The organism is uncultured Alsobacter sp. (assembly GCF_945952055.1).
In the GTDB taxonomy this organism is placed as follows: domain Bacteria; phylum Pseudomonadota; class Alphaproteobacteria; order Rhizobiales; family Beijerinckiaceae; genus Alsobacter.
This window is the reverse complement of the sequence record NZ_CAMFHB010000041.1, coordinates 1-54,302: the sequence shown is the minus strand read 5'-3', so window position 1 is coordinate 54,302 and position 54,302 is coordinate 1. Positions and strand designations below refer to the sequence as shown.

The 54,302-nt window shown below is 69.5% G+C and carries 49 protein-coding genes, 1 pseudogene and 1 riboswitch; of the genes and pseudogenes, 27 read left to right on the top strand and 23 right to left on the bottom strand.

Annotated features, from left to right (window positions below; all coding sequences use genetic code 11):
* Window positions 1–151 precede the first annotated feature (151 nt).
* On the bottom strand, window positions 152–970 hold the full coding sequence (locus Q0Q47_RS23920; RefSeq protein ID WP_293865909.1) for an enoyl-CoA hydratase: 819 nt from the start codon (window positions 968–970) through the stop codon (window positions 152–154).
* A 120-nt stretch (window positions 971–1,090) separates the two neighbouring features.
* Between Q0Q47_RS23920 and Q0Q47_RS23915 the strand changes: the two genes are divergently transcribed.
* The 3 genes from Q0Q47_RS23915 (at window position 1,091) to rpsI (ending at window position 2,703) form a co-directional block, all read left to right on the top strand.
* Entirely contained in the window at window positions 1,091–1,504 is a 414-nt protein-coding gene (locus Q0Q47_RS23915) for a PaaI family thioesterase (RefSeq protein ID WP_293865912.1), read from the top strand.
* A gap of 252 nt (window positions 1,505–1,756) precedes the next feature.
* Window positions 1,757–2,221: a 50S ribosomal protein L13 gene (rplM, locus tag Q0Q47_RS23910; RefSeq protein WP_293865906.1), complete on the top strand. Its 465-nt coding sequence runs from the start codon at window positions 1,757–1,759 to the stop codon at window positions 2,219–2,221.
* 2 nt (window positions 2,222–2,223) lie between these two features.
* On the top strand, window positions 2,224–2,703 hold the full coding sequence (rpsI, locus tag Q0Q47_RS23905; RefSeq protein WP_293865903.1) for a 30S ribosomal protein S9: 480 nt from the start codon (window positions 2,224–2,226) through the stop codon (window positions 2,701–2,703).
* Window positions 2,704–2,805: 102 nt separating this feature from the next.
* Here the strand turns inward: rpsI and Q0Q47_RS23900 are convergent, their stop codons facing one another.
* The gene (locus tag Q0Q47_RS23900) at window positions 2,806–3,546 is read right to left on the bottom strand and encodes an outer membrane beta-barrel protein (protein WP_293865900.1); all 741 of its coding nucleotides are present in this window, start codon (window positions 3,544–3,546) and stop codon (window positions 2,806–2,808) included.
* A gap of 140 nt (window positions 3,547–3,686) precedes the next feature.
* On the opposite strand from Q0Q47_RS23900, the gene speB reads away from it, so the two are divergent.
* Entirely contained in the window at window positions 3,687–4,640 is a 954-nt protein-coding gene (gene speB, locus Q0Q47_RS23895; protein ID WP_293865897.1) for an agmatinase, read from the top strand.
* 5 nt (window positions 4,641–4,645) lie between these two features.
* Here the strand turns inward: speB and Q0Q47_RS23890 are convergent, their stop codons facing one another.
* Window positions 4,646–5,101 (bottom strand): EVE domain-containing protein, encoded by a 456-nt coding sequence (locus Q0Q47_RS23890; RefSeq protein WP_293865894.1) that lies wholly within the window; start codon window positions 5,099–5,101, stop codon window positions 4,646–4,648.
* 174 nt (window positions 5,102–5,275) lie between these two features.
* Here Q0Q47_RS23890 and Q0Q47_RS23885 point away from each other — a divergent pair, with 174 nt between their 5' ends.
* From Q0Q47_RS23885 to kdsA, 5 genes are all read left to right on the top strand, one after another.
* Window positions 5,276–6,133, top strand: coding sequence for a VOC family protein (locus Q0Q47_RS23885; RefSeq protein ID WP_293865891.1), 858 nt, complete (start codon window positions 5,276–5,278; stop codon window positions 6,131–6,133).
* A gap of 73 nt (window positions 6,134–6,206) precedes the next feature.
* Window positions 6,207–6,611, top strand: coding sequence for a DUF350 domain-containing protein (locus Q0Q47_RS23880; RefSeq protein ID WP_293865888.1), 405 nt, complete (start codon window positions 6,207–6,209; stop codon window positions 6,609–6,611).
* A 10-nt stretch (window positions 6,612–6,621) separates the two neighbouring features.
* Entirely contained in the window at window positions 6,622–7,206 is a 585-nt protein-coding gene (locus Q0Q47_RS23875; protein WP_293865886.1) for a hypothetical protein, read from the top strand.
* A gap of 1 nt (window position 7,207) precedes the next feature.
* Complete coding sequence (locus tag Q0Q47_RS23870) at window positions 7,208–8,368, top strand: glutathionylspermidine synthase family protein (RefSeq protein ID WP_293865884.1); 1,161 nt, start codon at window positions 7,208–7,210, stop codon at window positions 8,366–8,368.
* Between the two features lie 51 nt (window positions 8,369–8,419).
* Entirely contained in the window at window positions 8,420–9,265 is an 846-nt protein-coding gene (kdsA, locus tag Q0Q47_RS23865; RefSeq protein ID WP_293865882.1) for a 3-deoxy-8-phosphooctulonate synthase, read from the top strand.
* A 12-nt stretch (window positions 9,266–9,277) separates the two neighbouring features.
* Here kdsA and Q0Q47_RS23860 read toward each other — a convergent pair whose 3' ends face one another.
* The gene (locus Q0Q47_RS23860) at window positions 9,278–9,670 is read right to left on the bottom strand and encodes a hypothetical protein (RefSeq protein ID WP_293865880.1); all 393 of its coding nucleotides are present in this window, start codon (window positions 9,668–9,670) and stop codon (window positions 9,278–9,280) included.
* Window positions 9,671–10,006: 336 nt separating this feature from the next.
* A complete protein-coding gene (locus tag Q0Q47_RS23855; RefSeq protein WP_293865878.1) occupies window positions 10,007–10,567 on the bottom strand; it encodes a histidine phosphatase family protein in 561 nt (186 codons plus the stop codon).
* Window positions 10,568–10,613: 46 nt separating this feature from the next.
* A riboswitch (cobalamin riboswitch) is annotated at window positions 10,614–10,746 on the top strand.
* A gap of 27 nt (window positions 10,747–10,773) precedes the next feature.
* Here Q0Q47_RS23855 and Q0Q47_RS23850 point away from each other — a divergent pair.
* Genes Q0Q47_RS23850 through Q0Q47_RS23840 form a run of 3 tightly spaced genes read left to right on the top strand, consistent with a single transcriptional unit; the run spans window position 10,774 to window position 12,357 of the window.
* Window positions 10,774–10,989, top strand: coding sequence for a CbtB domain-containing protein (locus Q0Q47_RS23850; RefSeq protein WP_293865875.1), 216 nt, complete (start codon window positions 10,774–10,776; stop codon window positions 10,987–10,989).
* Window positions 10,990–11,008: 19 nt separating this feature from the next.
* Window positions 11,009–11,734, top strand: a complete 726-nt coding sequence (locus Q0Q47_RS23845) for a CbtA family protein (RefSeq protein WP_293865872.1) — start codon at window positions 11,009–11,011, stop codon at window positions 11,732–11,734.
* A complete protein-coding gene (locus Q0Q47_RS23840) occupies window positions 11,731–12,357 on the top strand; it encodes a hypothetical protein (protein WP_293865869.1) in 627 nt (208 codons plus the stop codon). Before Q0Q47_RS23845 ends, Q0Q47_RS23840 begins: the two co-directional genes overlap by 4 nt.
* A gap of 212 nt (window positions 12,358–12,569) precedes the next feature.
* Here Q0Q47_RS23840 and Q0Q47_RS23835 read toward each other — a convergent pair whose 3' ends face one another.
* The 13 genes from Q0Q47_RS23835 to Q0Q47_RS23775 all read right to left on the bottom strand — a co-directional run bounded on the left by Q0Q47_RS23835 (window position 12,570) and on the right by Q0Q47_RS23775 (window position 29,387).
* On the bottom strand, window positions 12,570–12,932 hold the full coding sequence (locus tag Q0Q47_RS23835; RefSeq protein ID WP_293865866.1) for a DUF4280 domain-containing protein: 363 nt from the start codon (window positions 12,930–12,932) through the stop codon (window positions 12,570–12,572).
* 54 nt (window positions 12,933–12,986) lie between these two features.
* A complete protein-coding gene (locus tag Q0Q47_RS23830) occupies window positions 12,987–13,265 on the bottom strand; it encodes a hypothetical protein (RefSeq protein WP_293865863.1) in 279 nt (92 codons plus the stop codon).
* A gap of 20 nt (window positions 13,266–13,285) precedes the next feature.
* Window positions 13,286–14,320, bottom strand: coding sequence for a DUF4424 family protein (locus tag Q0Q47_RS23825; protein WP_293865860.1), 1,035 nt, complete (start codon window positions 14,318–14,320; stop codon window positions 13,286–13,288).
* A 44-nt stretch (window positions 14,321–14,364) separates the two neighbouring features.
* A complete protein-coding gene (locus Q0Q47_RS23820) occupies window positions 14,365–15,051 on the bottom strand; it encodes a DUF4384 domain-containing protein (RefSeq protein ID WP_293865857.1) in 687 nt (228 codons plus the stop codon).
* A 10-nt stretch (window positions 15,052–15,061) separates the two neighbouring features.
* Window positions 15,062–16,657 (bottom strand): caspase family protein, encoded by a 1,596-nt coding sequence (locus Q0Q47_RS23815; protein WP_293865854.1) that lies wholly within the window; start codon window positions 16,655–16,657, stop codon window positions 15,062–15,064.
* Window positions 16,658–16,671: 14 nt separating this feature from the next.
* The gene (locus Q0Q47_RS23810; RefSeq protein WP_293865851.1) at window positions 16,672–18,651 is read right to left on the bottom strand and encodes a serine/threonine-protein kinase; all 1,980 of its coding nucleotides are present in this window, start codon (window positions 18,649–18,651) and stop codon (window positions 16,672–16,674) included.
* A 4-nt stretch (window positions 18,652–18,655) separates the two neighbouring features.
* On the bottom strand, window positions 18,656–19,465 hold the full coding sequence (locus Q0Q47_RS23805; RefSeq protein ID WP_293865848.1) for a protein phosphatase 2C domain-containing protein: 810 nt from the start codon (window positions 19,463–19,465) through the stop codon (window positions 18,656–18,658).
* A 14-nt stretch (window positions 19,466–19,479) separates the two neighbouring features.
* Complete coding sequence (gene tagF / locus Q0Q47_RS23800; protein WP_293865845.1) at window positions 19,480–20,178, bottom strand: type VI secretion system-associated protein TagF; 699 nt, start codon at window positions 20,176–20,178, stop codon at window positions 19,480–19,482.
* Window positions 20,179–20,189: 11 nt separating this feature from the next.
* The gene (gene tssM, locus Q0Q47_RS23795) at window positions 20,190–24,302 is read right to left on the bottom strand and encodes a type VI secretion system membrane subunit TssM (RefSeq protein WP_293865842.1); all 4,113 of its coding nucleotides are present in this window, start codon (window positions 24,300–24,302) and stop codon (window positions 20,190–20,192) included.
* A 214-nt stretch (window positions 24,303–24,516) separates the two neighbouring features.
* Window positions 24,517–25,950 carry a type VI secretion system protein TssL, long form gene (gene tssL / locus Q0Q47_RS23790; protein WP_293865838.1) on the bottom strand — a complete coding sequence of 478 codons (1,434 nt, stop codon included), beginning with the start codon at window positions 25,948–25,950 and terminating at the stop codon, window positions 24,517–24,519.
* Window positions 25,947–27,281 (bottom strand): type VI secretion system baseplate subunit TssK, encoded by a 1,335-nt coding sequence (gene tssK, locus Q0Q47_RS23785; RefSeq protein WP_293865835.1) that lies wholly within the window; start codon window positions 27,279–27,281, stop codon window positions 25,947–25,949. The genes tssL and tssK overlap by 4 nt, the downstream gene beginning before the upstream one ends.
* A 41-nt stretch (window positions 27,282–27,322) precedes the next feature.
* Window positions 27,323–28,798, bottom strand: a complete 1,476-nt coding sequence (gene tagH / locus Q0Q47_RS23780; protein ID WP_293865832.1) for a type VI secretion system-associated FHA domain protein TagH — start codon at window positions 28,796–28,798, stop codon at window positions 27,323–27,325.
* 19 nt (window positions 28,799–28,817) lie between these two features.
* Window positions 28,818–29,387: a hypothetical protein gene (locus Q0Q47_RS23775; protein ID WP_293865829.1), complete on the bottom strand. Its 570-nt coding sequence runs from the start codon at window positions 29,385–29,387 to the stop codon at window positions 28,818–28,820.
* 134 nt (window positions 29,388–29,521) lie between these two features.
* On the opposite strand from Q0Q47_RS23775, the gene Q0Q47_RS23770 reads away from it, so the two are divergent.
* Window positions 29,522–30,097 (top strand): OmpA family protein, encoded by a 576-nt coding sequence (locus Q0Q47_RS23770; RefSeq protein WP_293865826.1) that lies wholly within the window; start codon window positions 29,522–29,524, stop codon window positions 30,095–30,097.
* Between the two features lie 157 nt (window positions 30,098–30,254).
* Here the strand turns inward: Q0Q47_RS23770 and Q0Q47_RS23765 are convergent, their stop codons facing one another.
* Together Q0Q47_RS23765 and Q0Q47_RS23760 are read right to left on the bottom strand one after the other, a co-directional pair.
* Window positions 30,255–32,102 (bottom strand): type VI secretion system Vgr family protein, encoded by a 1,848-nt coding sequence (locus Q0Q47_RS23765; protein WP_293865823.1) that lies wholly within the window; start codon window positions 32,100–32,102, stop codon window positions 30,255–30,257.
* 140 nt (window positions 32,103–32,242) lie between these two features.
* Window positions 32,243–33,565 carry a tetratricopeptide repeat protein gene (locus Q0Q47_RS23760; protein ID WP_293865820.1) on the bottom strand — a complete coding sequence of 441 codons (1,323 nt, stop codon included), beginning with the start codon at window positions 33,563–33,565 and terminating at the stop codon, window positions 32,243–32,245.
* Window positions 33,566–33,723: 158 nt separating this feature from the next.
* On the opposite strand from Q0Q47_RS23760, the gene Q0Q47_RS23755 reads away from it, so the two are divergent.
* From Q0Q47_RS23755 to Q0Q47_RS23705, 11 genes are all read left to right on the top strand, one after another.
* A complete protein-coding gene (locus Q0Q47_RS23755; protein ID WP_293865817.1) occupies window positions 33,724–35,241 on the top strand; it encodes a type VI secretion system ImpA family N-terminal domain-containing protein in 1,518 nt (505 codons plus the stop codon).
* Window positions 35,242–35,358: 117 nt separating this feature from the next.
* Window positions 35,359–35,892: a type VI secretion system contractile sheath small subunit gene (gene tssB, locus Q0Q47_RS23750; protein ID WP_293865814.1), complete on the top strand. Its 534-nt coding sequence runs from the start codon at window positions 35,359–35,361 to the stop codon at window positions 35,890–35,892.
* Between the two features lie 15 nt (window positions 35,893–35,907).
* The gene (gene tssC, locus Q0Q47_RS23745) at window positions 35,908–37,398 is read left to right on the top strand and encodes a type VI secretion system contractile sheath large subunit (RefSeq protein ID WP_293865811.1); all 1,491 of its coding nucleotides are present in this window, start codon (window positions 35,908–35,910) and stop codon (window positions 37,396–37,398) included.
* Between the two features lie 90 nt (window positions 37,399–37,488).
* Complete coding sequence (locus Q0Q47_RS23740; RefSeq protein ID WP_293865808.1) at window positions 37,489–37,971, top strand: type VI secretion system tube protein Hcp; 483 nt, start codon at window positions 37,489–37,491, stop codon at window positions 37,969–37,971.
* Between the two features lie 58 nt (window positions 37,972–38,029).
* Window positions 38,030–38,566, top strand: coding sequence for a type VI secretion system baseplate subunit TssE (gene tssE / locus Q0Q47_RS23735; RefSeq protein WP_293865805.1), 537 nt, complete (start codon window positions 38,030–38,032; stop codon window positions 38,564–38,566).
* A gap of 8 nt (window positions 38,567–38,574) precedes the next feature.
* Window positions 38,575–40,533, top strand: coding sequence for a type VI secretion system baseplate subunit TssF (tssF, locus tag Q0Q47_RS23730; RefSeq protein ID WP_293865802.1), 1,959 nt, complete (start codon window positions 38,575–38,577; stop codon window positions 40,531–40,533).
* Window positions 40,530–41,546 carry a type VI secretion system baseplate subunit TssG gene (gene tssG / locus Q0Q47_RS23725; protein ID WP_293865799.1) on the top strand — a complete coding sequence of 339 codons (1,017 nt, stop codon included), beginning with the start codon at window positions 40,530–40,532 and terminating at the stop codon, window positions 41,544–41,546. The genes tssF and tssG overlap by 4 nt, the downstream gene beginning before the upstream one ends.
* 19 nt (window positions 41,547–41,565) lie before the next feature.
* Complete coding sequence (gene tssH, locus Q0Q47_RS23720) at window positions 41,566–44,274, top strand: type VI secretion system ATPase TssH (protein ID WP_293865796.1); 2,709 nt, start codon at window positions 41,566–41,568, stop codon at window positions 44,272–44,274.
* 119 nt (window positions 44,275–44,393) lie between these two features.
* Complete coding sequence (locus Q0Q47_RS23715; RefSeq protein WP_293865793.1) at window positions 44,394–44,714, top strand: hypothetical protein; 321 nt, start codon at window positions 44,394–44,396, stop codon at window positions 44,712–44,714.
* Between the two features lie 152 nt (window positions 44,715–44,866).
* Window positions 44,867–46,573, top strand: coding sequence for a hypothetical protein (locus Q0Q47_RS23710; RefSeq protein WP_293865790.1), 1,707 nt, complete (start codon window positions 44,867–44,869; stop codon window positions 46,571–46,573).
* Window positions 46,574–46,774: 201 nt separating this feature from the next.
* Window positions 46,775–48,988, top strand: a complete 2,214-nt coding sequence (locus Q0Q47_RS23705) for a caspase family protein (protein WP_293865787.1) — start codon at window positions 46,775–46,777, stop codon at window positions 48,986–48,988.
* Window positions 48,989–49,176: 188 nt separating this feature from the next.
* On the opposite strand, the gene Q0Q47_RS23700 is transcribed toward Q0Q47_RS23705, so the two are convergent.
* Entirely contained in the window at window positions 49,177–49,635 is a 459-nt protein-coding gene (locus tag Q0Q47_RS23700; protein WP_293865784.1) for a hypothetical protein, read from the bottom strand.
* A 257-nt stretch (window positions 49,636–49,892) separates the two neighbouring features.
* Here Q0Q47_RS23700 and Q0Q47_RS23695 point away from each other — a divergent pair, with 257 nt between their 5' ends.
* Together Q0Q47_RS23695 and Q0Q47_RS23690 are read left to right on the top strand one after the other, a co-directional pair.
* Complete coding sequence (locus tag Q0Q47_RS23695) at window positions 49,893–51,569, top strand: caspase family protein (RefSeq protein WP_293865781.1); 1,677 nt, start codon at window positions 49,893–49,895, stop codon at window positions 51,567–51,569.
* Complete coding sequence (locus Q0Q47_RS23690; RefSeq protein ID WP_293865778.1) at window positions 51,566–52,096, top strand: macro domain-containing protein; 531 nt, start codon at window positions 51,566–51,568, stop codon at window positions 52,094–52,096. The genes Q0Q47_RS23695 and Q0Q47_RS23690 overlap by 4 nt, the downstream gene beginning before the upstream one ends.
* A gap of 31 nt (window positions 52,097–52,127) precedes the next feature.
* On the opposite strand, the gene Q0Q47_RS23685 is transcribed toward Q0Q47_RS23690, so the two are convergent.
* A complete protein-coding gene (locus tag Q0Q47_RS23685) occupies window positions 52,128–52,430 on the bottom strand; it encodes a hypothetical protein (RefSeq protein WP_293865775.1) in 303 nt (100 codons plus the stop codon).
* 182 nt (window positions 52,431–52,612) lie between these two features.
* Here Q0Q47_RS23685 and Q0Q47_RS23680 point away from each other — a divergent pair, with 182 nt between their 5' ends.
* Window positions 52,613–52,879: a hypothetical protein gene (locus Q0Q47_RS23680; protein ID WP_293865772.1), complete on the top strand. Its 267-nt coding sequence runs from the start codon at window positions 52,613–52,615 to the stop codon at window positions 52,877–52,879.
* Here the strand turns inward: Q0Q47_RS23680 and Q0Q47_RS23675 are convergent.
* Window positions 52,860–54,302: pseudogene (locus Q0Q47_RS23675) on the bottom strand (hypothetical protein); the annotation flags it as partial. The gene Q0Q47_RS23680 and the pseudogene Q0Q47_RS23675 sit on opposite strands and share 20 nt — an antisense overlap.

Genomic DNA, 54,302 nt, shown 5'->3' with positions numbered 1-54,302 from the left:
CAGGTGTCCACCATCTCCCCGGTCTAAACACCAAGCCCGGCCATGACGCGGAGAGAGAGCTGCTCGCTGGATCACCGAAAGCGTCACATGCTCTTAGCAGCCTGCGAAGTTGGCTGCTCAGGATCATAAGGTCGGGGTGCAGCAGTCCCGCTCAGCGGCTCCACACCGGCTTGCGCTTGTCCACGAAGGCGCCGATCCCCTCGCAGGCGTCGGCATGCAGCATGTTCTCCACCATCACGGCGGCGGTGTGCGCGTAGGCCTCGGCGAGCGGCATCTGGGCCTGCTCGTAGAAGGCGCGCTTGCCGATGGCGAGAACGGCACCGGACTTCGACGCGATCCTGGCGGCGAGCGTCTCGGCCTCCGACAGCGCCGTCCCCACCGGAACCACCCGGTTGACCAGCCCCATGCGCAGGGCCTCGTGCGCCGGCACGGTGTCGCCCGTCAGCAGCATCTCCATGGCGTGCTTGGGAGCGACGTTGCGCGACAGGGCGACCATCGGCGTCGAGCAGAACAGCCCGATGTGGACGCCCGGCGTGCAGAAGCCGGCCTCGGCGCCGGCGATGGCCAGGTCGCAGGTCGCCACGAGCTGGCACCCGGCGGCGGTCGCGATGCTCTCCACCGCCGCGATGACCGGCTGCGGCAGCGCGACGATCGCCTGCATCATGTCCGCGCAGGCCTTGAAGAGGTCCGTGAACCCGCCGCGGCCCGCATCGGCGGCCTGCCGCATGGCCGTGACCTCCTTCAGGTCGTGGCCGGCGCAGAAGGCGGGGGAGGGGGCGGCGGCGAGGATCACCACCCGGGTGCCGCGGTCGCGCCCGATCGAATCGAGTTCCCGCGCCAGGGCCGCGATGAGGTTCGCCGACAGGGCGTTGCGCGCGGCCGGGCGGTTCAGCGTCAGCGTGGCGATGCCGTCGCGGTCGCTGCGCAGCAGGATCGGCTCGGCGGGTGGGGGGTGACGCTGGGCGGACATGCGGGCTCCCTCCGGCACGCCTTCGCGCGATGAGGCTGGCAGCCGGCGCGCGGCATGATAAGCGATGCGCCGGTGGCAGCAAGGCGAGGAGGTTCAGGCGTGGCGGTCGGTGGTCCCGTGATGACGGTCCCGGAGCTCGAGGCGTTCCTGGAGCGCGAGTTTCCGCAGATCTATCTCCATGGCCGCATCTGGCACGTCGAGGCGCTGGGACCCGGCACCGCGCGGATGCGCATGGACTATCACGAGAGCCAGCTGCGGCCCGGCGGTACCATCTCGGGGCCCGCCATGATGACGCTCGCCGACCTCGCGATGTACGTCGTGATCCTCGGCGCCATCGGCCCCGTCGGGCTCGCCGTCACGACCAACCTCAACATCAACTTCCTGCGCAAGCCCGAGCCCGGGCCGCTCTTCGCGGAAACCCGGCTCCTGAAGCTGGGCAAGCGGCTGGCGGTGGGCGAGGTGACGCTGATGGGGCAGGGGCACGACGACCCTGTGGCCCACGTCACCGCGACCTATTCCATCCCGCCGCGCTGAGCCCGGCGGGCCTACCCAGGCGCCGGTTCGGGCGGAACCGCAGAAAAGCATTGCGGTAAAATAATACCACAAAACTCATCCCTCTGAAATCGCTTCGCTTTTTGCGATTCAGGTAGTGTCGAGTGACTTGACATCGCCCCCGTCCTCCCGTATCCACCGCGCCATCGAGCGGGAGCCGTCCGGGTGACCCGCCTTCACTGCTCCGTCCTGGCGCCTTCCGGCTCCGCGGCGGACCACCAGCGGAACCGATCCATGAAGACCTATTCGGCAAAGCCCGCCGAGGTCGACAAGAAGTGGGTGCTGATCGACGCGAAGGGCCTCGTCGTCGGCCGCCTCGCTTCGCTCGTCGCCATGCGTCTGCGGGGCAAGCACAAGCCCACGTTCACGCCCCACGTCGACTGCGGTGACAACGTCATCATCATCAATGCCGACAAGGTCGTCCTGACCGGCCGCAAGCGCGACCAGAAGGTCTACTTCCATCACACCGGCTTCCCGGGCGGCATCAAGGAACGCTCGGCGAAGTTCATCCTCGAAGGCCGCTTCCCCGAGCGCGTCGTGGAGAAGGCGGTCGAGCGCATGCTGCCCCGCGGCCCCCTGGGCCGCCAGCAGCTCGGCAACCTGCGCGTCTACGGGGGCTCCGAGCACCCGCACGAGGCCCAGCAGCCCGTGTCGCTCGACGTCGCCGCCCTCAACCGCAAGAATTCGAGGAGCGCCTGATCATGGCCGAAACCCTCCAGTCCCTGCAGGACCTCAAGGGCGCGGTCGAGACCGCGGCTCCCGAGGCTCCCCGTCACGTCCAGAAGCTCGACGCCCATGGCCGCGCCTACGCGACCGGCAAGCGCAAGGACGCGGTCGCCCGCGTGTGGATCAAGCCCGGTGCGGGCAAGGTCACCGTCAACGGCCGTGACGTCGGCACCTACTTCGCCCGTCCGGTGCTGCGCATGATCCTGCAGCAGCCGCTGCTGGTGGCCAATCGCCTCAACCAGTACGACATCAACGTCACGGTTGCCGGCGGCGGTCTCTCCGGCCAGGCCGGCGCGGTGCGCCACGGTCTCGCCAAGGCTCTGACGCACTACGAGCCCGAGCTGCGCGGCGTCCTCAAGAAGGTCGGCTTCCTCACCCGCGACAGCCGCGTGGTCGAGCGCAAGAAGTACGGCCGCAAGAAGGCCCGCCGGAGCTTCCAGTTCTCCAAGCGCTGAGGTTTCGGCCGCTCCGCGGCCGTCCCGCAGTCGGAAAAGCCGCCCCTTCGGGCGGCTTTTCTCGTTCTGGCGTCCGTCGACGGCGCCGAGCCGGACGACCGATCAGTCGAAAAGGCCGAACGTGTAGGTGATGCCGATCCGGGCCACGTCGACGTCCGCGGTATTGCGGGCGATGCGGCCCTGGACGCTGGCGAACGACGCCTGTGCGCCTCCGCGTGCATCGGGAAAGGCGAAGACCTCGCGCGGGAAGTGCGCGTGGAGCCACTCGGCCCGGAGCGACCATGCTCCGGCAATGCGCCACTCGATCCCTGCACCCAGCGCCAGCCCCATCCTGGTCGCGTCCGACGCCTCCGTGAAGGCGGGTATGCTGGCGCCGGCGACGAGCCGATACTGCGTGCGACGCTCGGATTCGCCCGCCACGGCAAGCCCGCCGGTTCCGTAGAGCAGAATGTCGGCAAAGGACACGCCGGCGACGGCTCGCAGCGTCGACAGCCAGGGGACCTCGTATTTCAGCATCGCGACCGGCTGCGAACTTCCCCCAATCAGGTTGATGGTCCGCGCCGTGTGCCCGAGCTTCAGGACATCGGCCTCGACGCCGACGACGAAGCGCTGATCGAGGTGCTTGCGAAATCCCAGAAAGACGCCGGCGCCCTTCGCGTCGTCGTCGACGACGGCCGATTCCTGGCTGGCGTTCGAGCCCACCGTGAAGTCCGCCTTGAGCGTGCTGCCGAGGATCTTGGCGTTCGAGGCGGCTCCCATGAACCCGCCATAGACGCCGCTCCAGGACGGGCGCGCGGACGTCTCGCCGGCCTGTCCCTTCGTGGCGGTGGCAACACCGGCCACAATGCAGCACACAACTACGACTGGTTGTATCCGAAGCATTTGCCCCACTCCGCCGCGCGTCCTGTACCCCTAACAGCGATTCCGGGGCTGGGATAGAATTCGGGACGGAGCGCAGGCTGAGCCGTACGGAAAGGCCCACGATGGTTGTCAAAACGGAACATCCCCCTGTGGATAACGCCTTCCGCGGGCCCGTCCGCGGGGGAGCCGCCGACCCGACCTTCGCGGGTGCGCTGTCCTTCATGCGACGGCGCTATTCGCGCGACCTCGCCGGCGTCGACGCGGTCGTCTGGGGCGTTCCCTTCGACTGCGCCACCTCGAACCGGCCGGGAGCGCGCTTCGGGCCGCAGGCGATCCGCCGCGCGTCGGCGATCTTCGATGGCGACCCGCAATATCCCTCCGGCCTCGATCCTTTCGAAACCACGGTCGTCGTCGACCGCGGCGACTGCTGGATCGACCACGGCGACACGGCCGGCGTGCCCGCGGCCATCGAGGCCGAGGCGGCGGAGATCGTGGCGTCCGGCGCCCATCTCCTCACGCTGGGCGGGGACCATTCCGTCACGCTGCCGCTGCTGCGGGCCCACGCGCGGCGGCACGGACCGCTCGCCCTCGTCCAGTTCGACGCCCACCAGGACACCTGGGACGACGGCGGCGGAGGGCGCGTTTCGCACGGCAGCTTCGTCACGACCGCCGTGCGCGAGGGCCTGATCCGGCCCGAAATGTCGATCCAGATCGGCATCCGAACCGTGGCGCCGCAGGACTGCGGCCTTGCCATCCTCGATGCCTATGCCGTCCATGCCGGCGGCATCGAGTCCGTCGCGCAGGCCGTGCGCGACCGCGTGGGCGATGCGCCGGCCTACCTGACCTTCGACATCGACGTTCTCGATCCGGCCTTCGCGCCGGGCACAGGCACGCCCGTAGCCGGCGGGCTCTCCAGCGCCCAGGCGCTGATGCTGATGCGGGCCCTGGCGGCCCTGGACTGGCGCGGCATGGACGTCGTGGAGGTGGCGCCGGCCTACGACCATGCCGACATCACCGCGATCGCGGCCTCGACCGTCGTGCAGCACTATCTCCAGTTCTGCATCAGGAGGGCCTGATCCGCTCACGCGGCTGCGGGTTCGACGGCCGCCGCCGCCATGGCGCCTGCGATCAGCTCGAAATCCTCGGCGGTCATCGGCACGATCCCGCGCCGCAGCTGGTAGCCCCAGTTGCGGTTGCCGGCCGAGAAGCTCAGCAGGGGCAGGAGCGGCGCGATCGCGATCTCGCGCGATGCCGCCCACTCCACGTCCCGTCGGAACGGCTCGAAGCCCGGCGCCATGGTGACCCGATAGGTATCGCGCTCGCGGACCCGCCCGATGGCCGTCAGGCTGCGGTACCCGTCCGGGACGCCCATCTGCGTCGTCGGCGAGTAGTAGACGATGCCGTCGCCGGGCCGGATGCGCCGCAGCGGCGCCGCCCGGCCGTGGCAAAGCTGCATGAAGCCTTCGCCGCGGCCGCGGCGGACATGGGCGGCGCAGGCGACCCCGAGCCAGTAGGACGCGTCGTTGGTGGTGGGCATGTCCCGTCTCCTCGTTGCGATGGGGGCATGCTGGCCCGGGCCTGCTGACAGTCCACGTCAGCAGTCGCACGAATTCGCTCCGTCCGGGACGCCGGCCTGCGGCGACGGCGTGACGGTTCCCTGTCTTCCATGCAATGTGTGCCCCGGAATCGCTCACTTATCCGGATCACACGCATGCCCCGCGGCCTCGATCACCTCGTCATCGCCGTCCACGACCTCGACGCGGCCGGCAAGCTCTACGAGGCGATGGGTTTCCTGGTGGGCGCGCGCAACCGCCATCCCTGGGGAACGGAGAACCGCATCGTCCAGATGCCGGGTGTCTTCCTCGAGCTGATCACGCTGGGCGCGGGCGCGGCCATCGAGCCTCACGCGCCGGGACGCTTCTCGTTCGGCGCCTTCGTGCGCGACAGCCTTGCCCGCCGGGAGGGGATCGCCCTGACGGTCCTCGAGTCGGACGACAGCGGGGCCGACCGCGACCGGTTCGCCGCGGCCGGGATCGGCGATTTCGCGCCCTTCTTCTTCGAGCGGCAGGCCCTGCGACCGGACGGCACCAGCGTCCGGGTCGCCTTCAGCCTGGCGTTCGCGCAGGACCGGCTTGCCCCGGAAGTTGGCTTCTTCGTGTGCCAGCAGCACGAGCCGCAGAACTTCTGGAATCCCGCCTTCCAGCGCCATCCCAACGGCGCCTCCGGGGTGGCCGCGGTGCTGATGGTCTCGGAGAATCCGGCCGCCCATGCGGAGTTCCTGTCCGCCTTCTCCGGCGAGCGCGAGCTCGTGTCCAATTCCGCCGGTGTCGCCGTGCCTCTGCCGCGCGGCCGGATCGAGGTCATGACCGGGGCCGCCGCGTCCTGGGTGCTGGGCGCGCCGGTCGGCGAGGAGCCGCCGCGCTTCGTCGGCTTCTCGGTCGCCGGGACCGACGTGGCGGCGATGGAGAGCCGTCTGGCGGCGGCTCGCATTCCCTGCAGGCCCGGTCCGTGGGGACTCGTCGTTCCGGCCGAGGCGGCGATGGGCACGGCGCTGGTCTTCGCTCGTTAACGCGTCGGAGCCTCGGCCGCTTACCGTCCGGCCCCGGTTGCGCTAGCCTCTGGCCGTCCAAGGGGGGAACCGCATGATCCTGGCATCGCTGCAGGGGCTTCCGGCCTTCCTGCTCTACTTCTTCGTCGGCGTCGTGTTGTTGGCCGCCTATACGGCGGTTTACACGCGCCTCACGTCGCATGACGAACTGGGGCTCATCGAGCAGGGAAACGCCCCCGCCGCCACCGCGTTCGGCCTGAGCATGCTGGGTTTCGCCCTGCCGCTCGGCAGCGCGGCGGCCCATTCGGTGTCGATCGTCGACCTGATCGTCTGGGGCATCGTCGCCCTCGCGGTGCAGTCCGGCGCCTATCTCGTGGCGCGCTGGCGGCTCAGCAACCTCTCCGACCGCATCGCCAACGGGGACTGGGCCGCGGCGCTGTCGCTGGGTTTCCTCTCCCTGACCTGCGGCATCCTCAACGCCGTCTCCATGTCGACCTGAGGAGGCGAGCGTGAGCGACTTCGGCAAGCGCAAGCCCGAGGCTCCCGGGCCCGTGAAACGCTCCCAGAACGTGCCGTTCAAGATGATGGCGGGGGCGGGCGCGGCGGCGCTGGGCGTGTATGCCATTGCCCCGAACAGTTCCTGTCCGCAGGGGCGGATGTACGACACCATCGCGCACTGCATCTCGGACGGGAAGATCGGCGAGCAGCTCTGCCGCGACGGGTTCGCCAAGTCCGGCCCGAACGGGGCGGGCGTGATCTTCGGCGGTGGCCGGGGCGGCGCCTTCCAGCCGCTGACGCGCAACGCCGCCGGCTTCACGACCTACGAGGACGGGGTCACGCCGGTCGCGCTCGGCGAGGTTTGCCGGCCGGGCCAGTCGCGGAGTTCCTCGTCGTCCAGCCGCAGTCACTTCGGCGGGTCCTCGAGTTCCTCCTCCGGCTCGTCCGGCTCGTCCGGGCGGGGCTGGTTCTCGGCCTTTTCCGGTGGCGATTCGTCAACGTCGTCCTCCAGCTCAGGCGGGGACGGCGGGCATTCGGCCGTGTCGCGCGGCGGCTTCGGCTCGTCCGGGCATGCGTTTTCCGGGGGCGGCGGCTGACATGCGGCGCGTCGCCATCGCGGAGCGAGCGGACTGGAAGGCGATGCTGGAAGCCGACGGGTTCGACTTCCACACCATCAACGACGCGCCCTACTGGGTGGAGGACGCCTACTACGCCTTCACGCTGGCCCAGATCGAGAACCACATCGAGGACGTCACGACCGAGCTGGAGGCGATGTGCCGCGACCTCGCCGGTCGCATCGTCGGCGACGAGAGGCTGCTGCGTCGGCTCGCCATCCCGGAGACGGCGTGGGATCCGATCGCGGCGAGCTGGCGGCGCGACGACCCGTCGCTCTACGGCCGCTTCGACTTCGCCTATGACGGCACGGGGCCGGCGAAGCTGCTCGAGTACAACGCCGACACGCCCACCGCGCTGTTCGAGACCGGCTACGTCCAGTGGCGCTGGCTCGAGGATGCGCGGGCCGACGGCCGGCTGCCGCCGGAGGCCGACCAGTTCAACAGCGTGCACGACAAGCTCGTCGCGGCGCTGGCGCGAATCACGGGCGGGCGCCGCCTGCACCTGACCTGCATGGACGACACCGCCGAGGACCGCGGCACCGTCGCCTATCTCGAGGAATGCGCACGCCAGGCGGGAGGCGAGGCGGTCTTCGTGAGGCTCGCGGACATCGGTCGCTCCGCCGACGATGCCTTCGTCGACGACAAGGACCGGCTGATCGCGCAGCTGTTCAAGCTCTACCCGTGGGAGTGGATGCTGCGGGACGACTTCGCCGCCGCGCTGCCGGCGACCGTGACGCGGTTCATCGAGCCGCCGTGGAAGGCGGTGATCTCCAACAAGGGCCTGCTCCCGCTGCTGTGGGAGGCTTATCCCGGGCATCCCGCCCTGCTGCCCGCCTTCTTCGAGAACGACCCGCGCAAGGCGACGCTGGGCACCAGCTTTGCCCGCAAGCCGCTCTACTCCCGCGAGGGGGCCAACGTCACGCTGGTGCGCGATGCCCAGGTGCTCGACGCCGATCCCGGGCCCTACGGCCGAGAAGGCTACGTGCGGCAGGCCCTGGCCCCGATCGTGGGAGAGGCGGGCCGCTACGTGGTGCTCGGCAGCTGGGTCGTGGCCGGCGAGGCGGCGGGCCTTTGCCTGCGCGAGGACGATGGCCCGATCACCAAGAACACGTCGCGCTTCCTCCCCCACGCCATTCTCGGCTGAGGGGTTCCGGGCGCCCTCGCTTCCCTGGCCGGGACCGTCTATACCGGCGCGATGACCGAGATCTCGCCGAACACCGTCGTCGCCGCCGGAGCCGTGCGCTTCGGCAATGCCCTGCCGCTGGCCCTGATCGCCGGGCCCTGCGCCATGGAGAGCCGCGCCCACGCGCTGGAGATGGCGGCCGCCCTCAAGGAGATCACCGGCGCGCTTGGCCTGCCGTTCGTCTTCAAGACGTCCTACGACAAGGCCAACCGCACCTCCCTCACGGGCGCTCGGGGCATCGGGCTGGATGCCGCTCTCGCCGTCTTCGCCGAGATCCGCGAGACCCTGGGCCTGCCGGTGCTGACCGACGTGCACGATGCCGGCCAGTGCGGGCCCGTGGGCGAGGTCGTCGACATCCTGCAGATCCCGGCGTTCCTGTGCCGCCAGACGGACCTCCTGGTCGCCGCCGCCAAGACCGGCCGGGTGGTGAACGTGAAGAAGGGCCAGTTCCTGGCGCCGTGGGACATGGCCAACGTGCTCGCCAAGGTCACGGGCGCCGGCAACCCCGACGTCATGCTGACCGAGCGCGGCGCCTCCTTCGGCTACAACACGCTGGTGTCGGACATGCGCTCGCTGCCCATCATGGCGCGCACCGGCGCACCGGTGATCTTCGACGCCACCCATTCGGTCCAGCAGCCGGGAGGGCAGGGGACCTCCTCCGGCGGGCAGCGCGAATTCGTGCCCGTCCTGTCGCGCGCGGCCGTGGCCGTGGGCGTGGCCGGCGTCTTCATCGAGACCCACGAGGCCCCCGAGCGCGCGCCGTCGGACGGCCCCAACATGGTGCCCCTGAAGGAGATGCCCGCGCTGCTGGCCGACCTCATGGCTTTCGACCGGCTGGCCAAGACACCGCGGGCCTGAGCGTTCGACGCGCTAGAGTCCGGCGAGCGGCACCGTCCCGCCGAAGGTCTGCTCGAGGAACTGCGCCTCCACGTTGGACAGGAGGCGGTCGGTGAACAGCAGCGGATGGCGCAGGAAGATCCGCTCCGTCCAGCGCTCGACATACCAGGGCAGGGGCTTGCCCTGCTCGTCCATGTCGGCGAAGTGCATCGCCATGCAGACCTGCAGCTCGAACATGCCCTGGTGCCATGCGCCGGTGCGGTCCGCCCGGTAGGCGAGCCAGAACGTCGCCTCGTCCGGGTCCAGCCCGCTCATGATCAGGAACAGGAAGCGGACCCACTCCGGTCCCAGCAGCGCCAGGCCGATATGCTGCACCCCCTGCGGCACGTTGAGGTAGGCGGGGATCCCGCCGTCGATCCTGCTCATGGGTCCACGTTGCGTCCTGCGCGCGTTCGGAAGGGGCCGGGCCGCGGCGCGTCGTGCCCTGGCCGGCTGTGGGATGGGCGCACGTCTCCGCGCCCGGCCCCGAGGCTCGGGGCGGGCTGGCGTGCGAGGCTTTGCGGAAGGCGAAAAAGCTAGGCGAGGCGTCTCGATGCGCCGGTCGGCAACGGCCCGGCAGCGGGCAAGGCGAGAGCGTCCACGCTCCCGGTGTCGAGGGTGCGGCGGTTCATGTCTGGCTCCAACGGATGCTGAATCGTGCCAGAGCGGGACAGGTCTGTGAATCCCAAAAATGACGGCGGCGCGAGAATTCGCGCGAGCGGGTCAACCCGGATCGCGTGGTCCGTAGCGCAGCGCCCAGCGCCGGCCGTCGTGCGAGAGCTCCACCAGCCCGAGGGGGGCGGCGTCGACCGACCAGAAAGCCTGGGCCGGCGCTCCCAGCACGTGGACGACGGCGGCGCGCAGGACCGACGCATGGGTGACGGCGAGCAGGCGGGGATGGTCGGCCGCGTCGGCGAGGAAGGCCGCCACCCGGGCGACCAGGGCGGTGATCGGCTCACCCCCGTGCGGCGCCGAGGTCGGGTCTCGCATCCACAGGGCGACGGCGTCCGGCTCGCGGGCCAGCACGAGGTCGAGGGTCTGCCCCCGCCAGCGCCCGACGTCGAGATCGGCGAGCCGCCCGTCCTCGTCGAACGGCCCGCCGAGCACCTCGGCCGTGTCGCGCGCGGCGCGGGCCGGGGAGGCCAGGACCGTGCCGGCGCGCAGCCGCGTGAGTCGCGCGATGCGCCCATGCTCGGCGGCGTCCACCGGCGCGTCGTCGGCGAAGGAGACCGTCCGGGTCGCGGCCGTGGCGGCGTGGCAGAGCAGGCGCAATCGGGCTGTCATCGTTTTTCCGCTTCGGGCCACGGGTCCGGGCCTCAGGTCGATTGACAAAGCCCGTGATCAAGGTGTTGTCTCCCAGGATATCGATGCTGGGAAGCCGGTGGAAATCCGGCACGGTCGCGCCACTGTGGATCGCTCGCTCGCGGGTGACAGTCAGACCTCACATCGGTGCCACTTTGGCCGGGGCGCACGACCCCTGAGGAGCCGCAATGTCCGCGACCACCACGACCGCGCAGCAGCAAGTCGCCGTTCCCGCGATTCCCGTCCGTGAGATCATGCCGTGGGCGATCTTCGGCATGCTGATCGCTGTTCTGGCCGTCTACTTCGTCGGAGCCGAGCAGGGCGCCGTGGCGCTCTTCGGCGGCGAGGCCATTCACGAGTTCGTCCACGACGGGCGCCATCTTCTCGGCTTCCCCTGCCACTGACGCAGCCGGAGCCATCGGGATGGTTGGGACCCTGCTCCTGCGCGGGATGCTTTGTGGTGCCCTGGCGGGTGTCGTAGCGACGAATTTCGCCTGGATCTTCGGCGAGCCCACCATCGACTGGGCCATCGCGTTCGAAGAGCACGCGGCCAAGATGGCCGGCGAGGCGCAGGGCGCCGAGGTCGTTTCCCGCGCCGTGCAGAGCACGCTCGGTCTCTTCACCGGCGTCACCGTCATCGGCGCGGCGATGGGCGGGCTCTTCGGCATCGCCTATGCCTTCGCGCTGGGCCGGTTCGGCCGCATCGGCCCCGCCGGCACGGCCGTCCTGCTGGCGTTGGCCGGGTTCCTGGTCCTGGCCTTCGTTCCCCAGCTGAAGTACCCGGCGAACCCGCCCGCGATCGGTCACGCCGATACGATCGGGGCGCGCACGGGGCTCTATTTCTCGCTCCTCGGACTGTCGCTGTTTGCCGCCGGCCTCGCCACGGCCTTTGGCCGCGCCGTGGCGGCCCGCCATGGCGGGCGCATCGGCACCGTGGCCGGCCTCGTCTTCTATGCCGTCGCGGTCGCGGTCGTGATGATGGCCATGCCCACGGTGAACGAGGTTCCCGACGAGTTCTCCAGCGTCGTCCTGATGAAGTTCCGCCTCGCCTCGTTGGGCACCAGCGCGGTCCTGTGGCTCACCCTGGGTGCGGCCTTTGCCTGGTTGTCGGGCTGGCGTCCGGGCGGGAGCCGTCGGGTCCTGGCTTGAGGGCCGCCCGCATCCTGGTCCTGGCCGGGGTGCTCGTGGGAGCAGCCCTGCCGTGGCCTGCCTTGCCTTGGGCCGCCCTGCCGGCGAAGGCCCACGAACGGTCGGTCCAGCCCATCGTCGGGGTCGCTGTGCCGTCGCTGGAGCACGGTCAGATGGCCGTCTACGCCCGGCACTGGAGCGCGATCGTCGACCTGGCATCGTCCCATCCCGCGACCCGGTCGGAGGATTTCCGCAGGGTGCTGAACTACGCGCGGATCCAGAAGGCCTGGTGCCTGTGGGGCCTGGCGCCGCGCGCGATCGCCGACGAGGACAGCCCCTTCAACGAATGCTCCCATGCCTACCTGGCAGCCGCCCGGATGCTGCTCGACACCATGCGCCAGGGCGCGTCTTTCGATGCGCCGGCCGAGCGCCTGGCGCAGACGGTGGACCGGGAACTCGTCTACGCGGGCGCGCCGGTGATCTGCGGCTTCAGCGGGGAGGACTTCGACACGGCGAGCCACGTCGTCCCGCACTGGGCGGACATCCCGCGCCACCCGCCCTCGCTCATCCCCTTCGCCGGGGCTGCGGTGATGATGCTGGGCGCCGTCGCCGCCACGCGCCGCTGGCTTCTGCCTCCGGCCTGAGCCGGCGTGCTCAGAGTGTGTGACTCTTTCGATTGTCCAGCTTGCATCTCCCTCTCCGCGTCCTGGCCGGGCTTGGCCCGGCCATCCACGACTTCAGGATGGCCCCAGCAAAGTCGTGGATGCCCGGGCCGAGCCCGGGCAGGACGGCTGAGAGGTGGTCGCGCAAGCGAAGGTCAGGTGCAATGCGGCGCTGGAGATTGATTCACACACTCTCAGTCCACGTCCTGCGGGAACTGGCCGGGATTCACGAAGCTGATCGTGCCGCCCGAGCCGCATTGCAGCTTGTCGGTCAGGCGCAGTGCACGCTGCTTCTGGTGGAACAGGGTGAAGGATCCCGGCATCCACGTGCCGACCGGCTTGGGAATGCACGGCCCGCCGCTGGGGCTCGGCGGTAGCGGCGTGAACGCGCACGGCCCGAACGGCTTGATGTTGACCATCGGGATGCAGTCGTTGACCGTCGCCGAGAACTGCTTGGTGTTGTAGCTCGTCTGGTTGCTCGTCACGAGCAGAGGCTGCGGGATGGGGCAGCCGGTGCAGATGATCATGTTCATCGCATTGATGGTCTGCATCGGCATCGGCGATCTCCTGCCAGACGGGGTTTCAGGCTCTCGGCTCGGCCGGGCTGGGCGTCAGAAGCCCACCCCCAGGATGACGTAGCGGCCGCAGGCCAGCGCCGGGCAGGCCCGCGCGGCGGGGGCGTCCCAGGCTTGCCGCTCCGCCGAGGCCACCTGCACCTGCGGCGGGGCCGCCGGGGGCGTCGCCGGCCGGCCCGCCAGGGCCTCCTTCGGCAGCGACGGCGCGGGTCGTGCGCGCTGGGCGGCGGGCGCCTCGGCCAGCGCCGGTCCGAGGAGGATGCCGCTGACGAGAAGGGTTGCGGCGACGCGGTGAATGGTCGTGGGGCGGCTCATGGGCGATCTCGGCGCAAGGTTCAACGGGGGCCCACCAGGAGGATCCTGAAGTCCAGCGGCTCGACCACGTCCCTGGCTTCGCTCTGGAACGTCGTCGGCCCGGTCTTCTTGACCCCCTGGGAGCAGAAGCTGGTGATGCGGTCCGGGCGCCCCTTGTCCACGGAGAGTTTCAGGACGCCGGTCGGCTTTCCCGCGATGAGGGGCTGCAGGAGGACGCGGATCCGCCGTTCCTCCATCTGGGCGCCATTGGCTTCGCCGGCCGCGCTGAGCTTGTCGATGCCCGCCAGGGTGCCGGCATCGATGCAGTAGGTGCGCTTCAGGGCGTCCAGGGGCGCCGCCAGGCTGGGCTTCTCCCGCAGGGCCTTGCGCAGCACCGTGTCCCGGCTCACGCCGACGCTCGTGCGGTAGGACAGTTCCAGGGCCAGCGGCTTGTCGGCCGGGATCTTCACCGGCGCGGACAGCACCGTCTCCACCGCCCAGGTCGGGAAGTAGAGCGGCGCGCCGTCGGGCGACGTTCCGGCCTGCTGGATGACGCCCGCGCCGGCGAGCGTCTCCAGCGCCTTGGGCTGCAGGGCCTGCACCTCGTTCTGGAAGGTGCCGACGGGCACGAGCGAGATCTTGGAGCGGCGCAGCTCGGCGGCGACGCTGCGTCCGTTGAGGTCCGCCGTCTGGCTCGCCGCCATGCGCAGCGGCCGGCCGTCCACCTTCGCCACGGCGTCGATGAAGTTGGTGGGTTCGATCCCCGGAATTGCCCACTGGACGTCGGGATCCGAGAAGTCGAGCCGGGGCAGCGCCAGGACGAGCTTGGCGTCGAGCGGCATCCCGCCGGTGTTCGCGACGCTGTAGCGGATCGTCACGCGGTCGGGCGTCACCTGCATCTGCGCGGACTGGATGGAGAGCCCGGCCGCGTCTCCCGCGGGAACGAGCGTCAGGCCCCCTAGCGGCAGCTCCGTCGAGGATTCTTGCGCCAGCCCCGGTCCGCAGGCCATCACCAGCGCGACACCGGCAAGGAGGAGGCGCCAGCCCGGCGGGCGTGGGAGACGGCGGTTCGGCATCGGTGTACCTGGCTTGGACAAGGGCGCGACGGTCGCGATCGGGGTCACGGGCGGATCGAGTAGAACTTGACGGCGAACGACCATTTCGGGTCGCGGATCGGCTTGTCGTCCTCGGCGGGAAGGATCTTGAGGCTGCGGGTCTGGCTGACCAGATACTGCGCCGCGTTCTTCTGGCCGGCCATGGCCGCCGGGACGTCGGGAAGATCGACGTAGAGCACGGGCGCGTCGCTCAGGATGGCGACGAGCATGCCGAGTCCGGTCGGCGGGCTGGCGACGAACTCGAACGCCTCCTTGCCGGTCGGCTCCGGAATGATCTTCAGCCGGCCGGGCTTGAGCAGGTTCTGCTGCTCGTCGCCGGCGGTGGCCGAGACCAGCGAGAGCCTGTTCGGATAGACCTGGGTCAGGGTGCCGGCGGCGTCCACGTCGACGAGCACGAGGTAGCCTTCGCGCTTGGTGGCGACCTTCACCGACATGCGCGAGCCCACCTGGGCCTCGTTCCCCGGCGCGATCTCGAGGGTGACACCGGAGGGGTTGGCATCGTCGTCGGGTGTGAACACCGGGGGCGCGCTGCCCAGGGTCGGCTGCTCGGTCGCGCTGGGCGGGCTCGGCTGGCTGCCGGCCGGCGGGGGCGTGATGATCTTGACTGCCCGGTCCGGGGACGTCTGCGCGGCCGCGGGCCAGCACAGGGCCAGGCCGAGCAGGGTGGTCGTGACGAGGGCCGTCTTGAACATCGTCGCCTCCTCAGGGGGCCGTGAACAGGCCGACGGTCCCGACCGCGGAACCGGGCGGGAGCTTCGCCAGAATATCGAGAACGCGTCCCGGCGCCTTGTTCAGGCTCGGCCTTTCCAGGTCGCGGATCGCCTTCTCCACGTCGGGCAGGCGTTGCGGCATCGTGACGGCCACCACCTGGTCGGCGCCGAAAGGCTCGCTCACCGACAGGGGAAGCCGGTAATCGTCTTGGTCGAAGGTGTTGCGGTCGTTGCCCGCCGGATAGAGCATCTGGACGGCTCCGTTGCCGGCGATGTTGAACATCACCAGCGCCCGGCCGCGCAGCGCCTTCACCTCGATCTCGACGCGATTGCCCTTGCGGTGCAGGCCGTCTCCGGGCAGCAGGCGGATGGCCTGCGGGGCGCGGGCTACCACGGTGCGCAGCGACCGGATGACGGCGGTGCGCTCGATGACGCCGGCCATGTCGCCGATCTCGACGTTGCGCGCGATCACGTCCCCACCGGACACGACGTCCTTCGTGCCGGGATCCCACAGCAGGTCTGGCGAATCCTTGGGCTCGACGATCTGGAACGGCACCGGCAGCACGAAATTCTGCAGCTTGGCGCCCATGCCGTCGAACGCGGCCACCCTGATCTTCGGTCCGTCGGTCCTGGGCGGGACCTGCTGCGCCGATCCGGCCGGGGGAGGCGGGGGCAGGGCGGTCGGCGGCGGTGTCGCCGGCTGGGGCGGCGGCTTCGCCGTGCCGACGGGCTGGACCGAGATGCCGCGCGACAGTTCCGCGCCGGCCACGACGTCGGGTTGCTGCCTCTGGTCGGCGATCTGGTAGCCGACCAGCCGGACGTAGTCGGACAGTTCGGTGCCGCTCACGGATCCGTCGTGGTTGGCGTCCGCGGCGCCTTCGAGCCCGCGCGCCACGGCGTAGCTCAGCGCGCCACGCGGTCCGCGATCCTCGATCATCACCTCGGCCGCGCCGCGGCCGGCCGAGGCGGCCGACAGGATGGCCGTGCGCTTCAGGTCCGGCGGCCGGGCCGCGGGCGCCGCTCGCGCGTCGATGCGCTCGGCCGTGCCGCGCGCGGCTCCGCCGGCGGCCCGGTCGTCGGTGGCCCGCACCTGGTCGCGACCGCTGGCGTAGTCGTTGACGACGATGACCTGGGCCCCCGCCTTCTCGATCCGCGCGGCCGCCGCGAGGACCGAGGCCCAGGGGAGCACGTCCGCCGACGGGGCTCCGGGCCGGTAGCCGGCCAGCAGGAACGCGCTGCCGCCCGCCGTCCCGCCGAGCGTGCCGCCGATGCCCGCGAAGGACAGCATAACCGTGTCGTCCGGCCTTGCCCGTTTCGCGAGCGTGTCGAGCGCCCCCTCGATGGCCTTGGGCGTCGCCGTTGCGTTCGTGAGGATCATCACGTCCCGGGCGCCACGGCCCCGCAGCACAGCCGCGATGTCGTTGGCGTCGGCGACGGCGCCACGCAGGGGCGGAACGCCCTGGTACGTGTCGATGCCGACGACGAGCCCACGCAGCTCCGCCTGGGCCGGCGCAGCGGCCAGCCCCGCCAGAAGCACGCCGCGGGCGGCGCCTCGGCACAGGACGGACGACCGGAACGGGCGTTTCATGCCGGTGCTCCTCGTCATGGCTCGAGCGTCACGAACTTGACGGCCACCGAGGCGCCCGTCGTCTTGCCGAGCTGCTCGAGGGCCTTCGGAAAGGCCCGCTTGCCCGGCACGTTGGAGGCCGCCTTCAAGGCCGGGATGTCCGCCCCCGTGACCGCGATGAGCAGGATCGGCGCCGCCGCGGTGGTGCCCGGCTTCATCTCGAGGCGCAGCCGGAAGGTCTTCTTCTGCGCGTCGCCGGTCGCCTGGCTCGTGATGTCGTGCACGTCGCCGTCGTCGTCCACGAGCAGGAGCAACGGGGCTCCCCCGCGCGACTCGACGGTGCCCGTCAGGGTGTCGCGGCTCTTCAGCGACTCCACGCCGGTGCTGAGGGCCACCTGGTCCGACCCGTCCTTCACCAGCCGGGCGACGAACGGCATCGCGGCGCATTGCGCCGGCTTGATGAGGCGCACGCCGATGGAGGCCTCCCAGGTGAAGCGGTCCTTGAAGTCCTTGTCGAAACGGTGGAACGGCTTGTCGTCCACGCCGTAGCCGTCCACGTCGGCCGACTTGTCGCCGACCGGGCCGGGCAGCAGCGCCGCGCATTCGCCGATGTCGTAGCCGCGCACGTATTTGCGCACCGGGCCCTCCAGCGACGGGGGTGGCGCGGTGGGCGCCGTCGGAACAGGCGGCGCGGTCGGTACGGTCGGTGCAGCCGGCGGTTCGACGGGCGTGGCCGGAACCGCGGGCCCGGTCGTCACGTCCGTTCCGGGCGGCTTGCCGCATTTCTCCGTCCACGCGATGATGGCGTCCTTCTGGAGAGCCGGCTGGCTGCAATCGATCGGGCGGTTCTGCGCCGTGTCGGTGGGGGTATTCGGGCCCGTCCCGCCGTTGGCGTTCGGCTCCTGCGGGACCGGGGGCTGCACCGGCGGCCGCTTGTCGGCGGTTTCGAGCGTGATCTCCTTCTCGGGCGCCTTCACCACCGGCTTCGAGCCGGCATTCAGCCAGGCGAGAAAGCCGCCGACGCCGCCCAGCACCAGCACGGCGAGCCCGATGACCAGGCCCTTGCCGCCGCCCCCCGCCGGCTTCGGCGCCGGCGCGCGGTCGGAGCGGGCCTGCTCGGCGCGTGGCGGGGTCGGGGCCGCGCCCTTGCGACCCTGGGCCTGCGGGGCGGCCTGCTGCCAGTCGATCGCCTCCTGCATGGTCGCGAAGCGCGCGGCGGGATCGGGCTGCAGCATCCGCTCGAGCAGGGGGCGCATTTCGGGGGCGATGCCCGACAGGTCCGGAACCTTGCGGCGCTTGTCGATGATCTCGAGCTGGCTGCCGCCCATGTCGATGGGCTTGCCGAGCAGCGCCTGCGCGATCACGAGGCCCAGCGAGTAGATGTCCGAGCGCCCCGTGACCTCGCCACCGAAGTGGCCGAGCTGCTCGGGCGAGACGTAGTTGTACTTTCCGGCGAAACCGCCGCCGAGCACGGTCGCGTCGCCAACCCGCGTGGAGCGCGCGATGCCGAAGTCGATGATGCGGGCGCGGGCGTAGTCGCCCTGCGAGACGATGATGTTGTCGGGGGAAATGTCGCGGTGGATGATGCCGCGCTCATGCGCGGCGCCGAGCCCCGAGGCGACGCGACGCAGCAGGACGAGCGCCTGGGCGGGCGAGAGAGGCCCGTTGCGCAGTACGTCCCCGAGAGAATGTCCCTCGACGAGCTCCATCGCCAGGTAGTGGCGGCGCAACACCGGGTCCAGCGAGAACACGTAGTAGCGGACGATCGCCTCGTGATGCAGGCGGTTGAGCGCCGAGGCCTCGCGGCGGAACATGGCCAGCGCGGCCTCGTTGTCGGCGAGGTCGGTGCGGATGACCTTGATGGCGACCGGCTCGCCGGTCTGCAGCTCGTGGCCGCGGTAGACGTCGCCCATGCCGCCGCTGGCGAGATGCGCGTCGATCTCATAGATGCCGTTGAGCTGCGTGCCGGGCGGCAGCGCGCCGTTGCTGGGCTGGAAGATGGTCGGATCGGCCACGGTTTCAGTCCCAGATGTTGCGAACGGCGGCCGTGAAGGGCGCGACGGTGGCGCCGTCCTCGGGCCGGTAGCGGATCACGACGACGGTGACGTTGTCCTTGGCGCCCCGGTCCAGCGTCATGCCGATCAGCTCGCCGACGGCGATCTCCGCCCGCCGCCGGCTGACGGCGGCGAGGATCTCGTCCGGTTCGACGTGGCCGGTGAGGCCGTCGCTGCACAGCACGAAGATGTCTCCCGGTTCCAGTTCGCCGTGGCGGTGGTCGAGCATGGGCTCCTCGAACACGCCGATGGCCCGCGTGATGACGTTGCGCCGGGGCCAGGCCTTGGCTTCCGCTTCGGTCAGGACCCCCTGCGCCAGCAGATCCTCAGCTTCAGTATGGTCGCGAGTCACTTGAAGAATTGTGTGCTGGCGCACGAGGTAGACCCGGCTGTCGCCCGACCAGACGCAGGCGAAGTGCTCGCCGAAGGTCAGCAGCACCGCGACCGTGGCGCCCATCACACCGTGGCTGCGCTGGGCCGCGTAGGCCCGGATCCTCGCATTGGCCTCGGCCAGCCCGTCGTCGCAGGCCTTCATGAGGTTGGCCGCGCTCTCCTGCGGCCCCACCGCGCCCAGCACCTCGACGATGGCGGCGCTGGCCACCTCGCCCGCGGCGTGGCCGCCCATGCCGTCCGCCACGACCCACAGGCCCGAGTCCGGCCGCAGGCAGAAGCTGTCCTCGTTGTGGTCGCGCACCCGCCCCGCATGGGTGGCCCCGAAGGTGTCGAACGAGGCGCCGGGCCAGGACGGGAGCGACGGGGACGGGGGGTGCGACATGGGCTCATCCGGACTCAGGAGGAACCGGCGAAGCGTCCCGTGAGGACGCCCGTCAGGAAGTAGGGATCGGGCATTCCGGCGAAGGTGGCCGCCCGCGGCGGGTAGCCCGCGCCGCCGGCGGTCCACCAGCAGGTGAGGCCCGCCTGCTGCAGGGGCCAGGCGCCCGCCCGCAACTGCGCGAAGGACGTGCCGACGTCGAACTGCGTCGGGTCGCCCTCGGCCGTCACGACACCGCCATAGGCGGGCTCGAGCGGACCGGCGAGAACGGGCGCCGTCTCGGGATGGGACAGCGCCTCGAGCGCAGCCGTCGTGTGCTCGAAGGGGCGGTTGGGATCCAGGGTGTCGAACAACAGGGCCTCGGCCTCCGCGAACCAGGCATCCTGGGCATTGTGCTCGGGGGGCGGGATGGCCGGTGTGCCCGATGGCACATCCGGATCGCAGGCGATCAGGGTCAGCGGGTAGTAGCGGCCCACCCCGTCGATCGAGGGCATCATCGCGCCCAGCACCGGCACGCCGCACAGGGCGGGACCCAGCCAGAAGCGCCAGATGGGGGCTTCCAGGAAGGCCGGCTGCCAGGCGTCGCCCAGGGCGTGCCGGCTCGCCGACATGGCGCCCTGGAGCCACGGCTCCCAGCAGTTCAGGAAAGCCCGCGGCGTCGACACCGCGATGAAGTCCCTCTTGGCATGCAGCTTTCCGAACAGCCCGAGGCGCATGGCGGCGTGTCCTACAGCGGGCCAGGGCACTTGAACTGTCGCAGTGCCTCCAGCCTGAAGGGGTTCTGCGGCGTCGAGTAGCTGACCTGGTAGCGGGCCTCCACGCCACCGACGACCCCGGTCCACTCGACCGCGTTGGGGCCGCGCTGGGCCGCCGTGGCGAGCAGCTTGAAGAGCGCCCACGGCCCGGACTGCTCGATGACCGGGTTGCCGACGCCCGGCGGGGTGTCGCTGGCGGTCATGGTGATGGTGAGCTTGCCGGCACCCGATGCCGCCAGACCCGGCCACATGATCTGGGACGGCGCCGGCGGCTGGCCGGCCGGCTTGCTTTCGATCCGCTGGCCGAAATGGTCGAACACGAGCACCGCGCCCGGGCGCAGCACCTGGCCCGGCGTCACGCCCAGCACCAGCGAGGGCACGCTGCCGCCCTGGGCGAAGAAGGTGTCGCGGATGATCGACGCGTTCTGGAATTGCTTCAGCGTCTCGCCGTTCATGGTGAGCTGCGGCGGCATGTCGGCGCGGACCTTCCAGTCGCGGCCCGACGTGTCGACGTACTTGCTCAGGCGCGTCCTGAAGAACTCGTCGATGGTGCCGTTGGGGCCGAACAGCTTGCCGAACTGGCCGAGATTGCTGTCGGGCCGGGAGGTCGGGCCGAACGGGAACTTGTTCTCCGTCACGTCCTTGCAGATCGCGTTGATGGCGCTCGCCATGTCGGCGTTGATCTTGGACTTGTCGCTGATGATCGAGTCGCGCTCCACCGCGTCGCTGGCCCGCAGGATCATGCCGCGGAACGGGTCGGGGAGGCGGTTGGCCTGCCCGCGCAGCTTGGCGGCGAGCACCTGGAGCTGCTGGTTGGCCTGGGCCGCCTGGGCCGGCACGTTGGCGCTGGTGATCAGGCTGTCGTTGATGTCGCTGAGGATGGCGACCAGCTCGTCGATGGGCCGCTTCGTCGTCGCCCCGTCCGTCCACTCGTGGAAGGGCCGGAAGCGTTCCTCGATGCGCGTGCCGGGCGGTGGTTCTCCCTGCGCGAACAGCGTCGCCCGGGGCGGCTGGGCCGCGGCGGGCGCCGCGCCGGGGGCCGCCGGCTTGGCGAGGTCGGGGCGGTCCTTGGTGAGCGCCGTCTCGGCCTTGATGGACTCGAAGATGGAGCGCAGCGGCGAGGTCGGCCCGCCCACCGAGCCCAGAACCTGGTAGCGCGGCTTGTCGGCCGTCAGCGGCTTCATCTGCATCTTGGCGAGGGCGTCGAGCCAGGCGCGCTCGAAATCGCGCCCGTACTGGACGAGGAGGTCCTGGTTCAGCGTCCTGTACTGGTCGCTGACCTGGGCGTTCTCGGCCAGCTTGCCCAGCACCCACTGCTCGGCCTTCACCTTGTCGGCGACGTCGCCGAGCTGGTCGAGGAAGGCGCGCTGGAAGCCGGCGTAGGTGTAGAAGCCCGGCACGCGGACGGCCTCAGGGTCGCCTCCCGCCACGTCGAAGACGCGGGCGAAGTCGGGACCTGCGGCGCGCGCGACGATCCAGTCCTGCGGGCCGGAGGCGCGGGCGCGCGACTTCAGCATCTCGTAGGCACGCTCGCGGATGCTCAGGCGGGCCAGCGTGGCCTGGCTGTCGGCGAGCAGCGGCCCGCTGATCTCGACCAGCGGATCGCGCGTGCCCTCCAGGTCGAGAAGCGCGACGAGATGTTCCTCCAGCGCCTTGCGGCCCTCGGACTGGCCGCCGCCGGGGTAGAGGTTCTGCGCCCAGTCCTGGCGGAACCAGGACACCACCACGTCCTTGTCGGCCGGGTGGCGCCCTCCAAGCATCATGTAGATCTTGAGGGCCTCGTAGATGAACGGCGCATTGTCCTTGTTGGCGTTCAGCACCTCCTCCAGCCGGAACAGGAGGCGCGGCCGGAACAGGCGCTCGAGGCCCATGGCGTAGGCCGTCGTGCCCGCCGAGGCGAGGCGCTCCTGCTGGCTCAGGCCGAAGCCGGCCGCCAGCGGGATGGAGTCGTCGCGCGACGCATAGCCCGCGGGCAGGAAGCGCAGCTTCTGGAGCGCCGGAAGAACCTTCGCGAACTCCCTGTCGCCGATGGGATTTTCGGTGACGAGCGGGCCCGCAGCGGAGGCATATTCGGTCGCGGCGGAAGCCTCGGCCTCGATCAGGGCCTTGTTGCGCGCGTAGCTCACCCACCAGGCGCCGCCCAGCGCGCCGGCGCAGGCGAGGATCGCCGCGAAGGCGGTGGCGCGCAGGATCTGCCGGCGCCTGACGGCGCGCAGGTCCGTGGAGACCCACGAGGCCTCGCCGATGATGACCTTCTGGATCAGGTCGGTCAGGAAGAAGCTCTTGCCGAGCCCGGAATAGGAGGCGCCACCCACCTCCTGAGCGCCGAAGTTCTTCACCAGCGCGTTGACGAGCTGGTCGATGGGGGTGCCGAACTGGGTGCCCGACGTGAAGTAGAATCCGCGCAGGGTGGCGTTGGCGTGGAAGCGGGTGGGCTCGAAGATCGAGCCCAGGAAGTCCTGGATCGGTCGCTTCAGCGCGGCCAGCTGCGCCGGGAAGCCATAGAGCGAGGCGCGCGTGGCGGGTGCGGGCTCTTCCTGAAGCCGGTCGCTCAGGTCCTGGTTGAGGCGGCGGATGAGCGCCTCGAACTCGCCGGGCACCTCGTTGACGAGGTTCTTCGTCTTGTCGGTCGTCTGGAAGGTGACGCCCCACACCTGCCGGCGGGCCTGCTCGCCGAGATTGCCGAAGAACTCCATGAAGCCGGCCACGAGGTCGGCCTTGGTGAAGACCACGTAGACCGGGAAGTTGATCTTGAGCCGGTCGTGCAGTTCGGCCAGGCGTCCGCGGATGGCGCGCGAATGGGCCTCCAGCTCCTGCGGGCTCAGGGTCAGCAGGTCCTGCAGGCTGATCGCCACGAGCACGCCGTTGATCGGCTGCTGGGCCCGGTGGGTCTTGAGCAGGTCGAGGAAGGCGAGCCAGCTGTCGCGGTCGGCCCGTGCGTCGGAATCCTGCGTCGTGTAGCGGCCCGCCGTGTCGATGAGGATCGCCTCGTCGGTGAACCACCAGTCGCAGTAGCGCGTGCCGCCAGCCCCGGCCACGGCCGCGGGCGTCGCCTTGCCGGCGAGGGGAAAGCGCAGGCCCGAGTTGACCAGGGCGGTCGTCTTGCCCGAGCCGGGTGGCCCGATGATCATGTACCAGGGCAGGTCGTAGAGGGCGTCCGCGCGTCCGCCGGCCGACTGGCGCAGCGTGGTGACGGCGTCGCCGATGCGGCTCTTCAGCTCGGCGCTGTCGTCCTCCTGCGGGCCGGCCGCCATGCCCTCGGCGAGCGCGTTGGCGTCCTTGCCACGCTTGTAGACCTTCCAGGCCGCATAGCCGGCGAAGGCCATGACCAGCAGCGTCGACAGCACCGCACGCACGATGACGCTGTCGAGCGGCCGGAAATCGCCGATGGCGAGGTAGGGGCCGGCCAGAACGATGACGGCCGCGAGCGCGAGCGCGCCCAGGCCGGCGACGGCGATCTTGCCGAGCTCGCCCGCAACTCCCGCCCCCTTCATCGCGCTCCCCGCAGCCGTCGTGCCTTGCTTGTCATGCCGCAACTCCTTGTCCGGGGCGGAGCCCGCGCGCGTCGCCGCGGGCGACACGGCGTAGACCACCACGGGTTTGGCGATGTTCTTGACCGCCTGGGCGCCCTTGGGCTCCAGGCGGCAGGGCAGGCGTCCGGAAATCTCGTCGTGGACCTTGCCGGAGACCAGGATCCCGCCCGGCTCGGCCAGGGACTCCAGGCGCGCCGCGATGTTGACGCCCTCGCCGAAGATGTCCCCGCCGTCCTCCAGGATGATCTCGCCGAGATTGATCCCGATCCGCAGCCGCAGCGGCTTGTCCTGGGTTCGCTCGCTGTTGCCGCAGGCCGCCTGCAGTTCCAGCGCCAGGCCCACGGCGTCCACGGCGCTGCCGAACACCGCCAGCACGCCGTCGCCCATGGTCTTCACGATCCGCCCGTTGCGGTCCTTCACCATCGGCGCCAGCAGCTGGTCGTGCAGTGCACGCACCCGCTGGTAGGTGTTGGTCTCGTCCTTCTCCATCAGGGACGAGAAGCCGACGACGTCGGCGGCCAGAATGCAGGCAAGCTGTCTCGTGCTGGCCATCGTGGATCCGCGGCAAAGGGTTGTGCCCTGCGGCGGCTTCGCCGCGCAGGGCCGAACGAACGTCTGAAATCGTGAGTGCCCAGCCCCAAACGGGCCGGGTGGTGTCGTTGCACCGGGTGGTGTCTTGGCAGGCGCAGGCATGGTCACGGCGGGCCGGAGCTGTCCCGGCCTGCCGCATGGTGGGTCGCTGGGGATGCGGACGGGTCATGGAAGGTCAGTCCGTCCGCCAGATCAGGATCTCGACGCGGCGGTTCTTGGCCCGGCCCTCGTTCGTCTTGTTGTCGCCGATCGGCTCGTCCGGCCCGCGCCCGTCGAGGGACACGCGCGAGGGGTCCTTCAGGTTCGGCTGGATGAGCGCGGCCACGCCCTTGGCGCGCTCCAGCGAGAGCTGCTGGTTGTCCTTGAAGCGGTTCAGGGCGCTGAGCGGCTGGTTGTCCGTGTGCCCGACGATGCGGACGGGACCGACCTCCTTCTCCAGGATCTGGACGATGCGCTGCCCGAGCGGCTTGAACTCGGGCACGACGTCGGCCTTGCCCGACTCGAACAGGATCAGGTTGCCGACCCGCACCGCGATCCACTTGGCCAGCGGATCGACCGTGACCGTGCCGTCCTTGATCTCGGGCGCCAGCCCGGCGCGGATGCGCTGCAGCTGCGTCAGCTGGGGCTCGGTGAGCTCCTTCTTGGGCGGCGGCGGAGCCGGCCTGGGCCGCCTGAGCTCGATCGGGGTCGACGGGTGCAGTCCGATGACGTCCGCCGCCGAGGCCTCCGAGGCGCCGGTGAGCAGGGTCCGCAGGCCGAGGAAGCCGCCGACCAGCAGCAGGGCCGCCAGGGCGCCCACCGACCAGACCGGGACCGTGGCCGAGCGCACGCGCTGACCCAGCGCCTGGCCGCGCCAGCGGGGCGAGAGGTCCGCCTGGACCTTCGGCTTCACCCGCCGCAGCAGCTCGTAGACCGAGCGCTGCAGCGTCTGCAGCTGCGACATGCCGTTGGGCGACGAACGGTGGACGCCCTGGAAGCCGAGCGCCAGGCAGGCGTGCTGCAGTTCGAGCACGTCGTAGTTCTGCACCGGGTCCTGGCGCAGCCTGTCCAGCTCCTCGAAGAAGCGGACGCCGCCCAGGAGCTCGCCGTAGAAGCGGCTGAGCATGCTGTACTGCGTCCAGACGTGACGGTCCGACGTGGGGATGTTCTGGACGATGTCGTCGGCCGTCGCGCACAGGATGTACTTGGCCGTGTTGGCACGCTCCGGGCTCACGCCGGCCGCGCGGATCTCCTTGTCGAAGAAGGAGATGGCGGCCGCCACCTGCTCCATCAGGCTCGCGAAGGACGCGCGCACCATGGCGACCCGCAGCCGGCCGAGCAGCAGCAGCAGCGGCCCCGCCGATCGCATGATCGGGTTCTCGTGGTCGGCGGCGAGCTCGTCGAAGCGCAGGTCCTCGGCGCGCTGCAGGTGGGCGGACGGATCCTGCTGCTGGGCGCGCTGCGTGACGATCCAGTCGTCCTGCGAATTGACGCCGGGGGGAAGCGGCGGGGCCGCGCCCGGCGCAGGCGCCGGAGGCGGTGGGGTCGGTGGGCGCCGGCCGCCCGGGTTCGGCATGAAGACCGTGCGTTCGCCGCTCCCGGGGCCGAACGGATTGTCGCCGCTCGTCATCGCCTGTTCTCCGCTACGGCCCAGAGTTCGAGCTGGAGTTCGGGCCAGTCACCGGCGAAGTGCATGCCGATGGAGGCGGCCGTGCTGAACTCCGGCCACAGGGGCGAGGTGCGATCGAGATAGAAGTAGACGTGGTCCGCGATGGCGCGGATCTGCGGTGGCGGTGTCGGCCGGTAGACGAGGGGCACGCCGGGCAGGTTGGCGTGCACGATGTCGTTCATCTTGTTGCTCGGGCCGAGCTTGAACAGGTTGGGGAACTGGTTCTGGATCTCGACCAGCGGACGCCGCGCCGAGACCTCGAGGATGAAGGTCGAGGTCCGGAACAGGTTGCGGTCGCGGATCGGGGAGATGAAGGCGTTGGCCGCGCGCTCGATGATCTCGAGCCGGATGGCCCGGTTCGGGTTCACCGCGGTCAGGAATTCCTGCAGGTCGCGCAGCACCGGCTCGAAGGTGGTGTCGAGGCTGTCGTGGTTGTAGGCAGGGTAGAGCCGCGCGCGCCGCTCCGGCGCGAAGGTCGCCAGTTCCCCCACCAGCGTCAGGAACTCGGTGTAGAGACGCTCCGGATGCACGCAGGTGGAGGCCCGCAGATGGCGCAGCACCGGGATCGTGCGGTTCAGGACCTGCAACATCAGGTAGTCGAAGCTTTGCAGGCCGCCCCCCGCCGTGGGGTCGGCGGCGAAGCGCGACAGCTCTTCCAGCCGGTTCTCGATCCAGCCGATGACCCGGTCCAGCCATCCCGACACGACCGGGTGCGCCGCGGTGGCCAGCAGCGGCCCGACGAAGCGCTCGTCCAGGATGACGACCTTGTCGCGCACCTCGACCACCCGGCCGATCGCCAGGCTGCCATAGCCGGGGCTCGCCTGCTTGCGCAGGTCCAGCGCCAGGCGCGGGTGGGCGATGTCGATCTCGCCGTCGCTGCGGATCTCTGCCGTCGAGTCGATGATGGTCTCGACGCCCTCGAGCCAGCGGCTGGCGCTCTCCGTGGTGCGGTGGTCGACCTCCCGTGTGTTGGGCGCCGCGGTCGGCAGCGTCAGCCACAGGATCTGGCCGGAGGCGGTGTCCGGCACGTCGATGGGCTCGGGCAGCGGGCTGTCGCCCGGCAGGTCGAAGGGTGTGCCGTCCTGCATGATGCCGACGGCGCGGCGCAGCGCGAACTTGCTCTGTTGCGCGAGGTCGCGGTCGATCTCGAGTTCGGCGAAGCCCCACGGATAGGGCGTGGTGAACCGCGTCCGACGCTCGACGAGCCGCTCCAAATAGCGGTCGTGCTGCTGAAAATGATGGGGGCGGAGAAACAGTCCTTCCCGCCAGACGACCTTGCTGTACCAGGACATTGCTTCAGCACACCTGCCGGGATGGACTCGCCTTCGCGAGCTTACGTTCGATCATAGCACTCTGCGAAATACTGCATAAACACATCTGCCAGCCCCCCGTCGTGGCGTTCGGCACTGGCGGCCCACCGCGCGGCATACGTGTCCCACAGGCGCGAGCGGCGGCCGCCGATCACCCCGGCGAGACCGCCTTCGGAGGGCAGAGAGGCCTCGATCGTCTTGGGCGACAGGTCGTCGCCGAGACGCCGCGCCGCCTGCTGCATGGCGGCGTAGGTCTTGAGCTGATGGGTCTTCAGGTCGGCGAAGCCCGCCTTGAAGGCCCGCTGCGCGTCGAGATAGCTGCGGGTCGGCGGGCCGAACAGGATGGCCAGCGCCTCCTCGGGGGAGGGCGCGAACTTCAGCGGGTTGTTGTCCAGCGCCTGGACGACCGTCTGGCTGCTGCTGCGCGTCATGCGTCGGGCGTCGGAGCGCGCGCTCAGCAGTTGCATCATCTCGCCGGTCAGCATGCGCATGAGCTGCCCGAGCCGGTCGGCGAGTTCCTCCGGCGGCACCCTCGCCATGATCTCCGGCGCGATCCCGGCCGCCGCCGCGAAGCGACGCACGAAATCGTCGGACCCTGCCCGCCGGTCGGGCTCGCGTGAGGCCGGCGGCTCGGCAGCGCGCTGCTCGAGCGCGGGCATCGGCGGCGGCGGCTCGAAGGACGGCGCCACCGGGGGCTCGAACGACGGCACGGCAGGGGGAGGCGAGACCGGCGGGGGTGAGGAAAGCGCCGCCGGCGGTTTGGCCGGCACGGGCTCGTCGTCCCAGGTGGAGGACGGCAGCGGCTGCGGAGCGGAGGAGGGGGCCGACGGGCTGGCCCACACGCCGCCGGGCCCGCCGCTCACCTGCGGCCTTGGCCGCGGGATCGGGGGCGGCGCGGGTGGGGTGGGCACGGCACGCGGCGGCCCGGCATCCCAGTCCGAGAACGACGAGGACGGCGGAGCCACCGGCGGAAGGGGCGGGGGCTGCGACCACGTCGGCACGGCGGAGAGGGGATCGGCCGCGCTGTCGTGGAAGTCGGGCGGGATCACGCGCGGGCCGAGATCGGCGCGGAAGGACCGCTGGTCGACCGGCGGCGCAGCGTCGTTGAAGTCCCACATGGCGTCGCCGACGGGGGTTGGCGGCGCGGCGCCCGATCCGAAGTCCTCGGGCCTCTCGGCGACGCCTTCAACCACCACGGCCACGATGTAGTGGCCGATCGACAGCCGGTCGCCCGTGCGCAGGCGGTGGGGCGACTGCATGCGCTGCTGGGCGCCGTTCAGGAAGGTGCCGTTGCGCGAGACGTCGTAGAGCAGGTATTCGCCGCCCTGGGGGCGGATTTCGCAGTGCTTGCCCGAGATGAACCGGGACGGGTCGGGAAGCACCCAGTCGAGATACGAATCGCGTCCGATGTCGAATCCGCGGGCGCCGGCGACCGAGTAGGTGAGGGACCCGCCGTCCGGCAGGTTGGTCTGGTTCTCGATCGTCAGGGTCAGACGCATGGGATCGATTTTCGGTTGGTCAGGCGGATTGCGGATCGAGAGCGTAGCGCAGACCCGTTGACGCCCAGTTCCTGAAAAGCGCGGCTTGCTGGTCCAGGGGAATCCGCGTGCCCGCGCCGAGGATCGCCGCCCGGACGGCTTGCGCGGTCAGTTGCGGGGGCGGGGCGATGCGAAACCGCTCGTCGCCGGACATGTTGCCGCTGGACCAGCCGGCGGCCAGCGCGATCCAGGTCGCGGGGCGCTGCTGGCTAGCCTGCATGCCGATGTCGAGCGCGTGCACCCGGCGCTGGTCCTCGGGGCTGCGCACCCAGTCCTCGGCGGCTCGCAGGCAGGCCTCCTCCGTCGCGCCGTCGACCTTCACCTGGCGCAGGCACGTGCAACCCCACCAGACCGCTTCGCGCTTGCCCAGCAGGTAGGCCAGGAAGGTGAGGGCGCAGTCCCACTTCTCGGCGCGCAGGCAGGCGTCCACGAAGACCGGCGAGGGCTGCCGCTCGGCCGGCTCGCCGATCTCGACGACGGCGGTGGGAAACGCCGCATAGAGATCGTCGACGGTCGCGAACCGGATCCTGGGTTGGTGAGGCGCACTCATGGCCCGCTCCTGCTCCGCCGCTTGTCCTGCGCATCGTCCCGCGCCGGCCGTCCGGGACGTGCGCCGACGCACCGCGCATCCTGACGGCGCGAGGCACAAGATGCTATGATGTCTCTGTTTTGAGGGAGATGACAGTGTCCAACCAACCGATGATCCGCATCCTCGACACCGATCGCTTTCGCTCGGCGCTGATCGCGACAATCGCCGGTGGAGCGCTCTGCGTCCTGACGTCCTCCTTGGTGTGCTCGCCGGCCGCGGCGCAGGCCCAGCCCAGCTATTCCGCCCAGAGCGTGCTGGACTTCTTCCTTGCACCCAGGCCGGGCGGCACCCGTGCCGTCTGCGTCGGCGGCTGCGCCAAGCAGGCCGATCCCGTGCGCAACACGTTCGACCTCGAGGTCACGTTCGACCTGAACTCCGATGCGCTGACCGAGCCGGCGCGGCGCAACCTTTCCGAGTTTGCCAAGGCGCTGAACGACCCCCGGCTGGAAACCCTGCGCTTCGCCATCGACGGGCATACCGACGCGCGCGGCCCGGAGACTTACAATCTCACCTTGTCGGAGCGGCGGGCTCAGTCGGTGGTGTCGTTCCTGGCCCAGCAGGGCATCAACCGCGAGCGGCTCGCGCCGAAGGGCTACGGGAAGACGCAGCCCAAGACCGACGATCCCTTCGACGGCGCCAACCGCCGCGTGGAGACCCGCCTCCTGCAGTGAGTCGCCGGCGTGCCCGCCCGGCGCCCGCGATCGTCCCGACACCGAAGCCCGGCTCGCGCCGGGCTTTTCCATGTGGGCCCATGGCATTCGGGCGAGCGCCTGGCGGGGCTCGGGCCGTTGCCGTGACGGGGGGCGGCTCAGGGACATCCGACCGGCCTCAGTTGATGTCGACCTTCGGCGCCGTCAGGGCGATCGTCGGGCCGATGATCTTGATCCCGCCCGGGTCGATCGTGATCTTGTTGGGGCCGCAGATCAGCGAGATCGACTTGCCGACCTTGATCTCCACGTCCATGCCGATGGTGATCGTCTGGTTCTTGCCCACCTTGAGCGTGTCGTCCATGCCGATCGTGGTCTCCCGGTTCTTGGAGACGTCCGTCTTGGTGTTGCCGTTGGCGACCTTCAGGTCGTCGTCGCCGTTCACGATCTCGGTCTTGCGGGCCGTTCCGCTGCCGAACTTCTCGGCGATCTTCCGCGTCTCCTGATGGAGGATGACGCTGTTGAGGTCCTTCTGCGCGTGGAAGTAGACCTCCTCGCTGTCCTTCTTGTCCTCGAAGCGGAATTCGTTGAAACCGCCTCCGCCCTTGCTGGAGTTGGTCTTCAGGCCGGACTTCGTCTTCTCGGCGGGCAGCGGGTAGGGATGCTTGTTGTCGCTGTTGTAGACGGTGCCGGTGACCAGCGGGCGGTCGGGGTCGCCTTCCAGGAACTCGACGACGGCCTCCATGCCGATGCGCGGCGTGTGGATGCCACCCCAGTTCTTGCCGGCGAAGACATGGGCCACCCGCACGCGGCGCGACGGCTTCTTGTCCCGCTCCCAGTAGAACTCGAGCAGGATCCGGCCGTGCTCGTCGACGTCGATCTCCTCGCCGTCCTTGCCGACCACCTTGGCCGTCTGCACACCGAAGATGCGGGGCTTGGGGGTCCGGAACGGGCTGCGGAAGGGCGTCTTCGTCTCCAGGAACTCGAACTCGCTGTGCACGTCGCGCCCCGCGCGGGACCCGGCATTGGAGCGGAACAGTTCCGAGACGAAGGAGTGGCTCGAGCGCAGGATCAGGTATTCGGTGTTCTGGCCCGACACGTAGTGCTTGTCGACCTTGACCGTCTCGCCGGCCATCAGCGTGACGGCGTCGCCCGCGGCCGTCCGCCGGCCGTCCTGGGCGGCCAGCATTTCCATGCGCACCTTGGCATAGCTCTGGCCGTCGCCGCGTTCGTCATACTGGCCTGGATACTCGTAATGCTCGTAGTCGCTGTGCGCGAAGGAGGCCGATCCCGGCTGGTCGGCCTTCATCGACGCCGAGGCCTTGAGCGGATTGTATTCGTTGAGCGAGACCTTGCCGGTATGGAAGCGGCGCTGGCCCTGCCAGTCGCTCAGATACTGCTTCTTGTGGTAGACGGCGCCGCGGTCCGGGTGGAACTCGATCGTGCCGATGGGGGTCGCCTCGTGGCTGCCCTTGTCGTCGGCCAGCACCATGATGTGCTTCGAATCCGTGTGCTTGAAGTAGTAGTAGATGCCGTGCAGCTCCATCAGGCGGCTGACGAAGTCGAAATCGGATTCCCGGTACTGCACGCAGTATTCGAGCTTCGGGTAATCCTTCTGGAGCTTGTCCTCGAAGTCCGACTGGCCGGCCTTCTGGAACACCTCCTTGATGATGTCCTGGACCTTCATGGTGGAGAAGATGCGGCTGGTCGTCCGCTTGGTCAGCAGCCAGAACCACGGCCGCAGCACCACGACGTAGCGGAAGAAGTCCTCGTAGGGCCCCATGGCGGTGGCCTCCACCAGGACCCCGTTGAAGTGCCGGGTCTTCTCGAAGCTCTTGAACGTGAGCGAGCAGTTCAGGCCCAGCGCCGGCGTGAAGTCCAGCCACTTGTTCTCGCTGACGCAGTCCAGGACGATCTCGAAGGGTTCGCCGAGCGCCTCGTTGACCTTGAACTGCGACAGCAGCAACTCGTCCTTCCCCAAGGGGGTCTCGAGCTTTGCGACCCTGTAGTCTTGAGTGGGCTTGGCCATGAGGCGTCTTCCCTGGCTGAAGGCTTGAAGTCATCAAGGGCTGCGAGTGTGCAGCATCGAAAGTGGACGAATTGGCAACATGAGACTGACCCGTCGTCACCCCGGGCCATGTGCGCTATCGCACATGACGCATGGGCGGCTCAGCGGGCCGTCCTGACGATCAGGCCCGGCACGGGCTTGGTGGCCTCGGTGCGCAGCGTGTCGCGGTCGATGGCTGCAACCGTGAGGCCTGCCGCGGCGCAGGTCGCCCGGACGTAGTCTTCCGTGTGGCAATAGCGCCCGTGCTGCTGGATGCGGTGCGGCTCGGCCGTGTCCACGTTTTCCTCGACGGTGAAGACGAAGAGCCCGCCGTGGCGCAGCGCGCCCCGGGCCGCCGCCATCGCGGGGGCGAGGTCGCCGAAGTAGCAGAACGTGTCGGCACACACGATCGCGTCGTAGGCGCTGTCGCGGGCCGCCATGTAGGCGGTCAGCTCGGCCTGCTCCAGGGCGTCGTAGACCCCGCGCTCCCTGGCCTTCACCAGCATGCCGGCAGACAGGTCCATCCCGGTGAGGTGGCGGGCGTAGGGGCGCACCAGCGGCCCGCACAGGCCCGTCCCGCAGCCCGCGTCGAGGACGACGAGGTCGCCCCCGGGTTCGCCCGCGCCGCGGCCCAGCGAGGCGGCGACGAGTTCGGGCGCCTGGTAGGACAGCCGCTTGAGGTTGGAATCGAACCTGACGGAGAAGTCGTCGAAGACCTGCTTGATGTAGTCGTCGGAGGCCCGTGCCGGGACGTCTTCTCCCGAGAGGGCGGCGAGGCGGTGCCGCGCGGTCGCATTCGCCGGATCGATTTCGACCAGTTTGCGGACCGCGAGCGCCGCCTGGTCCAGGTTCCCGGCCCAGGTGAAGCAGGTCACCTGCATCTCGAGGATCTTGGGGGTGGGAGTCTTGTGCGACAGGATGCGGCCGAGGCATTCGCCGGCCCGCTTGACGTTACCGACCTCCACGAAAAGATTGCTGGCGTTGTTGAGGATGTTGATGTCGTCGGGCGCCAGCGCCAGCGCCTCTTCGGCCAGCGCGCAGGCCTCCTCGTAGCGCTCGGTGAGCCGCAGGGCCGAGATCAGGTTGTTCTTGAAGTAGACGGACTGCGGCGCGAGCTCGACGGCCCGCCTGTAGGCTTTCGCCGCGCCTTCGAAGTCCATCGTCTGCTTGCGGACGTTGCCGATGTTGTTCCACAGGTCCGGGTGGTCCGGCATGATCGCCAGGGCGCGGTCGAGGAGCTCGATCGCCTTGTCGACGTGTCCCTGCAGAAACTGGCTGAGCCCCCAGTAATGCAGCGCGTCCGGATGATCAGGTGCAACTTCCAGCATAGATGCCAAGATCTCTTCCGCTTCGGCGAAGGCTCCTTCGCGAACGGCGGCCTGGACAATCTTGAGGGCCTGTTCGAACGTGACCTCGCGGCGGGTGTCGGCGCTGTCATCCGTCATTGTTCTGCCCCGGATCAAAAATTCGCGTGGAGGCTAGGACGGTAATGATCGGCCGCGCAAGGTTTCTGCAACATTGGCATTGTAAGGACGAAGCGGATGCGATTCCCGCGATCGCATGGCCGGCGCGCGAGCCGCCGCCGACCTGCGAGGATTGAGACATGGCCTTGATCGATCTTTCCTCGCTGGTCCAGCCCATCGACGGCGATCTGCCGACGGGGCCGGACCTCGATTTCGAGGGCGATCCGGAGTTCGTGAACTTCGTCGCGCGGATCGAGTCGCAGCTTCCCACGTCCTATTTTCTGTTCGATCGCTCCAAGATCGCGTTCCAGAACGAATACGACGTGATCTCGGGCCTCCTGGCCCGGACACGGGACCTGCGACTGCTTTCGATCCTCGCGAGGCTGCAGATCCTCAACAAGGACGTCGAGGGCTTCAGGGCCTCGCTGGCGGCATCGGCCGCCCTGCTTCGCGAGCGGTGGGACGAGGTTCATCCGCGGGCCGAGTCCGGCGACTACCTGTTCAGGATGATCGCGCTCCAGGCGCTGGACGATGCGCCGACGGTTTTGCTTCCGCTGACGCATGTCCCGATCATCGTGAACAAGCGCGTCGGCCAGATCCTCTATCGAACGGTCCAGCTGTCCCAGGGCAAGGCGGCTCCGTTCATCGGCCAGAACGAGAAGAAAGAGGAAATCGCCGAGACGGTCCTGGAGCCGGGCGTCGTCGAGAGGGCGATGCTCGAGGTCAGCCCCGACGAACTCAGGACACGCCGCGTCATCTTCGCCGACATCCAGGCCTCGGCCAAGGCGATCGCCTCCATCACCCGCGACAAGGCGGCCGAGAACTGGGTTCCGCTCGACAAGCTCCTGGCCCTGCTCGCAGAAATCATCGGCTACATCGACGGATTCCTCGGGCGGCTCGAGCCCTCGGCCGCGGTCGAGACGGGCGGTGCCGCCGGCGGCGCCGAGAGCGAGGACGGAGCGGAGGCGGGGTCTTCGGCCGCGCCGCGACTGCGGGGCCGGGTCAAGACGCACGCCCATGCGGCGGCCGCGCTCGGCGCGGTGGAGAGCTACCTGGCCACCAGCGAGCCGTCGAACCCGTCGCTGCTGATCGTGCGCCAGGCCCGGGACCTCATCGGCAAGTCGTTCATCGACGTCCTGCGCGCGCTCGAGCCCAACTTCGCGGAGCAGGCGGTCTTCGTGATCGGGACGTCCGAGAGGCTCGTCATCCCGCTCGAGCGGCTGGCTCCCTTCGGCGCCTCGCCGGACACGTCGTACGAGCAGTCGGACGAGTCGTACGACCAGTCCGGTTCATCCTACGAACAGCCCGAAGCATCGGAAGAATCGTCGGACGAGTCGTGGTCGTCCGAAGCGCAACCTGAAGAAGAAGCAGGCGCCGAGACCCCGTCGCAGGAGGGCGGCGAGGAGGCGGCCGAGCCCGCTGCCATGCCGGTCCACGCGGCGCCGGTTCCCGTGGCTCCGCTCGCGTTCGTGGCGGTTTCGCGCCAGGATGCACTCGCATTACTTGCAGATGTTGAGGCGTTCTACCGTCAAGCTGAACCATCCAGCCCGATTCCCGTGCTGCTGGGCCGCGTCCGTGACCTGACCAATAAGGATTTCTTGAGCATTTTAAAGGACATAATCCCAGCAACCTTGCTGCGTCCCGAAAGCTCGGAGTGACTTTTCGCACATCGTGAATTCCCGCCCGATTGACTTGGGGCGGTTCTGAACCTTCACTCAAACCACCGAACAGATCGTCTTCACAGAACGGTCTCGTCGTTAAGGAGGGAAAGCAAAATGGCTTCTTCCAGCAGCGGGCAGGCCTTCATCGGTCGAAATCGCAAGCCTCGCGTCCACATCACCTACGAAGATCCGTATGACGCCGAGCGCCAGATCGAGCTGCCCTTCGTCATGGGCGTGCTCGCCGACCTGTCGGGCAATGCCCCCGGCGTCGAGAAGGCGGACGTGGCGGATCGGGCCTTCCTCGACATCGACATGGACAACTTCGACAGCCGCATGGGCGCGATCCAGCCGGGCGTCTCGTTCAAGGTCGAGAACAAGATGTCGGGTGAGGACACCGGCGAGAAGCTCTCGGTGAACCTCCGGTTCAACAAGTTCGAGGATTTCGGTCCCGCGAAGGTCGCACGGCAGGTTCCGGCCGTGGCCAAGCTCCTGGAGGCGCGCGAGCAGCTCGCCAACCTGCTGCGCTACATGGACGGCAAGGTCGCCGCCGAAGACCAGATCAAGAAGCTCCTGAGCGATCCCGACCTCATGGCGGCCCTGAAGGCGAAAGCCGAGCAGAAGGCCCCCGGCGACGACAACAAGTCCTGATTTAAAGAGGCAACAATGTCAGCGGATCTGGAACGGCAAGGCTCGGCCGGAGCGGCGGCCACCACGGATGCGGACGAGTTCTCGTCCCTCCTCAAGCAGAGCTTCAAGCCCCGCAGCGAGCGGGCGGCCTCGGAAGTCGAGAGCGCCGTCAACACGCTCGTCACGCAGGCGCTCTCCGACTCGACCCTCGTCAAGGGCGACGTCCTCGACACCATCGAGGCCATGATCGCGGAGATCGACAAGAAGCTGTCGGCGCAGATGAACGCCATCATGCACGCGCCGGAATTTCAGCAGATCGAAAGCGCCTGGCGCGGGCTTCACTACCTGGTGTTCAACTCGGAAACGGATGCCAATCTCAAGATCCGTTTCATGAACATGGGCAAGAACGAGCTCTACCGGAACCTGAAGATGTATCCGGGAGCACGCTGGGACCAGAGCCCGCTGTTCAAGCGCGTGTACGAGCAGGAGTTCGGCACGCTCGGCGGCGAGCCCTTCGGCGCCCTCATCTGCGACTACTACTTCTCGCATATGCCGACCGACGTGCAGCTGATGCGCGACCTGTGCAAGATCGCGGCCTCAGCCCACGCCCCGCTGTTCGCCGGCGCCGACCCCGTGCTCATGGGCATGGACTCCTGGACAGAGCTGATGAACCCGCGGGATCTCAGCAAGCTGTTCGACACGCCCGAATACGCGGCGTGGAAGTCGTTGCGCGACACGGACGACGCCGCCTATCTCGGCCTGTGCATGCCGCGCATGCTCGCCCGTCTGCCCTTCGGCGCCAAGACCGAGCCGGTCGAGGAGTTCGCCTTCGAGGAGGAGACGGACGGCCACAAGGGCGAGAAGTACGGCTGGATCAACGCAGCCTACGGCATGGCCACGAACGTCAACCGCGCCTTCAAGGAAAACGGCTGGTGCACCCGCATCCGCGGCGTCCAGTCGGGCGGCGAGGTGGTGAACCTTCCGGCCTACACCTTCCCCACCGACGATGGCGGCGTGGACCTCAAGTGCCCCACCGAGATCTCGATCACGGACCGTCGTGAGGCCGAGCTCGCCGCGTCCGGACTGGTCCCCCTGATCCACCGCAAGAACACCGACAAGGCGGCCTTCATCGGCGCCCAGTCCGTGTACAAGCCGCGGATCTACGACAAGGAGGAGGCCACCGCCTCCGACAAGCTGAAGTCGCGCCTTCCCTACATGTTCGCGGTCTCGCGCTTCGCGCACTACTTGAAGTGCATGGTTCGCGACAAGATCGGCGCCACGAAGGAGAAGGAGGAGCTCACGATCTGGTTGCAGTCTTGGATCAACCAGTACGTGGACCCCAATCCGGCCACGTCGTCGGAGTTGCAGAAGGCCCGCAAGCCTCTCGCCGACGCCCGCGTGGACGTCTTCGAGAACCCGGAGAACCCCGGCTACTACTCGGCCCGGTTCTACCTGCGCCCGCACTTCCAGCTGGAAGGCATGGACATCGGCATGAGCCTCGTGTCCCGCCTCCCGGCCAGCAACTAAAAATCACCCAGGTCGTCTTCGCCTTCCACCGTCTCTTGGACGCCGTGTGCGCTGGCCATACGCGCCGTCATCACCGAAAGGAAAGATCCCATGGCTACTGACATGTTCATCAAGATCGGCGCCATCAAGGGTGAGTCCAAGGACTCGGCTCACACGGGCGAGATCGACGTCCTCGCCTGGTCCTGGGGCCTGCACAACTCGGGCTCCGCGCATCACGGCGGCGGCATGGGCGCGGGCAAGTCGAGCTGCTCCGACCTGAGCTTCACCAAGTGGATCGACAAGTCGACGACCGACCTGATGCTGGCCTGCGCCAACGGCAAGCATTTCCCCGATGCGACGCTCGTGGTCCGCAAGGCCGGCGAGAAGCCTCTCGAATACCTGACGATCAAGCTGACCGACGTCCTCATCACCTCCGTCAGCACCGGCGGCTCGGGCGGTGAGGATCGCCTGACCGAGAACGTCAGCCTGAACTTCGCGAAGATCAAGGTCGAGTACAAGGAACAGACCAAGACGGGCGGGTCCGGCACCAGCCCGAACATGACCTACAGCTTCCTCGAGAACAAGGAAGGCTGATGCCAGGTCACGGGGGCGGCGCGCGCGCCGCCCCCGCTTTCATTGGTGGGTCCGGACGATGGCCGAACAGAAGACGAGCGTGCCCCTGATGCACGCCTTTCGAGCGGCCTTCGAGGCGCACGACTCGAAGATCCGCGCCGACCTGCGTGACGACTCCGGGGAGCGCGTGATCGCGGCCCGGCGGTCCCGCGCCCGCGGCGCGATCGGCGAGCTGACGCTGCGGCGCGAGGTGGCGCGCGACCTGGAAAGCCTGCTCAACACGGTGTCCCTCGGGTCGTCGCTCGACCTGAGCGGCGCGCCGGAGGTGGCGCGGTCGATCCTGAATTTCGGATTGCCCGACCTCGTGCACCTGTCCATCGACGACCATCGGGTCGACGGCGTCAGCAAGGACCTTGCTGAGGCCCTGCGGTCTTTCGAGCCGCGCCTGGCGTCCGAGAGCATCGTCGTCACCCGCGACCGGTCGGCCTCGGTCGACGGCCTGGCCCTGCGCTTCGTCGTGCGCGCCGATCTCGTCAGCGATCCCGTGAACGTCCCCCTGGAGTTCGTGGCGGACGTCGAGCTGGATAGCGGCAAGATTCGCGTCGGTCCGCTCTAGGCCGCGCGATGCATCCCGAATTCATCGATCACTACAATCGCGAGTTGACGCTCCTCAAGGAGATGGCCCGCGAGTTCGCCGGCGAGTACCCGGGCATCGCCGACCGCCTCGGCGGCCTGATGCAGGAGCAGTCCGACCCGATGCTGTCGGGACTGCTCGAAGGCGCGGCATTCCTCGCCGCCCGCGTGCAACTGAAGCTGAAGCACGAGTTCCCCGAGTTCACGGCGAACCTGCTCGAGCAGCTCGTTCCGAACTATCTCGCGCCCACGCCCTCGACGCTGCTCCTGGCCGCGCGGCCGACCTTCGGCGATCCCGCGCTCCGCGAGGGGCAGACCCTGCGTCGCGACAGCATCATGGACGCGACGTACATGGAGCGCGAGCGCCGGGTCGCCTGCCGCTTCCGGCTGTGCAGCGACGTCACGCTGTGGCCGTTCGACGTCGCGGCGGCCGAGTACGTCATGTCGCCCGGCCCCCTGCGCGCCATCGGCGTGCCCGTGGGCCGCGACACGCTCGCGGGCCTGCGCCTCACGCTGCGCCATCGCAGCCTGCCGCGGCTGGAGGACGAGCCGAACGGGCCTCCCGGGCCCGAGGCGATGTTCGCCGGATGCCGGGTGCAGAACCTGCCGTTCCACCTGCAGGGCAACGAGGGGGACGCGGTCGCCCTCTACGAGCAGATCTTCGGACGCTGCGTCGGCGTGTGGTTCCGCTACGTCGACGCGGCGGGCAACCCCCAGGTCATCCAGGGTCCACCGGACTGCCTGTCGCAGATCGGCTTCGAGCAGTCGGAGGCGCTGTTCCCGAACGATCCCCGGATCTTCGAGGGCTTCGACCTGCTGCGCGAATACTTCCTCCTGCCATCCAAGCTGCTCGGTTTCAACCTCGGCAAGCTCGAGCGCGTGATCCCGCGCGTCAAGGCGCGCACGGTCGAGGTCATCTTCGCGTTCTCGGAGGTGAACTCCCGCCTGTCGGGATACGTCAAGCCTTCGGTCTTCGGCCTTTACTGCGCCCCGGCGATCAACCTGTTCGAGATGACCATGGACCGCGTCCAGGTCAGGACGAACGGCTTCGAGCACCACGTGGTCCCGGACCGCACCCGCCAGCTCGACTACGAGCCGCACCGGGTGATCGAGGTGTCGGCGCACTTCAAGGGGCAGCGGGAGAGGGTGCGGGTGCGACCGCTCTACTCGGCGGCGGCCGAGGTCGCGGCGAGCTACGAGGACGACGGCCTGTTCTACACCATCCGGCGCCTGCCGCGCCGCCGGGCCACCGCCGAGCGCGAGAACGGCTCGGTGTCCGACTATGTCGGCACGGAGATGTTCATCTCGGTCGTCGAGCCGTCCAAGCTCGACGAGGAATCCGTGGCGGAACTCTCCGTCAGGGCGCTCTGCTCGAACCGTCACCTGACCGAGCATCTGCCCGTGGGCGACGGAGGGGCCGACTTCCGGCTGCTCGACAACGTGGAGCTCGATCTCGTCTGCGTCGCCGGCCCCACGTCGCCGCGCGAGCCGATCGTGTCGCAGATGCGGGCGCGGGGCGACGCCAGCTACTCCGGCGCGGTGACCTGGCGCCTCATCAACATGCTGAGCCTGAACCATCTCGGGCTCGTCGAGCGGGGCGGCGGTCGCAACGGCGCGGCGCTTCGCGAAGTGCTGGCGATGTTCGCCAACCTCGCCGACGCGACGACGGAACGGCGGATCCGCGGCATCCGCAGCGTCGACGGCAAGCCGGTGACCCGGCGCGTGCGGAGGCCCGACGGCGTGGGCGTCGCCCGCGGCCTGGAGGTCACCGTCACCATCGAGGACAAGGCCTTCGAGGGCAGCGGCGTCTTCCTGCTGGGCGCCGTGCTCGAGCGCTTCTTCGCCCAGTACGCCGGCATCAACCACTTCACGCAGACCGTCGTGCGCACGCCCGAACGCGGCGAGATCATGCGCTGGCCCGCCCGGATCGGCTCCCGGAGGGCGCTATGAAGTGGCGTGACATCGAGGAGGAGCCCTATCGCTTCGACTTCCTCGCGCTGATGCGCACGATCGAGCGGTCGCATCCCCACCGGCCGCGGATCGGCGACGCCGGCCGGCTCGACCAGGAGTATGTTCGCCTCGGCCAGGATCCCCACATGGATTTCCCGGCCAGCACCGTCAGCAAGGTGACGCGCCGGCAGGACGGCACGCTGGCGGTCTACCAGAAGTTCCTCGGGCTGCTGGGCGGGCAGGGCGCCTTGCCGCTGGCGGTCACCCACGAGGCCTATGTCTGGAACCAGGGCGGGGACGACGCCTTCCCGCGGTTCCTCGACATCCTGAACCACCGCTTCCTGCAGCTCTTCTTCCGGGCCTGGGCGGACAGCCGGCCCGAGGCGCATCACGACCGTCCGGATGCGGACCGCTTCGCCGACTACATCGGCTCGACCATCGGTCTGGGCACCGCGCCCTATCGCAACCTCGACACCGTGGCCGACCAGGCCAAGCTGGGTCTCGCCGGGCTCCTGGGGGCGCAGATGCGCTCGGCCGCCCGGCTGGAGGGCTTCCTGCGCGGGCTCTTCGGCTGCACGGTCAAGGTGGAGGAGTTCGTCGGCACGACGCTGTCGCTCGCCCCCGACGAGCAGATCCGCCTGGGCGATCGCCTGAGCGCGCTGGGCTCCGACACGCTGATCGGCGGCACGGTCTACTCGGTCCAGGACAAGTTTCGGGTGCGGCTCGTTACGCGCAACCTGGCCGACTACGAGCGCTTCCTGCCGGCCGGCGAACTCGCCGAGCCGCTCGCCGACGCGGTGACGTTCTTCGCCGGCACCATTCTCGACTGGGACGTCGAACTGGCCATTCCGGAGCGCGAGACCCGCGGCACGGAACTGGGGACCTTCGGCCGTCTCGGCTGGACCACGTGGATGACGCCCGACCGGGAGGCCCCGGCGGACAGGATGCGCAGCGATGCGCGCTATCGGCCGCGAGGCCGGCTCGATGCGGACACAACGACCGACGCGGTCTGACGAACAGGGGGCAGGGGGAATGGCCGACATCAATCTCGAAGTCGTCACGGGCAAGCTCAATCGCGTCGGCTACGACGCGTTCATGAAGGCCCTGCGGCATGCCAAGAGCGCCGGGAACCGCAACGTTGAGCTCGCGCACTGGCTGTTCCACCTGCTGCAGAACGAGCGGTCCGACATCAGCCTGACGGTCGACGCCTTCAAGCTCGACAAGGGCAAGCTGATGTCCGACCTGGCGGGGGTCATCACCGGCTTCCGCAAGAACGAGACCGAGATGCCTGGGGTGGCCAACCATGTGGTGGACCTCCTGGATCGCGGCTGGCACTACGCCACGCTTGCGTTCGGCGAGGCCCAGATCCGTTCGGGGCACCTGCTCGTCGCCGCGCTCAGGACGGGTGACCTCAAGCGCGTGTTCTCCAACCTGTCGCGCGAGTTCGACAAGATCAACGTCGACGTCCTGTCGTCGGAAAGCCGCAACTACTGGGGCAAGTCGGACGAAGAGAACCTTCGCCCGCTGGACGGCTCGGGCCTGGCCGGCGCCGGCGCGCCGGGGGACGCGGGGCCGAAGGGAACGACCGCGCTCGACCGCTTCTCGCAGGACCTGACCGCCAAGGCCGCGTCGGGGACGATGGACCCGATCCTCGGCCGCGACGACGAGATCCGCCAGCTCATCGACGTGCTGATGCGCCGGCGCCAGAACAACCCGATCCTCACCGGCGAGGCCGGCGTGGGCAAGACGGCGGTGGTGGAGGGCTTCGCCCAGCGCATCGCGGCGGGCGACGTGCCGCCGCCGCTCAAGGGCGTGAAGCTGTGCGCGCTCGACATCGGCCTCATGCAGGCCGGCGCCTCGATGAAGGGCGAGTTCGAGCAGAGGCTGCGCTCGGTGATCGACGAGGTTCAGGCCTCGCCCACCCCGATCATCCTGTTCATCGACGAGGCGCACACGCTGATCGGCGCCGGCGGCCAGGCCGGGACGGGCGATGCGGCGAACCTGCTGAAGCCGGCCCTGGCCCGCGGCACGCTGCGCACGATCGCCGCCACGACCTGGGCGGAGTACCGCCTCTATTTCGAGAAGGACCCCGCGCTGACCCGCCGCTTCCAGCCGGTGCAGGTCGACGAGCCCGACGTGGCCAAGGCCTCGATCATGCTGCGCGGCATCCTCAAGCCCATGGAAAAGCACCACAAGGTGCGCATCTCCGATGCCGCGGTGGTGTCGGCGGTGCAGCTCTCGAGCCGCTACATCCCGGCCCGCCAGCTTCCCGACAAGGCGGTGAGCCTGCTCGACACGGCCTGCGCGCGCGTCGCCATCAGCCAGTCGACCACGCCGGCGGCCATCGCCGACCTCGAGGTCTCCATCGCCGCGCTGGCGAGCGAGAAGGAGGCGCTGCTGGCCGACCGCGACCTCGGCGCCGATCCGCAGGAGCGAGTCGAGGCGATCGACGAGGAGACCGCGACCCGCCAGGCCAGGCTCGCCGCGCTGAAGGCCGACTGGGAGGCCGAGCAGGCGCTGGTGGAGAAGACCCGCACCCTGCGCGAGATCCTCGGCAAGGAGGACGCGCAGGAGGGCGAGAAGGACGAGGCGCGCGCCTCCCTGAAGGAGACCATCGAGGCCCTCGATGCGATCGATGCCGACAAGCGGATGATCTATCCGCACGTGGGCGACCAGGCGGTCGCCGCTGTCGTCTCCGATTGGACGGGCATTCCCGTCGGACGGATGGTGCGCGACGAGATCGAGACGGTTCTTCGCCTGCCTGAGATCCTCAATCGCCGGGTGGTGGGCCAGTCACACGGCCTGACGATGATCTCGAAGCGCATCGAGACCAATCGGGCCAAGCTCGACAATCCCAACAAGCCCATCGGCGTGTTCATGCTGTGCGGGCCGTCCGGCGTCGGCAAGACCGAGACCGCCCTGGCGCTGGCCGAGGCTCTCTACGGCGGTGAGCAGAACATCATCACGATCAACATGTCGGAGTTCCAGGAGGCCCACACGGTCTCCACGCTCAAAGGCGCTCCTCCCGGCTACGTGGGCTACGGCGAGGGCGGGCGGCTCACCGAGGCGGTGCGCCGCAAGCCCTACAGCGTGGTGCTGCTCGACGAGGTCGAGAAGGCCCATCCGGACGTGCACGAGCTGTTCTTCCAGGTGTTCGACAAGGGCTTGATGGAGGACGGCACGGGTCGGCGCATCGACTTCAAGAACACACTGATCATCCTCACCTCCAACGTGGGGACGGACGTGATCATGGAACTCGGCCAGAACCCGCGCTACGCCTCCGATCCGGAGGCTCTGTCGGTGGCGCTGCGGCCCGAGCTGCTGAAGGTCTTCCCGCCGGCGCTGCTCGGTCGCATCGTGACGATCCCCTACTTCCCGCTGTCGCCGGCCATGCTCGCGGGCATCGTGCGGCTGCAGCTGGGCCGCATCGGCAAGCGGATCACGGAGAACCACAAGGCGACGTTCTCGTATTCGGACGCGGTGGTCGAGCACATCGTGTCGCTGTGCAACGACCCGGATTCGGGCGGGCGCATCATCGACAACATCATCACCAACACGCTGCTGCCCGCCCTGTCCCGCGAGATCCTCAAGCGGGCCATGGAGAAGCAGGAGTTCGACACCGTGTCGGTCGACTTCGCCAACGGCGAGTACGTCTACGGCGTCTCGCTGTCCGCTCCGGAGGCCGCCGGCGCGGCTCCCGCCCAGGACGCCGCGCCGGCCCTGGCCGAGGAGACCGCCTGACGGCGAGGACGGCCATCGGGTCCGGGCAGCGGTCCGGGCCCGGTCACTGCGGACCGGCGCCGACCGCCGGCAACCACCGCCCGCCGTCGCGTCGGCGGGGCAGCGCAAAGGCACAGACCATGGCGAACCGTTTCGAACGCGTCGACGAGATCCAGCCCGATGCCATCACCGTGTCGCTGACCCGCGGGCAGGGGGGCGCCACGGGCGTCGTCGTCTGTCCCCAGTCGGCCCTGCCGAACCGCCTCGCGCGCACCTTCCAGAGCCAGTCCTTCGCCGCCCAGGAAGCCCTGATCCAGGCGATCAAGCTCGCCAACGACGTGAAGCTCGCCATCGTGGTCATGGACCCCGACAATGTCTGGCGCGACGAATGGGGCGAACTTTACCTCTACATGGGCGAGGACGACGAGCGAGAGGCCTCGCCGGACGGGACCAGTCACTGACCGCGCGTGGTCCCGTAGGCCGCCGGCCGCCACGTCGTGTGCCGGCGCACAGCGCGTCCCCCGGGAGGTCCTAGAGTCGGCGATACGCAGGGCGCCAGCGGGGCAGGAGCCTGGACGAGAGCAGCTTTCGACGGTTGAAGGGCAGGATCCCCATGACACGCCGCACTGCCGCGACTGAACTTCTCGCCGCCTCGGCCATGGCTTTGGCGGTCGCGCTCGCACCCCCCGCCCTGGCGCAGTCGTCGGGCGGGGACGCGGTCATCCGCGGTTTCCTCGCGGGGTCGGGCGCCGGTGGGGTGGGGATCATCGACAGCCGCGAGGAGGTCGAGGTCGAGGTCCCGCAGGCGATCTATTCCGGCCCCAACGGCGAGGTCTACCTTCTCGACCAGGCGAACAGCCGCGTGCTGAAGTTCGATCCCAGCGATCCCGGCCAGCCGCCGCAGGTCCTGGAGTTGCCGGAGGGGATCCGGCCCACCGACATGGTCGTGTCGCAGGACAACACCTTCTACGTCTGGGACGGGCAGGTGAGGGCGCTGCAGCCCACGGGGGCGGAGACGGCGCCGACCCGCGGCCTGACCCTCACGCGCTCGTCGCTCGCTCCCGATCCCTATGCCGTCTCCGCGCTCGCTCAGATGGGCTCGATGGTGGTGGACGACGGCGATCCGGCCGAGATCGGGCGGACCCGCGCCGTCAACGTCCTGGCCGGCCAGCCGCCCGTGCAGTCGGTCGCCACGCGCGGCAAGGGCGCCCTCTCTGCCGAGGTCAAGGCCCAGGGCGAGAGCGCCGTCCAGATCAACATCCTGGAGAAGGGCTCCAGCGCCGTCCTGGCGCGCCTGAAGATGCAGGTCAGAAGCCGGCTGGGCGCGACAGAGCTGCTCGAGGTCGACCGCAAGGGCCGATACTTCGTCTTCGGCGAGAACATTCCGACCGACTTCACGGACGTGCCGGCCTCCTTCGTGGCGCGCTACGCGTCCAACGGAACCCTCGAGGGCATCTACGAACTGCCGCTGTCGGGCACCGTCGGCCTGTCGCGCCGCTTCGTGACCGTCTCGCCCGAGGGCGAGGTGTATTTCCTGCGCACCCGCAAGGACAATGCCGACGTGCTGGCGGTGAGCTTCCGGCCGCTGCGACCGGACGCGCGGATCGACACCGCGGGCAAGGGGCAGTCGCTCGCCGATCTCGCCCGGCGCAAGGGCGCGGCCGCGGCCGTGCGCCCCCTCAACCGGCAGCAGGTGATCGAGACGGCGTTCTCCTTCGCCAATGCCAAGTGGCGTGTGACGCCCGCCGTCTACGGCCCCGATCCCGACAACCAGTGCACGGGGTTCAGCCGCGTGCGCCGGCCGGGCTACCTCAACGGCAAGCTGAACCAGGACGTCCAGGGCATTCCCTATTGCTGGGGATGCATGGGCAACCTGCAGCAGATCGCCATGGGCCTGAACCAGGGACGGTTGGCCGGCAACATCTGCACGCGCGACGATCCGCGCCGCGACGTGATCGGCGTCGACTGCTCGTCCTTCGTGAGCGCGGCCTGGGGCCTGTCCAGCCATTTTACGACGATCGCGATCCCCGCCATCACCACCGAGCTCGCCAATCCCTTCGAACTTCTGCCGGGGGACGCGCTGAACAAGCCGGGCTCGCACGTGCTGCTGTTCGTGCGCTTCACGGCCGACCGCAAGGCCGAGGTGATCGAGGCCTCGCCCGGTGCCTGCAACGGACGCGTGTGCCGCAACGTCTACCCGCTCGCCTCGCTCCTGGCCCGCGGCTACAAGCCGGTCCGCTACAAGGGGTTGCTGAACGATCCGGGTCCGGCTGGTCCCCCCGTTCCGGTCGCCGGCCAGGCGGGCAAGAAGGTGAATTGAGCCTGGTGAGGTCTTGCCGGTGAGGGCATGTCATGGCAAGACTGTGGTCTGTTTGAAGTCTTGCATTTGTTTTCAGTACGGCTCGGATCGGGCAATTTCTGACGTCTGATCCGCTTCCTTCGTCATCAAGTCATTCATGTCGGTCCGGGTCTGCCGGGCCACTTCCGGATTCCAATTGGAGGAATCGACCGGATGAGGACGATGTCCGTCGTTCTTGTCGCTCTCCTGACGGCGATCGGGCTCGTGATCGGCTGTGTGTCGGCCAATGCACAGCCCGTGGGAACGCCGCAGGACAAGCGCGTCGCCCTCGTGGTGGGCAACGCGAAGTACAAGGCCGTCTCGCCGCTGGTGAATCCGGCCAACGACGCACCCGACATGGCGAAGGTGCTGGGCGAGCTCGGCTTCGAGGTCATCCTGGCCCAGGACGCGGATCTCAAGGGTTTCAACCGCGCCGTCGCCAATTTCCGCCGGGCGGCCAAGAGTGCCGACGTGATGCTGTTCTTCTACGCTGGGCACGGCGTGCAGTCGGGCGGCATGAACTACCTTCTCCCGGTGGATGCCGACATCATCGACGCCACCAGCATCGAGGGCGAGGCCGTCTCGGTCGACGTCATCAAGAACGCTTTCCTGGAGGCCAATCCCAGCGGCATCAAGATCATGGTGCTGGACGCGTGCCGCAACAACCCGTTCTCCGACAGGCTCAAGAGCGGAAACCGCGCCATCGGGGAGCGCGGGCTGGCGCCCATCCTCGCGCCGCAGGGCAGCATCGTCGCCTATGCCACGCAGGCCAACGCGGTGGCCCAGGACGGCACCGAGCGCAACAGCCCCTACACGGCGGCCCTGCTGAACAGGCTGCGCGAGCCCGGGCTGAAGGTGAGCGACCTGTTCCAGCTGGTCGGGCAGGACGTGGCCGCCAAGACCAACCAGAAGCAGGTTCCGGAGCTGTCGATCTCGTCGGTGCGTGGCGACTACTACCTCAACCTGGCCGAGAGCGACCGCATGGCCTGGGACCGGATCTCCCAGGCCGCCTCGGTCGACCCCGGCGAACTGAAGCGCTTCATCGAGACCTATCCCGCCTCCCGCTACGTCCGGCAGGTGCAGATGCTGCTGGATGCCATGCAGCTGATCGCCGACCGGGCGCAGCAGGAGCAGGCCCGCAAGGCGGATGAGCTGGCCAAGCGGGCCGACGAGCAGGCCCGGCTGGTGGCCAAGCAGGAGGAGGATCGGCTGAAGGCGCTCGCCGCCGCCGAGGACGCGCGGCGCCGGGACGAAGAGCGCCAGCAGCGCGAGCGCGAGCAGGCCGTCGCCATCCAGAGGCAGAGGGAGTTCGAGGCCGAGCAGAAGAAGCAGGCCGAGGAGGCCGCCCGGATGGCCGAGATCGCCCGCCGTCAGAAGGAGCTGGAGGAGAAGCAGGCGCTGGCCAAGGCGAAGGCCGACAAGGAGCGGATCGAGAAGGAACTTCTGGCGCAGCGGCAGGCGGAGGAGAAGCGCCGGGCCGAGGAGGCCAAGCGGCTGGCCGAGGCCTGCGCGCGGGACGAGGGCACGCTGAAGCAGCTGGCCGCGGGCGGCCGCCGGACCGCCATCGACGAGCTGCGCGCGACCTCCACTTGCCCGACGATCGGGCGGGCCGCCGACGAGGCGGTGAAGACGGTCGAGGCCGCCGAGGCGCGGGTGTGCGATGCCGAGCGGCGCGAACTCGCCTCGTTCAAGGACCTCGCCGACTTGCGCCGCAAGACGCTGGCCTTCAAGTGCCTTCCGCTGAAGGGGGAGGCCGATGCCCGGATCGCGGCCCTCGAGAGCGAGGAGAACCGCCGGGCGGAGATCTGCGCCGGCGAGGCGCAGAAGGTGGCCGCCTTCAAGGGAGGCGGTTCGGCCGTCCGCGACGATCTCGCGAGCCTGCGCAAGGCCCTGACCTGCGAGGGAGCGCGCAAGGACGCCGACCTGGCGATCCGCTCGATCGACCTTCTGGTCCGCACCGCCCAGGTCGAGTTGAAGCGGCTGAGCTGCTACGCCGGGCCCGCATCCGGCAGCCTCGACGAGGCGACCCGGGCGGCGGTGTCCCGCTACCTGACGGGCCGTCACTCGATCCTGAGCGAGGCCAACCTCACGGACGAGTTCGTCAACGAGATGAAGGCCCAGGCGCTGGCCGTCTGCCCGGCGGACAAGGGGACCGACGTGGCGAGGCCGGGCGCAGACCCTTCCGTGAAGACCGTCTCCCGCCCGGCGCCGGACGTTGAAGACGACGAGGAGAGCGCGCCATCGAAGCCGGCGCGTCCAAAGGCGCCCGCGCAGATCGTCCGGCCCGCTCCGCAGGCGGTCGCACCCAAGGCTCCGGTCGTCGAGGCGCCCAAGCCTGCCCCGGCTCCGCCGGCCGCGACGGGGGCACGCAAGATCCCGACGATCACGGGCATCTAGCGACGAGGAATCGCCGGGGCCTGGCCGCTGCGCTCAGGGGCCGGCAGCGCCCGGCGGGACTGGCCGGACTGCGTGCTCATGAGCACTCCTGGCGGACGGGTCGCCCGTTCTCGCCGCGCCCATAGACAAAGCCCGGGTTCGGGCCCGGGCTTCTGGTTCGATTCGCGCGTGGCGGCAGGCCGGAGCGATCAGGGCTCCAGGGCTCCCGTATTGGCCACGGCCACCGAGCGTGTCACCTTCTTGGCTTCGCCCTCGGCGGGCTGGGCGGTCGCCACCTTCTTGGCGGGCGCCTCGGCCGGCTTCTGGGCGACCGCCTTGCGCTTGGCCGGCCGCTGCTGCTGCTGCTGGGGCTGCGCTTCGGCGCGCGGGGCTTCGGGATCGCTCGGATCGTAGGTCACGACCGGCGGCCGCCGGCGGTCCCGCTGCCGCGGTGCCTGAGGCTCGTCCGGATAGCCGTAGCGCGGCTCGTTGGCGCGCGAACCGGCCGCCAAGGCGCCGACCAGGCCGCCAATTCCCACCCCGACGTCGAAACCGCATCCGAAGCAGCCGGCCTGCGAGGCCGTGGGGGCGAGAGTGAGGCCGCCGGCCACGGTCAGCGTGGCGGCGAGGCCGGTGAGCGAGCTTTTGAAAGAGCGCAGCGCGGTCATGGCTCGATCCTTTCCAAGGGGGCATCACGCCCCGTTCTTCGCATCATGCCCGGTGCACCAGCCGGACGATGTGCGCCAACGCACACCACAGGTTGTTTGTCGTTCGAAGTGTATCACAATCCGTGACGAAGCATGAGACCCCTAAGGGGCATCCTGCCACGTCGACATGTGCGCAAGCGCACGTCTGGCGTGTCCTGTTCGCGCTACGGTCCGTCTGCACTCGGGAGTATGATCGGCTCCCAGCCTGAGGGTTCGCCATGATTCACCGTGCTCTCGTTTCCGTGGCTGCCTGTCTCCTCGCTCTGATCGGATGGGCCCACTCCGACGCCGCTCTTGCCCAGAAGCGGGTGGCGCTGCTCATCGGCAACGGCGCCTATTCCAACGTGACCCGTCTCGCCAATCCGTCCAACGACGTGGACGCCATGGCCGCCATGCTGCGGGGCGCGGGCTTCGACACCGTCCTGACGGGGCTCGACCTCGACGAGCGGGGGATCCGGCGCGCACTTCAGAACTTCGAGGACGCCGCGAACGGTGCCGATATCGGCCTCATCTTCTATTCCGGCCACGGGATCGAGGTGAACGGCCAGAACTACCTCATTCCCGTCGATGCGAAGCTCGGCAGCGACCGTGCGGTCGACGACGAGGCGGTGCCGCTGGACCGCGTGCTGCGCTCCATGGAGCAGGTGAAGCGGCTGCGGCTCGTCATTCTCGACGCCTGCCGCGACAACCCGTTCATCAATGCCATGACGCGCTCGGCGGCCGGCCGGTCGATCGGCCGCGGCCTCGCCCGCGTCGAGCCAACCAGCGTCGACACCCTGGTCGCCTATGCCGCCAAGGCCGGCACCACCGCCGCCGACGGCGACGGGCGCAACAGCCCGTTCACCTCGGCCCTGCTCAAGCATCTCGCGACGCCCGGGCTCGACGTCCGCCTCGCCCTCGGCCTCGTCCGCGACGACGTGATCGCCACCACGAAGAGCCGCCAGGAGCCCTTCGTCTATGGCTCGCTGGGTGGCGCGGTGCTGCCGCTCGCCCGCCCTGCGGAGGCCGCGCCCAAGCCGGCCGCGACCCCCGGCCCGGCCGTGGCCCAGCCGTCCGATCCGTGCGGACCCGCCGCCTCCCACTGGACCGAGGCCAAGGCCTTCGATCGCATCGAGTTCTACGAGGAGCACGTGCGCCTGTTCGGGTCGTGCCCCTTCGCGAGCTTCGCCAAGGCGCGGATCGACACGCTGCGCTCCCAGCAGGCCAATGCCGGGCCGGCGGTCCTGCCACCGAAGCCTGCGCCGGACCCGGCTCCGTCGGCCCCGGCGACCGTGACGGCCGTGACCGAGTGCGACCGCCTGGCCGCCCGCCGTTTCGATCCGCAGGCAAAGGGCACGGGCATCGACATGCAGGAGATGGACGGCACCGCTGCGCTCGTGGCCTGCCGCATCGCCCTGGCTGCGGCCCCCGCCGAGCCGCGGTTCCTGTTCCAGGCCGGCCGCGCCTATCAGAAGCTGAAGCAGTACGACGAGGCGCTGAACTTCTATCGCGATGCCGCGGATCGCGGCCATGCGGCGGCGGAAACGGCGCTGGCCTTCGCCAACGCCGAGGGGCTCGGCATGGCCGTGAATGCCCGCGAGGCCGAGCGGCTCTACAAGTCCGCCGCGGCGAAGGGCGACACGCAGGCCATGCACAATCTCGGCTGGATGTACGAGAGCGGCCGCGGCGTGCCGCGCGACACGAAGGAGGCCGCCCGGATGGTCGTGAGCGCCATCGAGAAGGGCAACCTGGCCTCGCTCGAGCAGATCACGACCAACGGGCAGGTGTGGTCGGCCGATTTCCGCAAGGAGGTCCAGACCCTCATGAAGACCCGGAAGATCTATGCCGGAGCGGCCACCGGCCGTTTCGACGAGCCCACCACGAAGGCCCTGCGTACGCTGGCGGGAACGCCGTGACGGCGCCTCTCGACGTCGTCCTGGGGGACATCACGACCTGGCGGGCCGATGCCATCGTCACCGCGGCCAGCCACAGCTTCACCTCCCGCGACGGGCTCAACGGCCGGATCATCGAGCGTGGCGGTCCCGCCCTGTTCGACCTCCTGGCCGAGCGCGAGGGCGGGGAGGCGGGGGAGGTCTACCTGACGCCCGGGTTCGGGCTGCCGGCGCGCCAGGTGCTGCACGCCGTCGGTCCCGTCTGGTCCGGCGGGGAGGAGGGCGAGGCGGACGTGCTCGAGGCCGTCCTGCGCCGGTCATTCTCCATCATGCGCGTGATCGGGGCGCGGACGGTGGGATGCGCCGCGCTTGGCGCCGGAGGCCATCGCGTTCCGCCGGACGTGGCGGCGGGCGTCTGCGTCCGCGTGGCGCGCGAGGAACTGGCGCGAAGCCCGGACATCGAGCGCTTCCACTTCGTTCTGGGCGACGAGGACGTGGCGGCCAGTTACCGCGCACGCCTCGCAGCCGTCGGAGCGCCACAGCCGGCCTGACCGCCTGTCGGCCCGGTCGGAACTCCCGGCGTCAGCGCCCGGGCTCATCGCACCGGGGCGGTTGGTTGGCCGTGTCCACGGGGACCTCCTTGTAGGTCTGAAAAGGCGGCATCACGAGCGAGCACCGGGGATCCGTCACCGGCACGAGCGTCTTGCCCGCCGGCGGCCGCCGGGAGCCGGTCTCGTCCGATGAGGCGCCGGGTGCCGGGTGAGCCGCGTCCGGCGCCTGGATGCTGGCAGGTCCCACCGTCAGGGCGACGGCCAGCAGGCACCCGACCACGAGGCCGGCCGAGGCTCCCGCGGAGCGGGCCGGCTTCTCCCGGTTTCGTGGCATTGCGCCCATCGCGGTTAATCCCTGTTCACGCTGTCCAGGCGGCTGCGCGTCTTGCTTAAAATGCAAGGCTTTTCGCCCACCGGGATTTCAGCGGCCCCATCCTAGGGTTTCGCTCGTTGCTTCCTCGTGTCCGGTTTGCCCAGAACGGGTCACCGGCCCGGTTTTTCAAAAAGGAGTTTTCGATGCGCCGGTCTTTCTGCGTCCTCTCGTCCGCCATCGCCTGCGTGGTCCTGCTGTCGAACGCCGGATACGCCGCCTCTCGCAAGCCCACCCGCACCGTCGAGCCCGCCAAGGTCGCCACGGCGAAGCCGGCTCCCGTTCGCCAGCGCTCCGCGCTGTTTGCCGCCGACACGCCCGCCGTCGCCACCACCGCGACCGTCGCCGGCGCCAGGCCCGGCTGTGGCAGCATCGCCTGCAAGAACTACACGATTATGGGCGTCGGCTTCTGAGGCTCGGCGCTTCCGAGGTGTCGAGGGGCGAGGCGCTCGTGCCCGAGCCCGGTTCGGGCGCCAGCAGCTTGCGGCAGGCCGCGACGTCCACGACGCGCTGCCTGATCTCCAGCCGGATCCAGTAGAACGCCGGGTCGTCGCGCCAGTCCGCGCTGCCGGGCGCCAGCGCGGCGGCGCAGAGCTCCGTGATGCCGACCGTTCCGAGCCTGTCCTGGCAGGCGAGGGCGTTCGTGCCGCGGGCCCGCGTGACCACCGCCGGATCGGCGCAGGCGACCACGCCGGCGCACCGCTCGGCCGTGAGGCGGCGTCTCGCGGCCTCGGCGATCACCACGTCGAAAGGTTCCTCGACCTTGTTCTGTGGCCCGGCGAGATAGGTCCTGCACAGGTCCCGCTCGCCCAGAACGCCGACGCGACCGGCGAAGGCCCTCCGCGCGTCCAGGACGGGTGACTGTACCGCCGTTTGCGCCGGCAACGCCTCGACGCCTGGAACCGGTGCGTCGGGCGTGACCGTGAGGTCAGCCAGTTGCATCCACTCGCAGGGTGCGCCGCCGGGGCGACGGATGCAGGCCATGGGCAGTTCGGTGTGGAACGTCTCGATGACGAGGGACGCCCGTTCCGCGACGCCATGGCACTGCCGGTTGATGACGGCGGAATTGTCCTTCAGGAAAGCCTGGCGCGCGTCCCTGTCCTTGCTCATGGCGTCCAGGATGAGCCGCGCCGTCGGCAGGTCGCAGCTGAACCGGTTGGCGTTGGCCTGGCCGGCGACGGGCGACAGCGACCCGGGGACCGGCTTCCTGTCGGTGATCGCCACCTGGTCGGGAACCGCGATGGCGTAGGACACGCCGAGCCGGGTGGCCCTGTCCGCCGTCATCCACGACACGGTCCTGGGGCTGGCCGTCGCGACGTAGCCGATCGCGTCGAGGCCGAGGCCGATGCTTTGCAGAAACGCGCCAATGACGGCGTTGGCACTGCCGGAGACCTCCTTGTCCTGCGCGTTGTAGGCGGCGTGGAAGCCCACCTTGCTCTCGGCGTCGAGCCAGCGCGTGCGGCCCGACAGCCAGACCACCCCGCACATCGAGGCGCACTCGGCCTTGGCTGGGACATAGGTGGTGAAGGCCCGCGAGCGCACGATGGAGCCGATCCGGATTCCCTCGCCCACCATGCCGCCCTTGCTGTCCAGGACGACGATGGCCTTGTGCACGGTCGAGGTCGCGTTGAGCAGCTTCTGGGCGTCGCCGGCCACGATGCGGCCCGACAGCCGCACGACGGCCGTCCCCGTGCTCGTGAAGCCTTCGACGGCGACGGTCGCCGCCCGTGCCGCGGGCGCCGAGGCCACGACGCCGCAGGCCATGAGAGCGCCGGCCAAGAGAGCGCCGGTGATGCGAGCGCCGGTGATGCGAGCGCCGGTGATGCGAGCGCCGGT

Coding starts and splice junctions, on each gene's coding strand:
- Q0Q47_RS23920 (WP_293865909.1), bottom strand. CDS start 970: ATGTCCGCCCAGCGTCACCCCCCACCCGCCGAGCCGATCCTGCTGCGC.
- Q0Q47_RS23915 (WP_293865912.1), top strand. CDS start 1,091: ATGACGGTCCCGGAGCTCGAGGCGTTCCTGGAGCGCGAGTTTCCGCAG.
- rplM (WP_293865906.1), top strand. CDS start 1,757: ATGAAGACCTATTCGGCAAAGCCCGCCGAGGTCGACAAGAAGTGGGTG.
- rpsI (WP_293865903.1), top strand. CDS start 2,224: ATGGCCGAAACCCTCCAGTCCCTGCAGGACCTCAAGGGCGCGGTCGAG.
- speB (WP_293865897.1), top strand. CDS start 3,687: ATGGTTGTCAAAACGGAACATCCCCCTGTGGATAACGCCTTCCGCGGG.
- Q0Q47_RS23890 (WP_293865894.1), bottom strand. CDS start 5,101: ATGCCCACCACCAACGACGCGTCCTACTGGCTCGGGGTCGCCTGCGCC.
- Q0Q47_RS23885 (WP_293865891.1), top strand. CDS start 5,276: ATGCCCCGCGGCCTCGATCACCTCGTCATCGCCGTCCACGACCTCGAC.
- Q0Q47_RS23880 (WP_293865888.1), top strand. CDS start 6,207: ATGATCCTGGCATCGCTGCAGGGGCTTCCGGCCTTCCTGCTCTACTTC.
- Q0Q47_RS23870 (WP_293865884.1), top strand. CDS start 7,208: ATGCGGCGCGTCGCCATCGCGGAGCGAGCGGACTGGAAGGCGATGCTG.
- kdsA (WP_293865882.1), top strand. CDS start 8,420: ATGACCGAGATCTCGCCGAACACCGTCGTCGCCGCCGGAGCCGTGCGC.
- Q0Q47_RS23860 (WP_293865880.1), bottom strand. CDS start 9,670: ATGAGCAGGATCGACGGCGGGATCCCCGCCTACCTCAACGTGCCGCAG.
- Q0Q47_RS23855 (WP_293865878.1), bottom strand. CDS start 10,567: ATGACAGCCCGATTGCGCCTGCTCTGCCACGCCGCCACGGCCGCGACC.
- Q0Q47_RS23850 (WP_293865875.1), top strand. CDS start 10,774: ATGTCCGCGACCACCACGACCGCGCAGCAGCAAGTCGCCGTTCCCGCG.
- Q0Q47_RS23845 (WP_293865872.1), top strand. CDS start 11,009: ATGGTTGGGACCCTGCTCCTGCGCGGGATGCTTTGTGGTGCCCTGGCG.
- Q0Q47_RS23835 (WP_293865866.1), bottom strand. CDS start 12,932: ATGCCGATGCAGACCATCAATGCGATGAACATGATCATCTGCACCGGC.
- Q0Q47_RS23830 (WP_293865863.1), bottom strand. CDS start 13,265: ATGAGCCGCCCCACGACCATTCACCGCGTCGCCGCAACCCTTCTCGTC.
- Q0Q47_RS23825 (WP_293865860.1), bottom strand. CDS start 14,320: ATGCCGAACCGCCGTCTCCCACGCCCGCCGGGCTGGCGCCTCCTCCTT.
- Q0Q47_RS23820 (WP_293865857.1), bottom strand. CDS start 15,051: ATGTTCAAGACGGCCCTCGTCACGACCACCCTGCTCGGCCTGGCCCTG.
- Q0Q47_RS23815 (WP_293865854.1), bottom strand. CDS start 16,657: ATGAAACGCCCGTTCCGGTCGTCCGTCCTGTGCCGAGGCGCCGCCCGC.
- Q0Q47_RS23805 (WP_293865848.1), bottom strand. CDS start 19,465: ATGTCGCACCCCCCGTCCCCGTCGCTCCCGTCCTGGCCCGGCGCCTCG.
- tagF (WP_293865845.1), bottom strand. CDS start 20,178: ATGCGCCTCGGGCTGTTCGGAAAGCTGCATGCCAAGAGGGACTTCATC.
- tssM (WP_293865842.1), bottom strand. CDS start 24,302: ATGGCCAGCACGAGACAGCTTGCCTGCATTCTGGCCGCCGACGTCGTC.
- tssL (WP_293865838.1), bottom strand. CDS start 25,950: ATGACGAGCGGCGACAATCCGTTCGGCCCCGGGAGCGGCGAACGCACG.
- tssK (WP_293865835.1), bottom strand. CDS start 27,281: ATGTCCTGGTACAGCAAGGTCGTCTGGCGGGAAGGACTGTTTCTCCGC.
- tagH (WP_293865832.1), bottom strand. CDS start 28,798: ATGCGTCTGACCCTGACGATCGAGAACCAGACCAACCTGCCGGACGGC.
- Q0Q47_RS23775 (WP_293865829.1), bottom strand. CDS start 29,387: ATGAGTGCGCCTCACCAACCCAGGATCCGGTTCGCGACCGTCGACGAT.
- Q0Q47_RS23765 (WP_293865823.1), bottom strand. CDS start 32,102: ATGGCCAAGCCCACTCAAGACTACAGGGTCGCAAAGCTCGAGACCCCC.
- Q0Q47_RS23760 (WP_293865820.1), bottom strand. CDS start 33,565: ATGACGGATGACAGCGCCGACACCCGCCGCGAGGTCACGTTCGAACAG.
- Q0Q47_RS23755 (WP_293865817.1), top strand. CDS start 33,724: ATGGCCTTGATCGATCTTTCCTCGCTGGTCCAGCCCATCGACGGCGAT.
- tssB (WP_293865814.1), top strand. CDS start 35,359: ATGGCTTCTTCCAGCAGCGGGCAGGCCTTCATCGGTCGAAATCGCAAG.
- tssC (WP_293865811.1), top strand. CDS start 35,908: ATGTCAGCGGATCTGGAACGGCAAGGCTCGGCCGGAGCGGCGGCCACC.
- Q0Q47_RS23740 (WP_293865808.1), top strand. CDS start 37,489: ATGGCTACTGACATGTTCATCAAGATCGGCGCCATCAAGGGTGAGTCC.
- tssE (WP_293865805.1), top strand. CDS start 38,030: ATGGCCGAACAGAAGACGAGCGTGCCCCTGATGCACGCCTTTCGAGCG.
- tssF (WP_293865802.1), top strand. CDS start 38,575: ATGCATCCCGAATTCATCGATCACTACAATCGCGAGTTGACGCTCCTC.
- tssG (WP_293865799.1), top strand. CDS start 40,530: ATGAAGTGGCGTGACATCGAGGAGGAGCCCTATCGCTTCGACTTCCTC.
- tssH (WP_293865796.1), top strand. CDS start 41,566: ATGGCCGACATCAATCTCGAAGTCGTCACGGGCAAGCTCAATCGCGTC.
- Q0Q47_RS23715 (WP_293865793.1), top strand. CDS start 44,394: ATGGCGAACCGTTTCGAACGCGTCGACGAGATCCAGCCCGATGCCATC.
- Q0Q47_RS23710 (WP_293865790.1), top strand. CDS start 44,867: ATGACACGCCGCACTGCCGCGACTGAACTTCTCGCCGCCTCGGCCATG.
- Q0Q47_RS23705 (WP_293865787.1), top strand. CDS start 46,775: ATGTCCGTCGTTCTTGTCGCTCTCCTGACGGCGATCGGGCTCGTGATC.
- Q0Q47_RS23700 (WP_293865784.1), bottom strand. CDS start 49,635: ATGACCGCGCTGCGCTCTTTCAAAAGCTCGCTCACCGGCCTCGCCGCC.
- Q0Q47_RS23695 (WP_293865781.1), top strand. CDS start 49,893: ATGATTCACCGTGCTCTCGTTTCCGTGGCTGCCTGTCTCCTCGCTCTG.
- Q0Q47_RS23685 (WP_293865775.1), bottom strand. CDS start 52,430: ATGCCACGAAACCGGGAGAAGCCGGCCCGCTCCGCGGGAGCCTCGGCC.
- Q0Q47_RS23680 (WP_293865772.1), top strand. CDS start 52,613: ATGCGCCGGTCTTTCTGCGTCCTCTCGTCCGCCATCGCCTGCGTGGTC.